The organism is Psychrobacter coccoides (assembly GCF_017498085.1).
Classification (GTDB): Bacteria; Pseudomonadota; Gammaproteobacteria; order Pseudomonadales; family Moraxellaceae; genus Psychrobacter; species Psychrobacter coccoides.
This window is the reverse complement of sequence record NZ_JAGBKM010000004.1, coordinates 115,344-162,040: the sequence shown is the minus strand read 5'-3', so window position 1 is coordinate 162,040 and position 46,697 is coordinate 115,344. Positions and strand designations below refer to the sequence as shown.

Sequence of the window (46,697 nt, the reverse complement as noted above, 5' to 3'; positions counted from 1 at the left end):
GCTACTAATGAAATTGTCGCTTATGTCTGGGGTAAACGCGACTTAAAAACGGCTAAGAAGCTAAGAGCACGTCTTAAGCAACTAAAAGTCAGCTATTACTCTATTAGCATGGACAACTGGGACAGCTTTATAACTGCCTTTAAGCCAAATAACAAGCAGGTTGGCAAACAACATACCGTAGGCATAGAAGGTAATAACTGCCGCCTTAGACACCGATTACGTCGAGCCGTTAGAAGAACCTGTTGCTTCTCGAAAAAGCTTGATAATCACTTTAAAGTATTTGATCTGGTGTTCTTTTATGTCAATTATGGCTACGTTTGATGCCAGCATACTTTTTAGAACACCACCGATAATTTTAAGTATATAGAGTTAATGATAAAAGACCACACCTATGATTGGGTGTGGTCTTTTTGATGCTGTCTTTTTGATATTTAGACTTGTAAAGGATTATTTATAGGCAGTAGGGTCTGTAGCTTCGCCATTTTCTGTACCAGTGCGCATGTTGTCACGACCTTGGGTGTCACAATCAGGACTAAAAAAAGTCTGAATGACATTGTCTTTTGCTTGTTGCCAATACTCAAACTGCTGACAGGTTGACTCAAGGTCACCTTGCCATGTAGGTATCTGGCCACGCATGGTCTTGATACGGCTTTGATTGGGGTAGGGCAATTCCTGCGCAGCTTCAGCGGCTTCATGGGCGGCGATACGATCATTACATACTAAAGCGATGTCACAACCTGCCTCAATAGCGGCTTTGACACGTGCACTGACATTACCAGCGGCCTGCGCCCCTGCCATCGATAGATCATCCGAAAACAATACCCCATCGAACTCAAGCTGCTCTCGAATGATGTCTTGTAGCCAAATCTTAGAAAACCCAGCGGGCCTATTATCCACTTGTGAAAAGATAACATGAGCGGGCATCAGAGCATCGAGCCAAGGTAGCGTCTGCGCAAAGGGCTGCATGTCGCTGGCTAAAATCTCATCCAGACTACGACTGTCGATGGCTTCTGATAGGTGTGAGTCAGGCGCAATGGCTCCATGTCCAGGGAAGTGTTTGCCTGTGGTTGCCATGCCAGCGGCTTTCATACCACGCATAAACTCTGTGGCTAGAGCGATGATGGCTTTAGGGTCTTGATGAAAGCTGCGATCACCGATGACCTGACTGATGCCGTCTCTATCGAGTACTGGAGCAAAGCTCAAATCAATACCGACCGCCAGTACTTCAGCTGCCATCAGATAACCACAGTCATAGGCGCTGCTCAATGCTTGAGTAGGGTTGTGATCAAATAATACGCCAAGCTGACCCATTGCTGGAAGTTTGGTAAAGCCTTGGCGTAAGCGTGCGACACGGCCACCTTCTTGATCGACACCGATTAAAATATCAGGATTGTAATAACGAATGTCATCGCAAAGCTTGCGCACTTGTGCCGCATCGTCGACGTTGCGAGCGAACAATATCACACCGCCCACTTGTGCCTGCTTGATTAAGCTGACATCTTCAGCAGTCAATGCTGTACTACCGATATCAATCATTAAAACGCCATACATGAAGGTATCCTTAGAGTGCGCTGCACCCTTATAAATGCTGCTGTTAAACCAGAAAGGTATGTGTCTATTATAGTCAGCTGAATGTAAAACTGTTATGGATTTAAACGCGCTACTGGTATAAATTTTACTTGCGTGCTGCGTTCCTTCGATGCTGCGCAACCCTATATCTTGAACAGAAAGCATCCCAGTAGCGCTATGACATTTTTAGAGTGTATCGACTATATGCCATTTTATAATGTCAGTTGTTCAAGCCCGCCCCAATGACATTAACATAAAAACTGCGATAGAAAGTTTGGTATAACTAGAGCTGGCGTGTAAGATTGCTTATACAGTTTGAGACACATACTAAATAAACGCAAATTATAATAAAATCAGCTATAGTCTATGTGAGGATTATAAAGCATATATTTTAGATATTTTATAAATTAAAACAATTAGGTATATATGATGAAAAAACAACCAGCACAGTGGTTACTTAGTGTCGCATCAATCGGCGTGGCCGGTCTTATCTTAACGCAAAGCTATAGTGCAGCGGTAGCAAACTCAAATACTGACGGTTTTACACAGACGCCTGAGCAAAAGCTGACCACTCGGCAAGTCGCAGCATTGTTAGATCGTAGTCATTATCTCAACCAGCCTTTAGATGAAGAGATGGGTAGAGATATTCTATCAATGTATATCGACAACCTAGACCCAAACCATACCTTGTTTTTACAATCTGATGTCGATGAGTTTAAAGAAAAGTATGCCAGTGGCTTTGCTAATCGGCTAAAGCGTGGAGACCTGTCTGCTGGGGTAGATATTTTTGAGCGTTATCGCAAGCGCTCAAATGAATACTTTGAAATGGCCACAAGGCTGCTAAAAACAGACTTAGATCTGACAAGCGATGAAACTATTATTTTAGACCGTGAAGAGCTTGGACATTTCAAGACCAAAAAGGCGCAACGTGACTACTGGGAGCGTCAGCTTAAGTTTCAGCTGATCAGTATTACTTTAGGCAAAGAAAGCGAAAAGGGTAAAGAAAAGATATTTTTAGACAACCCTGATATCACTTTGGGCCAAGACCTTGTACGTGATGATAAGCGCACGCCAAGCGAGATACTGCTCAAGCGTCTGTCACGCCAGCAAGGACAGATGAAGCGCCTAAAAGACGATGAGATCATGGAGACGATCCTGAATACTGCCATGCTCACTTATGATCCACACAGCAATTACTATGCACCCATTCAGGCGACAGAACTGCAGATACAGTCAAGCCTACAGTTAGAGGGCATCGGTGTATCTATTCGCCCAGATCGCAAAAACCCAGACTATACTCGCATCGTTACTTTAGTCGATGGCGGCCCTGCTGCCAAAACGGGTCAGATCAAACCCAACGATCTTATTATTGGGATTGCCGAAGACGGTAAAAACATGACTGATGTGGTTGGGTGGTCGACCCGTGAGATCGTCGGTCTAATACGTGGTAAACGAGGAACGTCAGTCACACTTAGAGTGCGTCAGCCCAATGCACCAGAGGCGAGCGCCCGTACCGTCACTGTCGTACGGGATATCATTGAGCAAGAAGAGTCAGGCGTCACCCACCGCACTATAGAAGTACAAAGACCTAATATTGATGCCACACCGAAGCGTATCGGAGTGCTAGAAATACCCAGTTTTTATCTAAACTATCGAGCACGCCGTAGCGGAGAGGATTATCGTAGTGTCAGCGTCGATACAGAGCGCGCTCTAAAAGAGCTCAATGATCAAAACATTGATGGGCTGGTGGTCGATCTACGCAATAACCCTGGCGGCTCATTAGATGAGGTGGCCAAAATGCTTGGGTTGTTTATTAAAAATGGCCCCTTGGTGCAGATTCGTGATAATCGTGGGAATGTCCAAGTGTACAGCGATGAAGACGGCGGCAAGCAGTTGTATGATGGCAAAGTCGTGGTTTTGACCAACCTAGCATCCGCCTCTGCCAGTGAAATATTTGCCGCGGCCATTCAGGACTATGGCCGAGGGTTGGTGGTAGGCAGTACCACTACAGGTAAAGGCTCAGCACAGATTCAGTTGGATAATCTGGCGCTAGGCTCTGCTACTTTGACTCAGCGTAAGTTTTATCGTATCACAGGTGGTAGTACCCAAAATAAGGGCGTGGTTCCTGATGTAGAGCTGGTCAATATCTACGATGATGCTACTTTTGGTGAGCGTGCGCAGAAAAAAGCGCTGCCTTGGGATACCATCAAGACCGCAGCCTATAAGCCTGAAGCTAAGTTTACCTCAGACACCCTTCAGACCTTGAATCAGCAGTCTAAAATTCGCCAACAGACAAACCCACAGTTTGTATACTTAGAGACATTGAACGATATTCGTGATATGGAAGACAGCAAAAAACCCATTGCGCTTGATATCAACAGTCGCCGAGCCAAGATGGCGCTTATCGAACAGCGTACTTTAGAAGCGGAAAACAAGCGTCGTATCGCAACTGGTCAGCAGCCGTATGCAGACTGGGATACTTATCAAGCGGCGATGGACGCAAAGTTTGAAGAACGCAGTCAGATGAAATTGCATGAGCGTCCTCAACTACCAGAGGATGAAGTGTTTGTAAAAGAGGCGGCTTATATCATGCTGAGTGCTGATGCAGAGCCTGTCATCAGCCCAAAAGAGGCGCTAAAAGCAGAGCAACCGTAAGAAATGAAGTCTATGTAAGCATATGCTTACATACATTGACGCTGCAACCACTTACTAATAATGAGGTAATCTGCGATTATATACCCACTGCACAATTTAACGATACTGTTTGTTAATACTAGGGATTGGTATTTATAGGTCGGCTATAAATTGCGTCAGGGATGGATTGCTGATTAAGGATGATAAGGCTGGATGCCTGTCAGTTACGACATATCTTGGGATTGGATAGGACGTAACATTAACAAGGATGGTTAGTAACTAAAACCGTGTAGTCTAATGGCTATACGGTTTTGTTATGTCTGGACGACAAAAAATGTGCCGAAGCAGATGTTAGCTTCATCATAAAAAAGACCAGTAGCATTGCTACTGGTCTTTTTGGTTCATGTACTTACAACGAGTTGTTATACATGATTAAGAGCCGTTATGCATCATCAATAATTAGTGCTCAACACCGCCAGCGCCATGGACATGGCCATGGTTTAGCTCGTCTTCAGTCGCTGCACGTACTTCTTGAATCTCTACATCAAAAGTCAAGCGCTTGCCCGCTAAAGGATGATTGGCATCTACAGTGACGACCTCATCATTTACATCAGTTACAGTGACAAGCATCACTTGGCCGCCAGCTTCTGACTGGAACTGCATACCAGGCTGGATATCTTCAACGCCTTGGAAGTTTTCACGAGGTACTTGCTGTACTGCTTGATCTTGATACTCGCCGTAGCCATCAGCAGGTTCAACAACAGCGTTGACTTTCTCGCCAGCAGATTTGCCTTCTAGTTGCTTCTCTAAGCCAGGAATGATGTTTTGATGGCCATGTAGGTAAGCCAATGGCTGACCTTCTGGAGACTGGTCCAATATGTTGCCTTCATCATCTTTAAGCGTGTAATTGAATGTAACGGCAGTGTCTTTTGCGATAGTGGTCATAAATTATCCTAAATATATCTATGTAAAAAATTAAATACGATGGAAATAAACCTAAAAAAGCCAATCAGCAAGCCAAAAGCCACATCATTAGTCAATTATCATCAGTTTATTAGGGTAACTTTAGCAGTTAGCCTCTTTAATTGCGATAGATGTCATTACTTTCAAGGTAAAATCATAAAAAATATCAATATTAATGAGGTTTTTATTAATAAGGCGCTTGAGCGCTGCTTTTGTGTCAGTTGCGTTTTTTGGCTAGGCCTTCTACCATGGGTATAGACATTATAATAAGCATTCTTGCTGAATCATATGACTTGTATCAATAAACTTACATAATTAAAGTAACTACTATGAACAATACTCTGATGACCAAATCTAAGACCAACGACGCTATGACTGCCGATATTGACTATATTCTTGACTTTAGCCGCTTCAATGAGCATTTGGTCGACATTACCCTCAGCTTTACTGCAAATACATCGTCGCCTCGCTTATGGTTACCCGCCTGGATACCTGGCAGCTATTTGATGCGTGAATTTGCCCGTCATATTACTGCCGTTTATTATCAATTAGAAGACAAAAATACTGATGATGAAAGCACGGTTGACGATGGTGTTCTGCAGCGGGCGATTAAAGTCAATAAGAACACTTGGGAGCTGCCACAGGCTGCAGCAGGGCAGACGTTGAAGGTGCACTATGAAGTTTACTGCTATGATTTATCTGTGCGCACCGCTTATGTCGATCAAACACGTCTTTATGGTAACTTTACCTCGCTGGCATTAGCGGTAGAAGGGCAGGAGGAGCAGCCTGTCCAAGTGAGCTTGCTGGTGCCAACAGCGTTTGTAGCAGCGCAAGATTTAAGTACAAAAGGTAGTGAGGTGGTACTTGCTTGTGGGCTTGCGGCCACGCATTTACAGAGTGAAGAGCAACACGGCTATCAGCTGCAGGCTGAGAGCTATCATGAACTGATCGATCATCCATTTGAGATAGCTGCTCAGCAGTCCTTTGATTTTATTATTCAAGATAAAGCTCATCAAACCTTGAGCCATCGTTTTTTTATCTCTGGTAAACACAATGCAAATATGGGTCGACTGCAGCAGGATATCACCCAAATTTGTCAAACCTATCTTAATTGGTTAGAAGATGCACCATTTGCTGACTATACGTTTATGACTTATGCCAGCGGCAATGACTATGGTGGTCTTGAGCATATCAACTCGACCAGCCTCATCACTCCGCGCAATGATCTGCCAAGCCATGATGAGCCGCAGATACCAAGCAGCGATTATCAGCGCTATTTAGGGCTTTGTAGTCATGAGTATTTTCACGCTTGGTGGGTCAAGACGGTACGCCCAGATGTCATGATGGCAGTTGATTTACGCAAGGAAGCTTTCACACCGTTACTGTGGGTATTTGAAGGCTTTACGTCTTACATCGATGACTTTATGCTGCAAGCATCGGGCGTCATCGATCAAGCCAGCTACCTTAAGTTATTGGCAGCGCAAATCAATCGCTACCATCAGACCGACGGTCGTGCGCATCAAAGTGTCGCTGAATCGAGTTTTGATGCTTGGATTAAACTGTATCGTAGTGACGAAAACACAGGTAATGCAGGCATCAGCTACTATAATAAAGGGGCATTGGTCGCACTGTGTTTAGACTTAACACTACTGCAAAAAAGCGATGGTCGTTATCGCCTCTTTGATGTGGTCAAGGCATTTTATGAGCAAGCAAAACAAAATGATAAACGACGTATCGGCATCAGTAGCGCTGATATGGGCAGTGTGATCAGTCAGTTTATGCCGCCAGCAGAGTGGGCGGAGTTTGAGCGCTGCTATGTCAATGGCGTTGATGTGCTGCCTATTGATCAGCTATTAGAAGCCAATGGCATCGCCATACATAGTGATAAAAAAGACAGCACACTGCCTTGGGGTATCAGCGTACAAGAAACCCCTGCAGGCTTGCGAGTCAATAAGGTGCTGCGAGATAGCGTCGCAAGTGCTGCAGGACTCTCCGCCAAAGACGTTATCGTCGCAATTGATGGTATCAAAGCCGACAAAAAACAACTACAAAATGCCGCTAAGTCTGACAGGGCCATGAGTTGTCATGCTTTTCGCCGTGATGAGCTCATGATGTTTGAGATACATACCAGTACAGCTTCAGGCGTATCTGCCAATCCGAGTTTAAATAAGATCAGTTTAGCGCTAAAAGAGTCAGGGTTTGAGGACTGGTTGACTGTTGACTTTACTAGGTAACAGTTAATCAGGGATACAACTTTTAGGTTATATATCAGCTAAAGCGCTGCTGTAGATAGGCGATAATATCATCGGATTCATACATCCATTTGATGTTATCGCCCTCATCGATACGTAAGCAAGGCACTTTTATCTTTCCGCCATTTTCCGCCAACTCACTGCGAAACTGCGCATTATCTTTGGCATCACGCAGCTCGATGGGTAAGTTTAGTTTATGCATGTGCCGACGTACTTTGACGCAAAATGGACACAATTGGAACTGATACAAAGATAAGTCTTTGCAAGCCTCATTCACTTTAGCTTGTACCTCTGGGGTACGTTTCATTGCTGCCCCTTGAGTTAGAATATTCAAGCCTGCGATGATGCGTCCTAAACCTGCCCGTATAATGCTAATTAACATCTGTACCTCTATATCTTATATTGTGTGTAAATGGTCGCTGAAAAAACACAGCTGTGCCATATAGTCAAGGAACTTTAAAATCGCTACAAGGCGACCGACCGCAGATAGTACACTGATTACATCTAGGGCGGGTAACACCGTAGCGGTTTAAAAGTACTCCGACTATATTTCTCAGGTCATCATAATGCTTGGCTGACGTTGACAGAGTGATAGTACTCCTGTTTACCTTACCTTTTATTCTACCTTGCTCTCTTGCGCTTCAGGCTCAGTGACACTAACCCCTGATTCGTTTTCTGCCTCTAAGTCATTTTGCTCATTAGACTCTATTAAAGAATCGTTTGTTGCCAGCCAGCGCTCTGTCGTCTGAGTGCGGCGCTGCTGTGCGTCGATGACTTGCAAGGCAAGGTCTCGCATCTCTTCATCTGTGCCATACTTTAGCTGTATTAGCGCCATATCTACAGCGCCCACATGTAGCGATAGCATATTACGAGCAAACGCTATATCTGCTACTGAAGCGGTGATACCTTCTGCCATATCCTCATACATATCTTCTATATCATCAGCATAGGCTTGCTGCATGGCTTCGGTATTCGGCTTGGGTCTGGCGGCGTCAGGGTGGCTGGCAAGCCATCTTCTCATGGTGTCGATTTTGCTCTGATGATTTTCAATGATGTCTTCAGCCAGTGTGCGCATCTCTTCGTCTGTACCGTACTTTAGCTGGATTTGAGCCATATCTACTGCGCCTCGATGTAGCCCAAGCATACTCTTGGCAAATGCGGTGTCAGGGTCGTTATAACCCATACCAATACGCATCTCATCCTGCATTCTGCCCAAGGCTCTCGTGTAGTCACTGAGCATATCTATAATCCTGTTATCCTCGGTGCTATCAGTGTCTGCTACGACGGTTTCCTCTTCATTTTCATTGATGTCCACAGCTGCCTCGGTAGTCTCAGGAGTCTCGACCTCAGGAGTGACATTGGCTGATGGTTGCACTTCTTCTGTGGCTGCCGGCTCAGTGTCTTCAGGTTGTGGTTGACAAGCACTCAGTGCCAAAGCTGCAGTTACGCTAAAAGCGATGACGGAGAAACGATAAGAGGAAGTCATGATTGGTCCTTAATACGTAATAGAAGAGACAGCTGAGAATATAAAACGCTCAATATATATGATGATATATAAATACTAGCAGATAAGCTAAGCCAATTCGAGGTGGTACTTTTGAGTGACGGTTTGACAGGCCCTAGACGCTGACACCCAACTGCTGACAACGCTGTTGATTTAAGTGAATACGAACGAACTCACCCACACCTAAGTTGCCTAACTCAAACCCTGCTACTGACCAGCGAATCAGACGTAGACAAGGTAGGCCGACATGGGCCGTCATACGCCGAACTTGCCGATTTTTACCTTCATAAATAGTGAGTATCAGCCATGAGTCTGGGACGTTTTTGCGCTCACGTATCGGTGGATCTCGTTGCCAAAGCGGCATTGGTAGTTCATCTTCAGTGACGTGTCTGACTTCGGCAGGTAGGGTTTTGCCGTCTTTTAAAGTGACGCCCTTTTGCAGCTTACTGAGTTGTTCAGAAGTCGGAATACCCTCAACTTGTACTAAATAAGTCTTGCCTTGTTTATGACCAGCATTGGCTTTGGGTGGGTGGGTAATGGCTTTATTGACTCGTCCATCACTGGTTAAGATCAGCAGTCCTTCTGATGTAGCATCAAGCCTACCTGCAACCCGCAGCGATTTATCAGAAAAAAACTCAGCCAATGGCGCAAACTTATTATGATCGTCATTGCGAAACTGGCTTTGCACGCCAAATGGCTTATTGAATAAGATAAGGCTTGAGGTCGACATGAGAGATACACCCTGATACCACATTAGTTTTGATAGACAGTAGTCCAATACCCTGAGGGTTTCAAGCTTTAAATAATAAAAAACTAAAAACCATGGCAAGTTTGGTATTTAGTCATGACCAGCCTTGGTACCAATAGCAAATATCAGGCATGTTTTATCAAATAGAGACCACTGGAAATAAAAAACACTCCAACAGTCTTAGACCATTGGAGTGTAGCTTGTATGACATTAAAAGGTACTTATACAGTAGTTATAGTGAGGCTAACGTATCGTTGAATGTCTCACTCGGGCGCATGACTTGCTTGGCCAACTCTTCATCGATATGGTAATAGCCCTTGAGGTCTATAGATTTACCTTGAACTTCATTCATCTCTTTGACGATGGTGTCTTCGTTGTCTTTTAGCTTTTGTGCAAATGACGTGAACTGCTCTTTTAGCTCGCTATCTTGATCTTGTGCGGCCAGCTCATCAGCCCAGTACATGGCCAGATAGAAGTGACTGCCACGGTTGTCGAGCTCACCTGTTTTACGAGATGGTGACTTATCACTTAACAGTAGCTTCTCTGTCGCTTTGTCGAGAGTATCAGCCAATATTTGAGCTTTGGTGTTTTTGTCATTTTCCGCCAGATGCTCTAAAGAGACGGCCAAGGCCAAGAACTCACCAAGAGAATCCCAACGTAAATGGTTTTCTTCTACCAACTGCTCAACGTGCTTAGGCGCAGAGCCACCAGCACCTGTTTCAAACAGACCGCCACCTTTCATCAATGGTACCACTGATAGCATCTTGGCACTGGTTCCTAACTCTAAAATCGGGAACAAGTCCGTTAGGTAGTCACGTAAGATGTTACCGGTAGCAGAGATGGTATCAAGACCACGAGAAACACGCTCTAAAGTATAACGCATAGCGCGAACCTGTGACATGATCTCGATATGCAAGCCTTCAGTGTCATGATCTTTTAGGTACATATTAACCTTTTTGATCAGCTCATTTTCGTGTGGACGATATGGGTCTAACCAGAAGATTACAGGCGTATTTGATTCACGAGCACGGCGTATTGCCAGTTTAACCCAGTCTTGAATTGGGTCATCTTTAGTCTGACACATACGCCAGATATCACCTTCTTCAACTCGTTTTTCGAGCAATACTTCGTCGGTGTCAACGTCGACAATGCGAGCCATACCTGCGTCGCTTGACTCAAAGGTCTTATCGTGTGAGCCATACTCTTCGGCTTTTTGTGCCATGAGACCGACGTTCGGAACCGTACCCATGGTGGTTGGATCAAAGTTACCATGCCATTTACAGAAGTTAATCATCTCTTGATAAATACGGGCAAAGGTAGATTCAGGCATGACGGCTTTACAGTCATATAGCTTGCCATCTGCACCCCACATTTTACCGCCATTACGGATCATAGCAGGCATCGACGCATCGACGATGATGTCGTTTGGAGAGTGGAAGTTGGTGATGCCTTTGGCAGAGTCAACCATGGCCAGACGTGGACGATGCTCTTGGCAAGCGTGCAAGTCTTGTTCGATCTCTTCACGCTGCGAGGCAGGTAGGGTTGAGATCTTGTCGTATAGGTCAGCCATACCATTGTTGACGTTGATACCTAACTTATCAAACAGCTCGCCATGTTTTTTGAAGGCGTCTTTGTAGTAAATTCTGACGGCGTGTCCAAAGACGATAGGGTGTGACACCTTCATCATGGTGGCTTTTACGTGCAGTGAGAATAAGATACCTGCTTCACGGCAGTCTTCCATTTCACGCTCATAAAACTCCAACAACGACTCTTTACTCATGACCATAAGATCAATGACTTCTTTGTCTTGTAAAGCAATTTCAGGCTTTAAGACCTTGGTCGTACCATCGTCAAGCAATAAGTCCATACGTACAGTACGGGCCTTATCCAAAGTCATCGACTGCTCGCCATCGTAGAAGTCGCCACCGTGCATATGTGAGACATGGGTGCTTGACCACTGTTTCCACTCACCCATAGAGTGTGGGTGTTTGCGGGCATAGTTTTTGACCGCTTTAGGGGCACGGCGGTCTGAGTTACCTTCACGTAGTACAGGGTTGACCGCACTACCTAGGGCTTTGCCATAACGCTTGCGCAGCTCTTTTTCTTCGTCAGTTTCTGGGTCTTCAGGGAAGTCAGGCAAAGCATAGCCTTTGCTTTGCAGCTCCTTGATAACGGCTTTGAGCTGCTGTACTGAAGCACTAATATTTGGTAGTTTGATGATGTTGGTATTTGGGTCTTGGGTCAAACGGCCAAGCTCAGCTAGGTTGTCTGGAACACGCTGCTCTTCGGTCAAGTAGTCTGGAAACTCAGCCAATACTCGTGTTGCGACAGAAATATCGCTAGTTTCAACAGCGACTCCGGCTGTCTGTGTAAAAGCTTCAACAATAGGTAAGAATGAAAGGGTTGCTAGAGCAGGGGCCTCGTCAGTTTTGGTATAAATAATTTTTGACATTTATAGTTGTTCCTCTAGTCTGTTGTGAATGATAAAGCTTAATGATCACTAAATAAATCTATGCAATGATAAGGTACCTAATTGGTGCAAACTCATTGATATGGTTTTTGAAATGTCAATCCCATATCATGAACTAAGTATACTGTTTTCGCTCGTATCCTATGTATTAGAATTATATTAAGCTAATAACAGCCTTATTCTACCAGTCATTGGCGCCAATATCACCTTTTCCACAAAAGTAGCCTCTTTTTAGGCCATTCCTATAATGTCAGCTCTTCATACAGTGGTTTTTATGCGCTGCTTTCTTGATAAGCTGTCATTCCTTGATATATTTATTGCCTAGGGCATGTCTTCAATTCAAATGATGATATCTAAATGGGCTAAAAATGGCTAAATTTTGTCATACTGCGTCAAATAACTGGTTAATATCCCGATATTATCTGCGTTATTTTCCTTGTCTGACAGCAATTTATCTCATTTTTATGACCATTTTTAAAATGAAGACACGCCCTATCGTCGATACTAAATAGAATAGACACACTGTAGTAATACACTAGACTGGTATAAATTTTTCTTGCGTGCTGTGCCTATGCCGACAGAGGCTGCAAAAAACTCATCCCAGCCTTGCTGTATCTTTTTTATACCAACCTGACTATAGTACGCTCATTAAAAACAAAATCACCTCTAAAGTCATTTGCAGTTTTGTATGTTATTTTTTTATGTTGGTTAAGTCATCCGTTTGGCTGCAGCTCAACAGACCTTATATTAAACCTTAACGGTTCAACTGTGCTTGTCAGTTTTTGCAAATTGTGACAGCACCATCGCAAAAGTTTGCTAGGCTAAGACACTATATATCAGACATAGTGAGTAATATGAAACTACAGTATGCACTACTCAATGATAGCAGTTGGCAACAACTGAGCGCCTGGCAGACGCCAGATACCCCTTTTATGGCATTTGACTTTTGGCAGGCACTGGCAGATACAGGGGCGATTGGTGAGCAGGCGGGTTGGTTGCCGATATTTGTCTTAGTACATCGTGTCGCAGCTAGCTCAACGGACAATGTGCAAAACAACGACGCTTATACTGCCACTGACAGTACACAAAAAGCTGAAGAAGCTGAAACAACGACAGTAACACAACCTGTGGCTGTGCTACCCGTATTTATAAAAAACCATCATCGCGGCGAGTTTGTGTTTGATCATGCTTGGGCAGAAGCTTACGCACGTTATGGGGTGGATTATTATCCAAGGCTGGTGACCTGTGCGCCTTACACGCCGATTACTGGTCAGCGGCTATGGTTGGCTGAGGGTGAAACGCTGACGACGGATATCTTACGGACGGCGATGGCAGGGGTGGACGATATTGCTCAGCAAGTGGGTGCGTCAAGTTGGCACGGGCTGTTTGTCACGCCTGAACTGGCCTCATTGGCTGCGGCTGCTATGCCTACAGACATCGATATAGAGCGTGCGCTCGCCGCCCAAGACAATGGTTTAGAGCCAACCGCCATTGATATCCCCATATTGGAGCGACAGGGTTGTCAGTTTTTGTGGCAAAATAAGAACCTACTTGCCGATGAGCAAGCCTTTACTGACTTTGATGCCTTTTTAACGACCCTGACAGCAAAGAAGCGCAAAAACATCCGTGCTGAACGCAAAAAAGTCGCCAAACAAGGTATCCGCTGCGTGCGAAAATGTGGCGCAGATATTACTGATGCAGACTGGAAAGCGTTTTATCACTGTTACGTGATGACCTATGCGGTACGTGGGCAAAGACCATACTTAAGTGAGGCCTTCTTTAAAAAGCTGGCGCAAAGCATGCCTGAGCATCTGTTTTTAGCGCAAGCTTATGATGAGCATGATGAGATTATCGCTAGCAGTTTGTTTTTGTACGACAAAGCGCATCGTAAAGATGCTACTCTTTATGGTCGCTATTGGGGTGCTTTAGGTGAGTACGACAGCTTGCATTTTGAACTCTGCTACTATCAGGGTATTGAGTTTGCCATTGAGCAGGGCTTGACGTATTTTGATCCTGGCACTCAAGGTGAGCATAAGCTGATTCGTGGCTTTATACCGACCAAGACCCACTCGTTGCACCGCATCTATGATGGGCGGTTTGTACCAGCGATTAGCGACTTCTGTGCAAAGGATCGTCTGTATATGGCACAATACCGCCAGCAAGCGCATGACGCTTTGCCTTTCAATAGCGACAACATGCCTGCGTTTAAGAGCGCTGATTAGTTGTTCGCTACGCCCAGTCACTATTATGTCTAATACGCATTTATTATGTCTAATACCTGTATTCATGATCTAGCTACGACGCCAGCATCTAAGTTATGGCCTTGGTTGCATGCCGACGGCTCGCTGACAGCGCTGCTAGAGCAAAAGTCAGGACAGCCGTTACGAATTGAGCGCCGTTTTGAGGGCTATCGCTCGCTGTCTTTGGCCCAAAAAAAGCAACTTGGCGTACAAGGCGCCATGCTCAATCGGCCCATGTTGGCATGGGTGCGTGACGTACAGCTCTATGGTAATGATGAGCGCCCTTGGGTAGCGGCGCAAAGCGTCTTTCCATTGCCCAGTCTAAAGGGGCGGGCACGGCGTTTACAGCAGCTCAAAGGCACGCCTATTGGCTATGTGATGTTTAAGCGCCAGCGGACCTTGCCAAGCCAGCGTTTTATCCTACAGACGACAGCTGGCTGGCAGCGGCAGACGCTTTATGATTGGTATGGTCGCAAACTGATTATCAGTGAGACTTTTTTGCCAGCGTTTTGCCAAAGGATATGAGCCGTCAGTTAAGAGGGTCAAATGAATCATTTTGTATCGCTATTATCATTGATTATCGAACAACCAGATTGCCGCATGACAAGATGAGTTTTTTGCGCTCGTAATATAAAGTTTCATGTTACACTTGGTTGCAGCGATATCTCGGATGCGACATAGCATCAAAACTATTGCTGAGAATGAGACGCTAGCCTAGGCTTCTCCCCCTCTAACAGCGCCCTGCTAATCATCGTGAATACATAGGACCTCAATATGTTTAAAGATATATCTATCAAAGATTATGATCCTGAGCTTTCTGCTGCAATGGAAGCCGAAAGTGTTCGTCAAGAAAACCACATCGAGCTGATTGCTTCAGAAAACTACTGCTCGCAAGCGGTTATGGAAGCACAAGGCACAGACCTCACCAATAAGTATGCTGAAGGTTATCCCGGTAAGCGTTATTATGGTGGCTGTGAGCATGTCGACGTGGTCGAGCAGTTGGCGATCGATCGTGCCAAAGAGTTGTTTGGTGCCGAGTATGTCAACGTCCAGCCGCACTCAGGTAGCCAAGCCAACTCAGCGGTATTTTTGGCCCTACTAGATGCTAATGACACTGTCCTTGGCATGAGCTTAGATGCTGGTGGTCACTTGACGCATGGTGCCCATATCAACTTCTCAGGTCTCAACTATAACGCCGTGCAATACGGCTTGGTTGAAGAAACTGGCCTGATTGATTATGACGAAGTGGAGCGTTTGGCAAAAGAGCACCAGCCTAAGATGATCATCGCTGGTTTTTCAGCGTACTCACAAGTTGTAGACTGGCAGCGCTTCCGTGAAATCGCTGACGAAGTAGGCGCCTACTTACTCGTCGATATGGCGCATGTGGCTGGCCTCGTCGCTGGTGGTGTTTATCCAAACCCAGTACCTTATGCAGATGTGGTAACGACCACCACGCACAAAACCTTACGTGGCCCACGCTCAGGTATGATACTTGCTCGTGACGAAAAGCTGGCGAAAAAGCTCAACTCTGCCGTATTCCCAGGCAACCAAGGTGGCCCGCTGATGCATGTAATCGCTGCCAAAGCGGTATCATTCAAAGAAGCCCTAGAAGACAACTTCAAAACCTATCAGCAGCAAGTGGTCAAAAATGCGCAAGCGATGGCAAAAGTCATCCAAGAGCGTGGCTACGAAATCATCTCTGGTGGCACCGAAAACCATCTGATGCTGATCAGCCTAGTTAAGCAGGAATTGACTGGTAAAGAAGCGGATAAGTGGCTGGGTGATGCACATATCACGGTCAATAAAAACGCCGTACCAAACGATCCAAAATCTCCATTTGTGACTTCTGGTATCCGTATCGGTACCCCAGCAATTACGACGCGCGGCTTTGATGAGGCGCAAGCTGGTGAGCTGGCAGGTTGGATTTGTGACGTACTAGACAGCCGTGGCGATGAAAAAGTCGCAGCTGAAGTGCGTGCTAAAGTAGAAGCAATCTGTAAAGAGCTACCGGTTTACGAAAAAAATCAGTAAGCTTTAATTAGCTCTATATAAGAAAAAGACCGCTTAGCTTTGAACTGACCCCCATAAGTTGGACACAACTTATGGGGGTTGTTTTATTACATTAAACAGAAAACAGATTTAACTGCCCAGCTGATTTAATCCCAAAGCCAAAAGCAAACCGATGGTCGTGCTGATACCTGCCCAGTGGTTGCTTCGTTTATAGGCAGTAGGAAAGACTTCAGTGGCAAGCGATGCAATGACAGCGCCTGCGGCAAAGCAGTTGATAGCACTGATGATTTCCTCATCAATATTTTTTAATAACACTTTACCCAGTATGGCTGCCAAAGATAATAAAACAGCAGCGCCAGCCCAGAGCATCAGTATTTTTTTATTACTGGCGCCGTCCTCACGCATCTGTTTAGCGCCACCTGCTGCTTCAGGAATATTTGACAATAAGATGGAGCCAGCCAATGCCGCCACCTGCATCACATTGCCACCGATTAAAGCCACGCCTAGCGCTAGATTTTCGGGTACACCATCGAGAGTAATGGCCGCAAGCAGTCCCGAGCCACCATCGGCATTTATTTTTTCATCAAGTAAATAGTCAACACCAGCAAACACTACTGCGCCTAGACAAGTAAAAGCCGCTGTTATCCAGATACCACTGTCTGATACGGCTGGCTGCAACAGCTCGATGACCGCCGATATCATGAGGGCGCCACCTGCGACGGCCAGTAGGTTGCCCTCTAGCCAAGTGGGCAGCTTACCATATAAGCCCCATAGTGCTCCTATGATAAGCGCACCAGAGACAACGATAATGACAGCAAAAATGAGCATCGTTATTCCTAAAGTTATATCAGAGGTAGGTGGCTATTAATAATATATCGATTTTATTTAGGGCGTGTCACCAATTAGCACATATAGGTATTTGACGGCAATCTATCTCATTTTAAGCCTCGCCATCTAAATGATGACACGCCCTAGTTCTGACTATATCATTTACAATCTACCTAGATAAAGTCAAACAATAGATATCCTGTGACAGCTGATTGCTGCTTAGAGTTAGATATAAACAATAAAAAACCTCGATTACAAAGCATAATCGAGGTTGATTTAATTGGTTTTATTTTGCCAAATCACATAAATGGCAAGTTAACAAATATCTGCAGTATCGTGGCGTTGACGATATCGACAAAGAAAGCCCCCACCATAGGCACGATCAAAAACGCTTTATACGAGGGTAGGTAGCGATCGGTGACCGCCTGCATATTGGCAATGGCAGTCGGCGTCGCACCCATACCAAAACCACAATGGCCTGCCGATAATACAGCGGCATCATAGTTTTTGCCCATAATCTTAAAGGTGACGAGGTACACATAGATAATCATGACCACAGTCTGTACCAGTAGGATAACCAATACTGGACCAGCAAGATCAGTCAACTGCCATAGTTTCAATGACAGTAACGCCATGGCTAAAAACAGGCTTAAAGATGCGTTACCAAGTACATCAATGGCACGGTCAAACATCTCAAAGTTAAAAAATATGGTGAGGACGTTACGAATAATCACCCCGCCCGCCAGCGCCCAAACGAAGGTCGGTAGCTCAAACCAAGTGTCTGCGGCGACCAAGGTCATGGTCTCTGCAAACGCCAAAGCACCCGCAAACAGTGCCAAGGTCTCAATGGTAGAGGAGGCAGTAATAAGACGAATATGGTCAGGCTTTTCAAAGATTTCTTTGTCATTCAAAATATCGTCTTCGTCGTGTTTGGTACTGTAGAGCGACTGGGCACCAGCGACTTTCTCGATATCGCTGGGATTGTCGTCATAGGGCGTGGGCTGTATCCCAAGCTTTTGAATCAAGCGCCGAGCCACAGGGCCACCGACCACGCCGCCTGCGACCAAACCGTAAGTCGCAACAGCGATACCCAACGTCGTTGCGCCGACCACGCCATAATCTTGCTCTAAAGTAATGCCCCAAGCACCTGCCGTCCCATGGCCACCGGTGAGCGCAATAGAGCCAGTCACCAGTCCAAGTAGAGGGTCAAGTCCAAGGACGCTCGCCATCGCCACACCGACGACATCTTGCAAAACAATAAACACAGACACCACAATAGTAAAGATTAATAGCGGCGTACCACCAGCTTTAAGCTTACTAAAGTCAGCACTCAGTCCGATCGAGGCGAAGAACATCAGCATGGTCGCCGTCTGCAACCCTTGATGAAAGTTAAAGCTAAATCCCCAAAAGATATTGAGCACATAGACCACAATTGCAGCAACCAAACCCCCTGCAACGGGCTCTGGGATATTGAAGTTTTCCAAAAATTTAATGTTTTTAACCAAAAACCGCCCAAGTAGCAGCACCAAAGTGGCTAATATTAGCGTGTAATAGCCGTTTAAGGTAATCTCCATAGGTTAATCCTTTCTACAAAAGTAAACCGACCGGAATTTAAGACAAATAAGGCCTTCTTGTCTATTCAGGTCAGATGATGGTTTGCGGCTAAGCGTCGTTTGCAGGCGGTACGATGACCCATAGCTGCGGCTTGCCAAAATCTCTATAGGCGTCCTCAATGATAGTTTTGAAGACATTAAAGTCCTCAGTATTGATACACTCTATCGTCGTTATATTAAGCGTTAAGTCTGTGACCTCACTGTCTGTTAAGCAGTCCCAAGCACTGTCCCAATTATGGGCAAAATAGCTTGGAAAATGGCAGGCCTCAGCCAAAGCAGTTAATAGCGTTTGCTTATCGAGTATTTCGCCGACTGGAATGTTAACAGCCTGCTGCGGCACTCTAGCATTCGGTGTTGTAGCCTTTTGGTTAACATCGTTTTGGCCAATATAATGAATGGCTTGGCTCATATCAGTTTACCTCCAGTGTCGTAAAGCTATCATAGTGATCGAGGGTCAGATAATAGACGGTAGGTGGATGGCCTCCTGTAACGATCCGCCTTGGCCCTCGATGGGATAAGCCCGGTGTGGGCACTGTATATTCACGATAATAGCCTTGAGACTGCGCAGGCAGTCGTCCTTCTCGGTTATAAAAAGTAGTGCCGTCCTTGTGCGGATATGGAAAAGGTCCGCCTCTTTGGATAAGAGCAAGGGTTTGATCTATCTGGGGATCGCCAGTCACGCTATTGTTTGCGCTTGCTGAGCGGGTCTCGGATATAGGTTCAGATTGAGATGCCGAGTCAACAATACCGTCCGCTAAAAACCCAGAGGACAAATCACCAAAAAAATAAACCGCCACAGTGATCAGCGCTATTAACCCAAATAGGGTGGAGGTAAGGCTTCTTTTGGCTCGATGACTGCTACTGCTGTGATGAGGACTGTTTATCAGGTTTGATGGATGTTGTTGCGGCGCAGGTTCTATACTGTCTTCAATACTCAACGTGGTGGAGGTGACTTTAGTGGCACGCAGTTGGTTTTTAGCATTGCGTTCACTCGTAAAATATACCCGTTGTCCAACAGTAATCGGCTGTGGCAACATCGCTATACTCACATGAAAAAACACATCTTCGCTTTGATTATCCACATCGATAAAGCCATAACCCTTATCTGAATGATAGTGTTTGATGGTACCACTTTGCATCAGTGTCCTTCCCTGTCAGTGTCATGTTTTTATGGTTTTTAGCCATGGCTCTTATCAGATATAGCCATCTGCTATAAAATAGTGCTACTGGAATAATTTGTGTGCTGTACAAACCGTGACGCAGTCGCACAGCAAGCAAAGTCTATACTCGTAGCAGGCTGTAATGGCTGTATTTTTTTGTTTAGGATTTACTACAATAAAAAACGCCAGCAATGCGCTGACGTTTTTGGTAGATTATACTTGAAGTTGTTTTGGATGGATAGACTACGCTCGGGTTTCGCCTTTACCGTAGACGATCCATTTTTGTGAGGTGAGACCTTCAAGACCAACAGGACCACGGGCATGTATCTTGTCAGTTGAGATGCCAATCTCTGCACCCAGACCATATTCAAAGCCATCTGCAAAGCGGCTAGAAGCATTGATCATCACGCTCGCTGAGTCTACTTCACGGATAAAGCGCTGCGACTTGCTATAGTTGTCAGTGATGATGACATCAGTATGCTGGCTGCCATGGGTATTAATATGCTCAATCGCAGCGTCCAAACCGTCCACCACCTTGACGGCTAAGATAGGCGCTAGATATTCGGTATCCCAGTCTTCATCAGTTGCAGCCGACAAATGACCCTCAAGCTTGGTATTACCATTCAAGATACTTTGCGACTTATCATCGAGACGTAGCTGCATGGCGTCATCAGCGGCGACGATGGCTTCGGCAATCTTAGGTAATAATTCATCTGCAACGGCTTCATCGACCAATAGCGTCTCCATGGTATTACACGTACCATAGCGATGGGTTTTGGCGTTGACACTGACTTCGATAGCGACCTCTTCCTCAGCATCGCTATCGATATAGGTATGACAGTTACCGTCCAAATGCTTGATGACCGGTACTTTAGCGTCATTGCTGATACGTTCGATTAGTCCTTTGCCGCCACGGGGTACGATGACGTCGACATAATCAGTCATGGTGATCAGTTCGCCAACCGCTGCTCGATCTGTGGTTTGCAGCACTTGTACGCTATGCTCTGAAAGGCCCACTTTTTTGAGGCCTTGGTGAATACATTTGGCGATGGCTTGGTTGGATTCAAAGGCTTCAGAGCCGCCACGTAAGATGATAGCGTTACCTGATTTGAGTGCCAATGATGCCGCCTCCAAAGTCACATTAGGACGTGACTCGTAAATCATCCCCACGACACCGAGCGGCACCCGCATCTTACCCAGATGGATACCTGATGGGCGATAAGTCATATCGGTAACTTCGCCAATAGGATCAGGCAAAGCCGCAACATCTTTTAGACCTTGTAGCATACCTTCAAAGCGATCATCGTTGAGCTCCAAACGATCAAGCAAAGCAGCTTCCAAATCGTTTTTTTGTCCCTTGTCCATATCGATTTTATTGGCAGCTAAAATGTCTTGCTTAGCGTTTTTTAATTCATCATGAATCGCCATAAGTGCTGCGTTTTTGCTACCTGTATTGGCGGCAGCAAGCGCACGAGAGGCGGCACGTGCTTGTTGACCGACTTGTTGCATATAGGCAGTGACGTCTGTGGTATTGGCTTGACTCATAGATATATCCTTATGGTTATCAATATTTTAAATGAATAAAAACGCCCAAACGGGCGCAAGCTTGACAAAAATGTTAATGAAAGTAGGACAAATAGGAGGTTAAATATCCAAATGTCATGATGCTATTTAACATAGAGCAGATGAGGACGATAGTAAAGTTGATTTTGTGAACAAAATCTGGTGACTCAATACTATATATCCTCCTAAACGCTCATTTATGGCTGAATTGATAGCATAAATAACATAATTTTCTGGTCGTTACGTATTCTGCACATAATTAGGGTGCAACTACTAAAGTAGCTGAGGGCGACTTTGAGTATATTGGAGACTAAAACAAGACACATAACAAAGACACATGGTCAATTTACTCGAATAAGAATATAGCGCTATTGGGGTGCTTTTTTAATATGCAGTTGCGCCCCCTTTGGGGAAGCAGCATGCAAATAAAACTTAGATCAGTAGCGTGCGTAAATTTATAACAACTTTACTTTGAATTGACTATATCAAATCTCAATAAAGGAGACGAATCATGACTATTATCAAAAAACCAACTCAGAAAAATTGGCTGTATGTTTCTGTGGCTGCTGCGGCTTTAATGTTGGGCGCCTGTGCAGATAAAGAGCCGGTCGCTACGGAAGAGGAGACAACCATTGATGCTCAGACCACCGTGGAGCAAGAGGCAATAGCTGAAGACACTGATGATGTCGCTGTAGCAAGCGCTGATGAGAGCATGGTCGTAGGTGACAACGACGAGGTGGCAGTCGCCACAGCAGACGACTCAGAAGTGCTTGATGGCAGTGAGTCAGAAGAGCATGTGTCTACTTACTAAGCTGTGTTCTCAGTTCAATCGAGGAACGACTCATTAGGGGTTAAAAATGGCTACATATTGTCAAACGATGTCAAATAGCTCGGTCATACTCTGGTATATTCTGCGCTATTTTTCTTGTTTGACTGCCATTTAGCTTATTTTTATCTGTATTTTTCAAATGAGGACACATCCGAGTCTATCGTGGGTTTAGGTTAAAGCGGAGACAAGGCTGCTGGTATAAGCATTGTTTGCGGCGTGACCTTGTCAGTACTCTACTGCGCCACCTCCATGCTAGCAGCGCATCTCCATCTATAATCGCTGTAACTTGCTTTTATTCCTACTTTTATTATAGTCACGAAAAAAGCCATAAAATTTGCCTTTTTGCTGTGTTTTGAGCGACAATGACGCGCAACCCGCCTTATCATCATTTTTATATTTATTGGAAGCTTGCTACCCCATGCCTGATACTGCAAAAAATCCGACCCGCCCAATTGCCTTAGACTTACAAGGTATCCATAAAAGCTATGGCTCATTAGCCGTACTAAAAGGGGTATCACTCACTGCTTATGATGGTGATGTTATCTCGATTTTGGGCTCGTCTGGCTCAGGTAAATCCACCTTGCTACGTTGTATTAATCTACTCGAGAAGCCTAACAAAGGCCGTATCCTCATCGGTGACGAGGAGCTGATGCTAAAGCCTGCTAAGTCAGGTGAGATGCAGGCAGCAGATATCAAGCAACTAGAGAGCTTACGAGCACGCGTGGGCTTTGTGTTCCAAAACTTTAACCTGTGGCCGCACAAAACCATTTTGCAAAATATCATCGAAGGGCCCACACAAGTCCTAAAGCTCAAAAAAGATCAAGCCATCAATGAAGCCGAAAGGCTGCTGGATAAAGTCGGCCTCTTGGATAAAAAAGATGCCTATCCAGCAAACCTCTCTGGCGGTCAGCGTCAGCGTGTCGCTATCGCTCGTGCGCTTGCTATGCAGCCGCAAGTATTGCTGTTTGATGAGCCTACCTCGGCACTTGATCCTGAGCTGGTCAATGAGGTGCTGGCAGTGATGCGTGAGCTGGCAGAAGAGGGGCGGACGATGCTCATCGTCACTCATGAGATGCGCTTTGCCCGTGAAGTATCGAGCAAGGTCGTATTTTTGCATCAAGGCGTCATCGAAGAGATTGGCACGCCAGAGCAGGTTTTTGACAATCCAAAATCAGAGCGGGTAAAGGATTTTATGGCGTCTCATCGTCAAACCTGATGATGGACTGAAATGCTACTGCCCAGTCACTAAGCGCCTATATGCGTTGATGTGGTTTTTATTACCCAATAATGACAGTCAATACGTAAAACGTTTGTTTTTGATATTTTAGTCAGGTATTATCGATGAGATTATCACTCATTAATACCAGCTGTCATCAGTGCTCGCATGGATGCTAGCGATGATGGTGGCAGTAATATTTATCTAAAATTAAGCGAAAAGGAACGTATGATGTCGAATTCTCGTCTATTGTGGTCATCGATGACCATTACCGCAGCGCTAGCGCTTAGTGCCTGTAGCCAACCTGCTGATGAAACCACTGACGCTTCTGCTGATGCTGCTACAGCGGATGCCGCTGGCCAGACCATTCGTATCGCCACTGAAGGCGCATACCCTCCTTTTAACTATACCAACGCTGATGGTAGCCTTGCCGGTTATGATGTCGACGTCGCCAATGCGCTCTGTGAGCAGATGCAAGCCAAATGTGAAATAGTCGCTCAAGATTGGGACGGCATCATTCCAGGACTTTTAGCACAAAAATACGATGCTGTTGTCGCTGGCATGTCGATCACCCCTGAGCGCCAAGAAAAAGTTGATTTTACTGAGCCGTATTTTGCCAATACCATGGTATGGCTGACAGATACTGATGGCAGCTTTGACCCGAAAGAGATAGCAAACCTAACGCTTGGAGGACAACGCTCAACCACACCTGGTGCTTATCTACAAGACAATTACGAAGGCAAAGATGGCAATACAGTGCAGCTATATGATAACTATGACAACGCTTACTTAGACCTAAAGTCAGGTCGTAGCGATGCAGTGTTGGCTGAAAAGGTTTCTGCTAATTCGTGGTTGGCAGATAATCCCGAAGGTTTTGGCATTGTAGGCGATGAGATAGATAACGATGACAATATTGCTATCGCTGTTCGTAAGGGTGACCCTCTAAAAGACGAGCTCAATAAGGCATTGAGCGAAATCCGTAACAATGGTGAGTTGGCCCGTCTGGAACAAGCAAATTTTAGTCAATAGCCGTCAATAATCGCATGACTTATAAATTATAAGCGTTATCTGATCTAGATAAGAAGGAATAACAACGATGACATCATCAACAAAAACAAAAGCCAGATGGCTTGCGCCGCTCAGTGCAGCGATGCTTATGCTAGCAGGTTGTAGCAATGGCTCAGCACCAGAAGAAAACACAGCAGCAGATAGCGCGACTGATGCGCCGCTGAATGTAAAAATAGCGACAGAATCAAGCTATAAGCCGTTTAGTTATACCGATGCTGATGGCAAGCTGATTGGTTATGAAATCGAGCTGGTCGATGCATTATGTACACAAATGAATGCCGAGTGTGAGCTTATCTCCCAAGATTGGGATGGTCTTATCCCAGGTCTAAATGCCCAGAAGTTCGATGCTGTTATCGCTGGTATGTCAATCACCCCTGAGCGTAAAGAAGTCGTAGAGTTCACCGATCCGTACTTTCATACTGGTATTATCTTAATTGGTAAAAAAGGCGATGACATCAGTGTGGCAGATCTGGCAGGACAGCCTGTAGCATCACAGCGCTCGACAGTGTCATCACAGTACTTGCAAGATGAGTATCCAGATGCGGATATCAAGCTTTATGACACCCAAGATAATGCCTATCTGGATCTGACTTCAGGCCGTGTACGGGCGATGATGTCAGACAAGGTGACCGGCATTGATTGGCTAAAAACCGAAGCGGGTCAAAACTATGAAGTAAAAGGCGATGAGATCAGCACTGAAGAAGATGCGATGGGCATTGCGTTTCGTAAAGGTGATCCTCTAGTGGCGAAGTTCAACACCGCTTTGGCTGAAATTAAAGCTGATGGCACCTATGATGAAATCACTAGCAGCTACTTTGGCACCAGCACAACTGCTGCGGCACAAGAAGCAGAAACCACGGCCAACTAATCTGCGTATATAACAACTTACGTATTTAAAGGCTTGCGTATTTAAGGGTAAGTCTCTTAAGGGTAAGTCTCTTAAGGTCTGCATGTTATCTAACAGCGTTTTAGATTGATGACATCGCAGGCCTTAAATTTTTATAGAATAAGCAGTTTATCTAGTAATAAAAACAGGAAGGCAAGGATGACCATCGCTAACACGCCAAGAGTGAATATTTCAAGCAGCAGTTTTGTTCAGTTTATAGCCAATACTAAGTGCAGTAGTCGCTCTATACGCCGTCTATCGCTGTCGCTTTTTGCAGCAATGACAGCCGCCACTTTAGTAGGCTGTGGGAGTAGTTCAGATATTGGTAGTGAGACCAACGCAGATAATACGGAAGCGAACGCAGCTGTACCTGCGGGCGAGGTGTTGCGTATTGGTACGGAAGGGGCTTATGCGCCTTTTAACTATACCAATGCTGATGGCACGCTGGGTGGATTTGATGTCGATATGGCCAATGCCATCTGTGATGATATGCAGGTGACTTGTGAGATTATGGCGCAAGATTGGGATGGCATCATTCCAGGGTTAAAAGCGGGTAAATATGATGCTATCGTAGCAGCGATGTCCATTACGCCAGAGAGGGCAAAGCAGGTGGCGTTTACCGAGCCTTACTTTAGCAACTCTTTGGTGTTTTTGGCCAAAAAAGACAGCAGTTTTGACCCCAGCAACAGCAGCGATATTACTGCTCACTCCATTGCCGCTCAGCGATCCACAGTGTCTTCACAGTGGTTAGAAGGCGAATATCCAGACGCTAATATAAAGTTATATGATACCTTGAGCAATGCCTTTTTGGACTTAGGCTCAGGGCGAGTGGATGCCATGATCTCTGACAAGCTGCCAGCGATAGAGTGGCTTAGCTCAGAGTCTGGTGGTGACTATGTGGTCAAAGGTGACGAGATCGATATTGATGATAACTTTGCTATTGCTGTGCGTCCGGGTGATGAGCTGCAAGCAAGCATCAATCAGTCATTGGCCAACCTAAAGACCAATGGCACTTATGATAAGATCCATCAAAAATACTTTGCGGTGCCAACGAGTGCGACAGAGACAGCAGCGCCAATCGCTGATGCTACGGCTCAGTAGCGCTCTTGCGTTGATGGCAGATGGCAGTATATCGTCAGCTGACTATATCAAAGATAAGCATAAGGACATTACCAAAGGTGATGTCCTTTTTGCTTGTATAAAAATGCTCTGCTGTATTTGAGTTTTATGGTGTCGCAGTGGCCTCCATTGTCTTTGCTAGTCTGATTTTTGAGATTGATATAACATAGCAGCGAGCGAATATGATAAAATCAGCGCTCATTTCTACTGTGTCAATTACCGTCGCTATAGTCGTATGATCCTCACGCCAATCTATGTCGCAAATAATCTCTATTGATTTGCTTTACCATACGATTATCAGCAGCGCTCAGCTATTGATGCTGATTCTTTTAACTCATATTTTGCAACTTGCTAATATAAAGAGACTGAGTGGATAATTGTGTTTGATTTACAAGGATTTGGCGCGCTTTTATTAAGCGGCGCTGCCGTCACTATAAAACTTGCTGTGACCAGCCTGATTATAGGTATGGTCTTAGGGCTTTTGGGTGCTACCGCCAAGCTCTCTAACGTCTGGATATTGCGCAAGATGGCGACTGTCTATACGGCGACGATGCGTGGTATCCCTGAGCTGTTATTGGTATTATTTATTTATTATGGCGGCTCTATGCTGCTCATGAGTATTCTCAAAAAATTCGGCTATAACGAGTATGTTGAGATCAGTGCGTTTTGGGGTGGGGTGATGGCGCTATCTATCGCCTTTGGCGCCTATGCCACTGAAATCCTGCGCATGTCTATTCAAGAGATTCCAGTAGGTCAAAGCGAAGCGGCACAAGCGATCGGTATGCGTCCGTTTCAGATATTTTATCGTATTACTTTGCCGCAAGTTTGGCAGATTGCACTGCCAGGCCTAGGCAACTTGTTTTTGGTACTACTAAAAGACACCGCTTTGGTCTCTGTGGTCGGTCTAAAGGATATTATGTATCAGTCGTCACGTGCGGCACAGTCAACACAGCAGCCTTTTACTTTTTATATGGCGGCGGCGATTATTTACTTAGGTCTCACGATGTTAATCACAGGCTTTATGATGTGGCTTGAGTGGCGTGCCAATCCAGCGGCACGCTATGCCAAAAAGCTCAGCCGTCAAACAGCGCCTGATCAATCAACTATAGGGTAGAGGAGAGATACTCATGGATTGGAATTGGCAGGTGATTTTTGATCATATCCCAGACTTATTAGGCGGGGCAGTACTGACGATACAGCTGGTGGTGATCTCAGGTATTATCGGCTTGTTTTTTGGTCTGATCCTAGCTTTGCTACGTCTGTCAAAAAGCTGGGCTGTACAAATCTTACCATTTCTTTATATTTTCTTTTTTCGAGGCACGCCGCTGCTGGTACAGATATTTTTGATCTATTATGGTCTGGGTCAGTTTGAAGCGGTGCGCGAGTCGTTTTTATGGGAGCCGGTGCTGAGCCAAGCTTACTGGTGTGCCATTATTGCCTTCACTTTAAATACCAGTGCGTATTTGGCTGAGATCATTCGTGGTGCTATCCAAGCCATTCCAGTCGGTGAGCTCGAGGCGGCTGATGCTATCGGCATGTCTCAATGGCAAAAACTAACCCGCATTACCTTACCACGGGCTTTTGGTATTGTTATTCCAGCTTATAGCAATGAAGTTATCTTTATGCTAAAAGGCAGTGCGCTGGCCTCGACCATTGCTTTGATGGACATCACTGGCGTCGCGCGTACGATTAGTGCCCGTACCTATACTCTGATGGAGTTGTTCTTTGCTGCTGGTATCGTCTATCTGCTGTTGTCGTGGGTGATTTTATTTGGTTTTAGACTTTTTGAAAAAAGAATGAATCGTCATATCGGTTATGTGCCACCAGATGTAGCAACTCGTACGATTCCATAAATCAGTGAGCGCAAGCTGGGCCTTGGTATTGGCTTGTTAGTATTAATTTTTTATAAGCCAAAGGGGAAGGTATCAAATGTTCCTTCCCCTATCTCTTTAGTCAAAGCTTCAACCGCATGCGTCTTATCAAACCAGATGTACTCATCAAATTGAGCGGGCAGGCAGGCATAAAAATAATGGCTCTGCAACTCAGTTTCAGGTCTATAAATGACGCCTATTGCTCGTTCTAAACGCTCTGGGAGTAACTCTCTGCGTATGTCTTCATGTAGTGGATAGCGCAGTGGTAAAAGAAAATTATCAGTAGCGACCTCATGAAAAATACGCTCGTAACTATCAACGTGTGAGGGCTGTACTTGTTTGATCTCCATCGGCCCTCCCCATCTAGACGCAGCGGCAACGGTACCATGATCGGTGCCAAAACCGATATTGTAAGCCTTGTCACCATATTCTTGCCGTGCCAATTGGCCTATATTTAACTCGCCACGTGCGCCCATTTGAGTGGCCCGAGCATCACCAATGTGCGAATTATGCGCCCAAACGATCGCCTTTGATTGGGCACCTCTAAACTCAAGCACCGCTTGCAGTGCTTCAAACATGTGCTGATCGCGCTGATTCCATGAGTTATTTTCAGCATCATATAGGGTGCGGTAATAACGTTCGGCATTGACGATCAGCTTGGCATTTTGCTTGGCGTCAAAAAACTGCTCTCTATCGGCTTTAGAATACTCTAAGCGATTATTGAGTAAGTCTTGTAGGTTTTTGAGCACTTCTGTTGCGCAGCCCTCGTGCTGCTTGGTTGCAACAGCACGACCGTACAGAGCAGGGTCGTCTGCCCAAGGCATCAGACAGCCATAACGGTCGCGGGCAATTTCTGCCGCCTTAGGATCTACTTGCTGTAAATAGTCCAGTACGGCTTCAATAGAGGGATATAAGCTATATAAATCCAGACCGTAAAATCCTATCTTTTTTTCTGAAGATTGAGTTTTGTCATTGTAAGCACGAAGCCAATGGGTAAATTCAAGCATGGATTGATTGGCCCACATCCAAGTGGGAAATCTCGAAAAAGGCTTATTTTGCAGCAAGGCATCCTGTTCTCTGCCATGAATATAATGATGGATATGCGCGGCATCTGGCCAATCCGCTTCAGCAGTGATAATAGTGAAACCTTTCTTTTCTATCAGCGCTTTAGTGATACGTGCCCGCATGTCATAAAATTCAGCCGTGCCATGTGATGACTCACCAAGCAATACGACACGGCTGTCTCCAATACGCTCCATAAGATCATCTAAATTGACGTCATCGATATTTGCAAAATGTTCACTTGATTGAGCCACTAATTCAGGCAGAGTTCTATAAGTTTTCATCTCTTTACTCCTTCCAACCCGCTGCACCAACCAAAGGTACAAAACGCACGTCTCCCAAATCTTCTGTCTGATATTCATCTTTACTGATACGGCGCACACGTACCAGTTTTTGTAAGTTTAAAGAGCGACCAACGGGAATGACCATACGTCCGCCAATGGCCAACTGTTCTTTGAGGGTTTGTGGTACTTCAGGGCCTCCTGCTGCCACTATGATGGCATCAAAAGGGGCTTGCTCCACCCAGCCCAAGGTGCCGTCGCCATGCTTGACCTGAACATGGCCATAGCCTGTCTTTGCAAGTTTTAGCTGGGCAGTATCTGCCAAAGTTTTATAGCGCTCAATGGTATAGACATGCTCACAGATCTCGCCAAGCACCGCTGCGGCATAGCCAGAGCCTGTACCAACTTCGAGTACTCGGTCGTCTGGTTTTAACTCCAGTGCCGCCGTCATCAAGGCCACAATATAAGGCTGGGAGATAGTCTGACTTTCTGCAATAGGTAACGGCGAGTCTCTATAAGCAGACTCGATCAGATCGGTGGGGGTAAATTTTTCACGTGGTACCTTACCCAACGCATTAAGCACCGCTTTATCCTGTAAGCCCCGAGACTTGAGTTGCTCATCTATCATTTGCTGTCTTAATTTTTTAAAGTCACTCATTATGATTTCCTTAATTTTCATTTTGGAAGACTCGATATCACATACGACCGTCCTAAATAAAACAGGCATAACTTAGAGAGATTCATCTTAGTAGTGCTATATTGCGTTTAGAGTACAGCGACTATAGCTGTACATCATTGCAAAAATTACATGCAAGAATAATGTGCAAGGGCTTTTGTGAGCCTGTATTTTTTAGCATTAACTGACTATATTTATTATTTTAACTGACGAAAAATATACGCCTTGATAACCATGATGCCAAAGATGATATAGTTCTAGATTATGGTTAATACCTTCCTAGTTCAATGTGTTTTCGTCTGACTTTTGTCATATCAGGGTCAACAGGCCCTAAGAACATATCAATAAAACCACAGTGAGAATCTATTATGAGCCAATCCCCACATATGTCTTTAATTGACGCCATTGCAGCCAATACTCATAAAGCTGACACCGAGACCAACGTCAATAAGCGCTTGCAAACTGCCATTGGTAAAGTGGTTTGCGTTGGGCGTAACTATGCGGCTCATGCCGCTGAGCTTGGCAATGCTGTACCGACGCGCCCATTATTATTTATCAAACCAGCTTCTAGTATTATCGCTTTAACAGACGCAATTCCTAGTACGATTAGTGACACGCCCCGTAGTAAAAGCTACCCGGTACATTATGAAACTGAGCTGTGTATTCGTCTGGGACGAGATTTGCAGTCTGCCTCGTTAGAAGAGGTGATGAGCGCTACAGGTTTAATAGACTCAGTCACCTTGGGACTGGATTTGACGCTGCGAGACCTACAAAGCGAGCTGAAGGAAAAAGGCCATCCATGGGAGCGGGCCAAGTGTTTTGATGGTGCTTGTGTCTTAGGTGAGTGGGTCAGTGCAGAGGCGTTTTCTGACTTTACCCAAGTCAGCTATCAGCTCTATATCAATGATACGCTTAAGCAAGATGGCGACAGTGCTTTGATGCTGTTTCCCGTCTATGAGCTGCTTAGTGAGATTAGCCATGCCTTTAGTCTGCAAGCGGGCGATGTCATCATGACGGGCACGCCAAGTGGCGTTGGGGTGTTGCAGGCAGGTGATAAGCTGCGGCTAACGCTTGGTGCACATGAATGGCAGGGGAGCGTAAAGTAGGTTTTTACCAACCACCATTCCTCAAAAATACAAAATCAATTCGAACCCCAAGTGTGATACTTGGGGTTTTTTTCATCATACTGTCATCTGACGTTCATCTTGATGTCATGAGGGCTGAGTAGACTGAAGCGTAATTCATACCTTTCTAAGCCAATCTAGCCTAACAGCACGGTGATTAATAATGACATTACTAAAGAACAAGCAAAATCTAGCCCACGAAGTTGTTGAAGACTCCAACCCTACTGATAATACTAGCTTTCAAACCATTATAAATCGTCGCTTGAATCGCCGTAGTATCCTAAAGGGCGGTACGGGATTGACCGCTGCCGCTTTTTTTGGCGCTGTTCCTCTAGTAGGATGTAGTGACGATGATGACGGTAGCGCTATCATGAGTCATGACAATGGTGCTGCTATCCCTGCGCAAGGTGATTTGACTCGCCCTGAGACTTTGGAATTTACTGCAGTTGCTCACTCAACCGCTGCCACGATGAGTGTGGCAGCAGGTTATAAAGCTGAGATAGTATTACCGCTAGGGACACCGCTAATCTCTGGGGTTGAGGAGTGGAAAGACAACCGTGAGCAGTCTGCTGAGTCATTTGAGTGGCGGATGGGTGACAACCATGATGGCATGTGGTTTTTTGGAAAAAAGAAAAACGCCTATGATGCAAAAACGTCAGAAAGCGGCCTGTTGGTCATGAACCATGAGTATGTGAATAGCAGTGAGCTGAGCCCTTTTGGGTATCATGTGATCGAAGATGATAAAGCTGCGCCTATATTCCAGAATCGTCGCCTCGCCAGTGATGTGCGCCGTGAAGTCAACTGCCATGGCGTTGCCGTCGTTGAGATGACCCGACGTGATGATGGCACGGGCTATGAGATGGTCAAGGACTCCAAATACAATCGACGTATTACCAGCAGCACCGTCGCACAATTGGCTGGCCCTGTAGCGGGCTCTGAGCTGGTAAAGACCAAGTTTGATCCGACAGGCTTTCAGACTCGTGGTATCAACAATAACTGCGGTGCTGGTCTGTCACCTTGGGGCACTTATCTGACCACAGAAGAGAACTTTTTAGGCGTTTTTGCACGGGGTGAAGATGCCAGCCAACTTAGCGCAGGGCATAATTATGGTCGCACTCGTTATGGGGCCACTGAGAACTTCCCAAGTTGGGACTATCTCTGGCATACGCCTGATGACAAGGATGCCAAGATAGCAGATGAGTTTTCACGCTGGGACATGACGGCTACTGGGATCAACGCGACTGAGGACTATCGCAATGCATTCAATACTTTTGGCTATATTACTGAGATTGATCCCTTTAACCAAAACTCTGTACCACAAAAGCGTACAGCACTAGGTCGCTTTGCTCACGAAAACTGCGCTTATGCACCTGTGGAGCAGGGCAAGCCTGTGGTCTTTTATATGGGAGATGACGCCCGTGGGGAGTACATCTATAAGTTCGTCTCCAAAGCCATGTGGTCAAATAAAGATATCGGTGGTGGTTTAAAGGCGGGGGATAAATACCTGAACGAAGGTACGCTATACGTGGCGATTTTTCATGAAGATGGTAGTGGTCAGTGGCAAGCCTTGACTCATGGTGAAAATGGACTGGATGCTACCAATAGCGCACTGCCTTTTAACGGACAAGATGAGGTGTTGGTCTTTGCCCGTGCTGCCGCTGATACGGTAGGGGCGACTAAGATGGATCGTCCAGAATGGGTGTCTGTCAGCCCTATAACGGGTGAGGTTTATGTTACTTTAACCAATAATAAGTATCGTGGCGAACGAGAAGACCAGCCCGTGTCAGCGTCTAACCCACGCAGCTATGACGCTCGTGGAAAAGCCCGTGGTAATGACAATGGTCACATTATTCGCTGGGCAGAGACAGGCGGCGACCATACTGCATTGAGCTTTGAGTGGGACATCTATCTGTTTGCAGCGCCTAGCGACTTATCAGCAGAAAATTTATCAGAACTAAATGAGAATAATGACTTCTCTTCGCCAGATGGTTTGTACTTTGACCCACGTGGGGTGCTGTGGATTCAGACGGATGACGGTGCCTATACAGATACCAGTAGCTGTATGTTATTGGCGGCGCTACCAGGCAGTGTGAATGATGGCGTACTCACGACGACGTCAGCAGGACAGTCAACCCGAGTGGGAAGAGTGGCCAGCAACGAGAATATCAAACGTTTTTTTGTCGGTCCTGAAGGGTGTGAAGTGACAGGCATTACGATGACTCCAGATTTCAAAACATTATTTATCAATATTCAGCATCCTGGCAATACATGGGGCGCAGTCCCAGGCGGCAGTACCCCACGCTCAGCCACGGTTATGATTACCAAAGAAGATGGCGATGTGATACTGGCAGAGTCACTTTATCAAACATAATAGCCGCTTAGTTGACTTAAATAATCAGCAGCGTAGTACCTAATAACACCACATAAAACTTTCAGCTGAGCGTGATGGTTTTATGTGGTTATACCCTCTTTTTGGTACATTGTTATTTTTCTTCAACTTTCTCCATGACATCGAGCCAGTTACTTCACTGCAAGCAGGCTTGATCTTACATGGCTATGAATTGAATCAATTAGCTTTTGTTTTACGTGCTTAACCGCTAGTATGTAATGCAATCTCTTTATCAAACATGTCATTATTATGCTTAGCCCAAAGTCGCTTGATATCATTCACGATCTTTTTGCTGTCACGCAGCGGGAGTCAGTCGTGCATCCCAACTCTGATGCGAGTAAGCGCTTTCAGGGTGAGGTGTATGAGCAGTTGGCTGAGCTTGACTATATTTATGTCGATGAGTCTGCACTGTCGGCAGTAGATGACAGTTCTGCTATTGAAAGCCCTGCTGCTGGAGATTACGTTTCTATTGGGGATTTTTTTGAGGGGCTAGCGCAGCTGGCGACCTTGGGCATGGTTGAGGTCACTGATATTGTCGAAGCCATTCACCGTGAGGTCATCTTGCGTCCCATAGGGCGCTTCAATGACCTTAATCTAAACAAATGGCAGAAGGGCCTTACCGGTCGTATCTATGGTACGGTACGCTATATGATGCTATTGGTCGGTAAAAACTTAGCAACCGTGTTTCGGCTCTATAAAACGGCAATAAATCAGCAAACCGCCCGCCCAGTAACGGGAGCGGTTAAACAACTGGTGAATGTGTTAAATGGTGTGATGGGCGATCATCTTGTCACTCATAAAAACCCCATTGCCTTGCCTATGGTGCTCTATAATCGAGATGGAAAGCCACAAAGTGGTGAGATCGTGGGGCGTGCGGTGGTGTTATGTCATGGTCTTTGTCTGAGTTATCTGAGCTGGCAGTCGTTCGATAACGATGGTTTGGGTGAAAAGGTTTTTCGAAGTCAGCCAGAGACCACAGTACTATATCTTGACTACAACACTGGTCGTCGTATCTCACGCAATGGGCGCAGTCTCTCAAAAGTGCTGCAAGACTTACTGGATCATAACCCAAATATCTCTCAGATAGATTTGGTTGGCCATAGTATGGGCGGGTTGGTTGCTCGTAGTGCGCTGTTTTATGGTAAGCAAGATGGTTTGGAGTGGGTCAAGCGTGTCGGCAATCTTGTGACCTTAGGGTCGCCACATCATGGCGCTATTCTTGAGCGTATTGGGTTTTTTGTACAAGAAGTCATTGCAAGACTGCCGTTTGCAAATGCGCTTGCCAAGCTTGGCGACCTGCGCAGTGCCGGCATCATTGATCTGCGTCATGGCAGCATTCGTGATGCTGACTGGAAGTCTATGGAGGGCCGAAGTGTCTTGCCACAGGAGTTTCGTCATCCTGCACGCTTGCCTAGACATATCAACACCTATCTGGTAGCAGCGACATTGGTCGAGGGTCATTATGACTCTATGGCTACCAGTTTATTAGGCGATGGACTAGTGACAGTAGAGTCTGCATTAGGCGATCATGAAGGAGAGCATGCACTGCTAGTACCAGAGCGTCATAAAGCTGTGTTTTATGGGGTGGGTCATATGAGCTTAATTTATAACGAAAGGGTGCAGCAGCAGGTCGTTGCTTGGCTATTAGACAATGGCAAAAGCCGCTTTGATGTAGAAGCAGATGCACTGGGTACTCGCATACACTCCTATCCTGATAAGTTCAATGTGGCGATTTGAAGTGGCCAGCGTCTGTTGAATATGAAAGCACCCCCAAGTATCATACTTGAGGGTGATTAGCAGGCAACTAAATGTTTATAAAATAAGGATTTATAAAGACAGATGGAGACTTAGTCAGCAAATATTGCTGCAACGTCATCTTCATTGAAAGCATAAACCTCTCCACAGAACCCACAATCCATCTCAAAGCTTCCCTCTTGTTCGGCAACGATGTCTAGCGCCTCTTGTTGACCGATTTGCAAAATTGCGGTTTCACACTTCTCGCGTGAGCACGTACAGCCAAACGCCAACGCCACTGCATCAGGTAATACCACTTCCTCTTCATTGTATAAGCGATACAGCAGTTCAGTAGCAGGTAAAGTAGTCAGCTCTTCGGGTTTGATGGTGCGTGTCAGTAAAGACAAGCGCGGCCATAAGTCAGTGTCCACATGCGCTTGTTCTTCTTCATCACGACGTGGCAGGAGCTGGACGAGGATACCACCGGCTTGCAAGCCATCGGAGGCCAAATTGATAAGCGTAGGAATCTGGGCAGACTGTTTTTGATAATGGGCCAAACAATCGGCTAGGTTATCATGACTGCGCTCTACGATACCTTGATAAGGCTCACTGCCTTCAGGTTGAATGTTAATAAACAGCACTCCTTGACCTGGTGCGCCAAGCTCTGCAAAGGCTTGATTGGCGCTGGTCATGTCATTCCACGCTTGTATTTGCTCGTCCGTCTCTGCTTTCCAGCTGGCAAGCGCACGAATGATACCAGACTGATCGCACTCAGCCATCGCCCAGTTAAGTAGGCTGTCACTGTCTGACGACTGCAGCTGAATAGATAAGTGACCATCGATTTTTAGGGTGCCTATCAGCAAGCTGGCTGCCGTTAGCATCTCACCCAATAAGCGCTTAATGGCCTCAGGGTAAGGTTTTTGAGCAATGATAGTGGCATAGCTGCGTGACAGGCGTACCACATCTCCACGGACAGGTGAGTCTTGAATAAAAAAGCGCTGACGGACGTCATTTTCGATAGTCATAGTATTGATATCTTGAGTTTGCTGGTTGTGATTGGTTTGAGTCATAAAAGTCTTTTTGATACTGGTAATATTGAGAAGTTGCTAGCTTTATGGGGATGACTGTGGATTTATCAATAACAAGCAAAATAGTCTTAGGGGCGTATTATTAATTTAAGGTTTTTAACTAGGAGGTATAAAAACCGTAGAAATTGATTGCCTGTTATCGGAAAAAACATTACTAACCGGATATAAATTGTTGTACAGTAAGATTCAGTTGCATTATGATAACTCATAGTAACAATGTGTATGCGTAGCGCTAAAGTATATGACGCTATGCCGTTTAATAGTGACTTTCCACAGCAGTGGTTAAGTCATCACTCTCAATTTGTAATGATGTGATAAAAGGATATATCTCATGATTCACTCTATTTCTAAGCCATTAACTTTGGTCGCCTTTATGGCGTTAGGATTGGTTGGTTGTAATAACAGTAGCCAGACTACCAGTGAGGAAGTGGCAACAGATGATGCAGCGACGGATACGGCAGCCAATCTGAGCGGCACCCTACAAAAAATAAAAGATTCAGGCACTATTGTCGTCGGTTATCGCGACTCCTCTATTCCATTTTCGTATATCGCTGATGACCCCAATCAGCCTATGGGCTATGCTCATGATTTAGAAATGAAGGTCGTCGAAGCAGTCAAGCAAAAGCTAAATATGCCAGACCTAAACGTCCGGTATAACCTCATTACGTCACAAACTCGTATTCCATTGGTACAAAACGGCACTATCGACTTTGAATGTGGCTCCACCACCAACAACGAAGAGCGCCAAAAACAAGTGGCGTTTTCTAATGGATTTTTTGAAATTGGCACCCGTCTTCTTACAGCAACTGACTCTGGTATCAATGACTTTGAAGACTTAGCCGATAAGACTTTGGTCACCACGGCAGGTACGACATCAGAGCGTTATATTCGTCAGTATATCGATGACAACGAGATGGATACAGATATCATCTCTGCCAAGGACCATGGCGAAAGCTTCTTAATGTTGGAAAACGGTCGTGCTGACGCTTTTATGATGGATGATGTGCTACTAGCAGGCGAGCAAGCCAAGTCCAAAAACCCTGATAACTGGGTAATCGTTGGTGAGCCGCAGTCCTTTGAAATCTATGGCTGTATGATGCGTAAAGATGATCCTGAGTTTAAAGCTGTGGTTGATGAAGCCTTGACTGATGTCTTTAGCTCGGGTGAGATAAATAGCATCTACGATAAGTGGTTTATGAACCCTATTCCTCCCAAAAACGTCAATCTAAACTTTGAGATGTCAGATAACCTAAAGGCACTCATCGCCAATCCTCATGACAGCGCTCAGCCAAAAGACGCTGGACAGTAATGATTGTTGGTCCCTCAAAATAGATTGCTCATGCGCTCAGAGCAGTAGTGAAGACTGATCTGAGGCGTGAGCCTATCGCTCACGTATTGGAGAGACAACAATGAACTACAGCTGGAACTGGGGTGTGCTGTTTGAGCAAACTGGCGTAGGTAGTGAGCTGTACCTCCATTGGATGATAACGGGTCTGGGCTGGTTGCTACTGATTGGTAGTATTGCTTGGGCCATCGCCATGGTCGTCGGCACCATCTTAGGTATCATGCGTACCTTGCCCAGTAAGACTGCCCGTAGTATTGGCACCGCTTATGTGACTTTTTTTCGTAATATTCCCCTGCTTGTACAACTGTTCTTTTGGTTTTATGTGGCCCCTGGCTGGCTGACACCTGCTTTGCAAGAATGGTGGTATAAAGACTTGTCTCCAAACACCTCTGCCATGCTTTCAGCGAGTATCGGTCTTGGGTTGTTTACCGCTGCTCGCATCGTCGAGCAGGTACGTACAGGCATCGAATCACTACCACAGGGCCAAGTCAATGCCGCTTATGCACTGGGTTTTAGCATCCCGCAAGCCTATAAAGAAGTGCTCTTACCACAAGCCTTTCGTATCATACTGCCGCCGCTTAGCTCAGAGCTGACCAACTGCTTTAAAAACGCCTCAGTGGCCTCACTGGTCGGGGTCATGGAGCTGATTAGCCAGACCAAAACCATCAGTGAATACACCCAAAACAACCTAGAAATATATACCTATGCCACGGTAATTTATTTGGTGTTTAATCTGTCCTTGATTGCCATTATGGGCTTGATTGAGCGTAAGTTGCGGGTGCCAGGGCTTATCGCAGGGAGTCAGAAATGAATATGATGACAGAGCTTGCGACCGCCTATCCTGGTTTGATGGGTGGCATGATGACCACGCTCAAGGTGTTGTTTTTGGCGATACTGGGTGGTATCAGTTTGGGTACGGTATTGGCGTTAATGCGTTTATCAGGTATCAAAGCACTTGAAGTGCCTGCTAAGTTATACGTCAATTATTTTCGCTCTGTGCCGCTGCTACTGGTATTGCTGTGGTTTTATTTTGCGGTCCCTATGATCTACTTTTGGATCGCAGGGAAGTACCTGCAGTTGGATGCCGCTTTTGCCTCCTGCGTGGTTGCCTTCATGATGTTTGAGGCCGCTTACTTCTCAGAAGTAGTACGTGCTGGTATTCAGTCTATTGGTAGCGGACAGGTCAATGCTGCCAAAGCCTTGGGGATGACGTATGGGCAGACCATGCGCTTGGTTGTATTGCCCCAAGCCTTTCGCAAGATGCTGCCGCTGATTTTGCAGCAATGTATTATTTTGTTTCAAGACACGACCTTGGTATTTGCTATCGGTTTGACCGACTTTTTTCGCGCCGCCTATGTGCGTGGCGAGCTAATGGGGTTGCTAACGCCCTATATCTTAGGTGCAGGTGCAGTATATTTTATCATCAGTGTCACCGCCTCTATCGGTGTACAACAGGTACAAAAACGTTTGCGCTTTTAAGACGACTTGATTGGCGTTTTTATAACCAATAATAAAGCAATATGGCTAGGAGCCAGTGATGAGTAATGCTGATACATATATAAATAGCTTTGGTGGCTTGGTCACAGATAACGGCCATGCCAGCGACGAGATCGTAATAAAAATGACGGATGTCAGTAAATGGTATGGCGACTTTCAAGTGCTCACTGACTGTACCGCTCATGTTCACAAGGGCGATGTGGTCGTGGTTTGTGGTCCTTCAGGCAGCGGCAAGTCGACACTGATTAAGACGGTCAATGGCTTAGAGCCTTTTCAGCAAGGTGAAATCATAGTCAATGGAATCTCCGTCGGTGCACCAAAGACCAATCTGCCAAAACTACGCAGTAGTGTAGGGATGGTATTTCAGCACTTTGAATTGTTTCCGCATCTGACCATTATTGACAATTTGACGGTCGCACAAATCAAAGTCTTAGGACGAAGTGAGAGTGAGGCTAAGAAAAAAGGTATGGCCTATCTGGATCGTGTTGGGCTTAGTGCTCAGGCACCAAAGTACCCCGCCGAGCTCTCTGGAGGGCAGCAGCAGCGAGTGGCGATTGCACGAGCGTTAGCGATGGATCCAGTAGCCATGCTGTTTGATGAGCCAACCTCAGCGCTTGACCCTGAGATGATTCAAGAAGTGCTCGATGTGATGGTCGAGCTGACCCGTGATGGTATGACTATGATGTGTGTGACCCATGAGATGGGTTTTGCCAGACAAGTTGCCAATCGTATTATTTTTATGGACGAGGGCTATATCGTAGAAAACTGTAGTAAAAATGAGTTTTTTGAGGCGGCAAAAAGCGAGCGGGCACAAGCATTTTTATCAAAGATTTTAAATCATTGAGCCCATGTCTCGCTTTACAATGATATTTAGCGCCTATGATTAGGCGCTTTTTTGTAGTAGTAGACTTATAGCATAAATACTGATGTGGCTATGACTGTCTATATGAGTGTATGGCTGTTTACTGATACAATAGGGCAAAAATGCTGATAATTAAGAAAATCTATAACGGTTATAAACTATATCGGAGCCAATATGAGTACAGAAAACCTATCATCACAAGCGGGCGTTGTCGTCATCGGCGCAGGGTTAGCAGGCTGGCATGTCATCGATGCCATTCGAGCAAAGGATAAAGACATCCCCATTACCCTAGTCACCACGGACAGCGGTGATCGTTATCATAAGCCTATGTTGACCATGGCAATCAGCCAAAACAAAAGCGCTGCCGATCTCGTACGAGCAACTGGTGCCGAGGCGGCAGAGGCAGCCAATGTTAAGTTACTCGCTCATACCCAAGTGAGTGATATCGATGCTGTCAGTCAACAATGTCACCTCGTCTCAGGTCTACGCTCAGACCCTGTCTATACCAACTATGCGACGATCAGCTACGATAAGTTAGTACTGGCGATGGGTGCACATCCTATCTTTCCGTCAAGCTTACCAGAAGACTTGGTCTGGCACGTCAATCATATTGAGCGCTTTGGACAACTACAAGAGCAGTTGGCAACAGGCAGCCAGCATGTTGCGATTATCGGTGCTGGTATGGTTGGGACAGAGATTGCAGAGGATCTACTAAAGGCTGGACATGAGGTGACACTTTTGGATCTCAACGAGGCGCCCCTCTCACAAATGCTCCCGCCAAAAGCAACCGCTCGTATTGCGCAAGCGATCAAGTCACAAGGGATTAACTTCTTGGGGAGCAGCCAAGTCTCAAGCGTGACTCGCATCAATGATAATAACAGCAATGAGCGTAAGTTACAGGTCAGTTATGAGACACTTGCCGTAGAAGGTGAAACACAAGAGTCTCCTAAAACGCTAGTCGTCGATCATGTGATTGCCAGTACAGGTTTGGTCGTCGATGATAAATTGCCTACCGCTGCTGGGGTAGAGTTTAATCGTCGCACTGGTATCGTCGTTGATAGCCAAACGCTGCGTACCAACGCCTCCAACATTTATGCCATCGGTGACTGCATGTCTATCAATGGCGTGGCCTGTCGTTATGTGGCACCGCTGCGCGCCCAAGCGGCGACCATTGCCGACGATATCTTAGGTCATGAGCATGATGGCTATGAGCATAAGTCACCGATGATTCGCCTAAAAAACAAAGCCATTTCGGTCATGATTACTGGTGTGCCACAAGCTAAGGGCGATTGGCAAGTGAAGACTGAAAGTGATAATGAGCTTGTCATGGACTTACTCAATGAAACTGGTGAGGTCAGTGCAACAGTGACTATCAAAGCACCAGTAACCGCATAAAAACATATAAAAAAGTGGCAAGTACGTCTATAACATACCAATAAGCAAAATACTGGTAAAGCTGGCCAAATACTATTATGGTATAGAGTGGTTTTATGGATTTAAGCCACTCTGTATTATTGTTTGTTATTATACTATGCCTGAAACGTACGGTTAAGGGCAAAGGTGCTGCAGCTACAAGATGTAGTACGGACACTGGTTTTTCTTGCTATGCTGGTCTTTTAAAGTGATGTCAAGTTAAGCAGTGTCTTTGCAGAGATTTGTCTTAAATGATACATGTTGTATCATCGTTATTGACAGGGTTTCATTTTTGGCGGTATAGTGGCTTATATTTAAGGAAGAACAAAAGCCTATAGTTCGTAAAAGGTAAAAAGCGAAAGGACTCGTTATGACTCAAGATATGGATTACGATATCATTTACAATGATATCTTAGATAAAGTACCAACCATCAATATGGGCGCAAAATCTGCCAATGCGCCACTCACTCAAAGCTATGATAAAGGTCCTGATGTGCCGCTGATTGAAGCGACCATCGGCGATTTTTTCGATGCTATTGTTTCTAAATACCCAGAGCGTGAAGCTTTGGTTTCTCGCCATCAAAACATCCGCTGGACTTATCGTGAGCTACAGCAGCAAGTCAATAAACTGGCCAGTGCCATCATTGAGATGGGGCTTGAGGTTGGCGATCGTATCGGTATCTGGTCACATAACAATAGCGAGTGGCTATTAATGCAGCTGGCGACGGCAAAGATAGGCGTTATCCTTGTCAACATAAATCCGGCCTATCGTACCTTTGAGCTGCAGTATGCCTTAAACAAACTAGGCTGCTCGGCGCTGGTACTGATGCGTCACTTTAAAAGTAGTGATTATGCCAGCTTGATTCGTGAGCTGTGCCCTGAAATTTATCATAAAGACTATACCCAGCTAGATTTGGTCGAGATACCTACGATTGAGCGTATCATTTGGATTGATGAGCCAAACAACGATGAAGAATTCAGCTATATGCAAAAGTTCTCCGATTGGATGGCAGAAGGCGACGCCAATGACCCACGTGTCGCAGAGCGGCAAGCGACACTTAAGAACACAGATCCCATTAACGTGCAGTTTACCAGTGGGACGACAGGCACACCAAAAGGCGCCACGTTAACCCACCGTAATATCCTCAATAATGGCTACTTTATCGGTGAGGCGATGAACCTGACAGAAGAAGATGTCTTGTGTATCCCTGTACCGTTATATCACTGCTTTGGTATGGTGCTCGGCAATCTGGCCATTCTTACCCATGGCGGCTGTATTGTTTATCCTAATGATGGTTTTGAGCCTTTAAGTGTCCTAAAAGCAGTCCAAGAAGAGAAGTGCACCGCATTGCATGGTGTACCCACGATGTTTATCGCCATGCTGGATCATCCAGATTTTGCGCAATATGATTTATCGACGCTGCGCACGGGTATCATGGCAGGCTCAAGCTGTCCGATTGAGGTCATGCGCCGAGTCATTGATGAGATGCATATGAGCGAGGTGACGATCGCTTATGGTATGACCGAGACCAGTCCTGTCTCCTGTCAAACCAACAAACATACCCCGCTTGAAAAGCAAGTTTCTACTGTGGGTTTGGTACAGCCGGCCCTTGAGGTTAAGATTGTCGATACTGAAACAGGCGAGATCGTTCCGATTGGTGAGACAGGTGAGCTCCTGACTCGTGGCTACTCAGTGATGAAAGGCTACTGGGGCAGCCGCTTTAAAACCCGAGAGGCTATCCAAGATAATTGGATGCATACTGGCGATTTGGCCACCATGGACGAAGACGGTTATGTCAAAGTGGTGGGCCGTAGTAAAGATATGGTGATTCGAGGTGGAGAGAATATCTATCCAGTAGAGATCGAAAACTATCTGTATCGTCATCCTAAGATTCGAGACGTACAAGTTGTCGGAGTTCCTGATAAAAAGTATGGCGAAGTCTTAGCGGCTTGGATCATCACCAAACAAGATGAGACACTGACTGAAGATGAGGTGAAGCAGTTCTGCCGTGATCATATTGCTCACTACAAAGTGCCACAGTATTACCGTTTTGTCGAAGAATATCCAATGACCGTCACCGGTAAAATTCAAAAGTATAAAATTACCGAAATGATGATTGAAGAGTTGGGCTTAGAGTAAGTTTATATCATAACCAAAGCATCTAAGATTAATCACAAGAGTAACGCTTAAAACGATCAGCCTTCAGTACTATTGGCATAACAAAGTTACTCGCATTTATGTATAAAAAAAAGGGATATCATGAGCGCTATCATAACCAGTAAATTGAGTCCAAACGCCAGCGAGTTTCAGCAAAACAGTGCCGCAATGCAAGCCGTCGTTGATGATCTATATGCGCACCTGCATAAAGTCGTGCAAGGTGGCTCAGAGCGAGCACGAGCCAAGCATCTAGCACGTGGCAAGCTGCTCCCTCGTGAGCGTGTTGAGCGTCTGCTTGATGTGGGCACGCCGTTTTTAGAAGTGGCTCCGATGGCAGCGCACGATATGTATGGCGAAGACATTCCCGCCGCAGGTGTTATCGCTGGCATCGGTCGCATCAACGGGACTGAGTGTATGATTGTCTGTAATGATGCCACAGTAAAAGGTGGTACTTACTACCCCATGACAGTCAAAAAGCATCTACGGGCGCAAGAGATTGCACAAGAAAATAACTTGCCTTGTGTGTATCTGGTGGACTCAGGCGGTGCAAACCTGCCCAACCAAGACGACGTGTTTCCAGACAAAGAGCACTTTGGCCGTATCTTCTTTAATCAAGCCAATATGAGTGCGGCAGGTATTCCTCAGATCGCTGTGGTTATGGGCAGCTGTACTGCTGGTGGTGCTTATGTACCGGCAATGAGTGATGAGTCTATCATTGTCAAAGAGCAGGGTACTATCTTTTTGGGCGGCCCACCACTTGTCAAAGCGGCGACTGGCGAAGAGGTTAGTGCTGAGGACTTGGGTGGCGGCGATGTGCATACTCGCCTATCAGGGGTCGTCGATCATTTGGCGCAGAGCGATACTCATGCGCTATCGATTGCTCGTAACATCGTTAGCCACCTCAACCGCCCTGACAAACAGATCCCTAACCAGATTACCCCACGTCCACCACGCTATGATGCTAAAGAATTATACGGCATCATTCCGACCGACAAGCGTAAACCCTTTGACATTAAAGAGATCATCGCTCGTATCGTCGATGACAGTGCTTTTGATGAATTCAAAGCACGCTTTGGCACCACATTAGTCTGTGGCTTTGCCCATATCGAAGGCATGCCAGTCGGCATCATCGCCAATAACGGCATCTTGTTTAGTGAGTCGGCACAAAAAGGCACGCACTTCATTGAGCTGTGCTGCAAGCGCAAAATCCCACTGGTATTTTTGCAAAACATTACCGGCTTTATGGTGGGGCGCAAGTACGAAAACGAAGGCATCGCCCGTCATGGGGCTAAGATGGTGATGGCGGTTGCCAATGCTAAAGTACCAAAATTCACCGTTATCGTCGGTGGCTCATTTGGTGCCGGTAACTATGGCATGTGTGGCCGAGCCTACAGTCCACGCTTCTTATGGATGTGGCCCAATGCGCGTATTTCAGTAATGGGCGGTGAGCAAGCGGCTTCGGTCTTGGCAACAGTGAAGCGTGATAACTTTGAGCGCAAAGGCGAGGAGTGGAGTGCGGAGGACGAAGCGGCATTTAAAGCACCAATTCTCGATATGTATGAAGAGCAAGGCCATCCTTATTATGCCACCGCCCGTCTTTGGGATGATGGCGTCATCGATCCTGCCGATACACGCAAGGTATTGGCATTAGGGCTGAGCGCTGCCTATAACGCACCGATTGAAGAGACCACTTATGGGGTCTTTAGAATGTAGCTTGTTACATTCAGCTTTTCAGTGGAATCTGAAATCAGACAGTTTATGGAAGCTAAAGCCACAGTCTACGCCTATAAATAATAGTGGTTGTGAGTGGCATATAAAACATTGAGATAATGAGATATGAATAATTATAAAAGTCTATTGGTCGCCACCGAGCAGCACGTAGCGACAGTGACGCTAAACCGTCCTGAGATACGCAATGCCTTTAATGACGAGATGATTGCCGAGTTAACCGAGGTTTTTACCACACTTGGCAATGACGATAATGTGCGAGTCATTGTGCTAGCAGCGGCGGGCAAAGCGTTCTGTGCTGGTGCGGATCTAAACTGGATGCGTGCTATGGCTGATTATAACTATGAAGAGAACTTGGCTGACGCCGATAAATTAGCACAAATGCTCAAGACCATTTATGAGTGCCCTAAGCCAACGGTCGCTGCCATTCAAGGCGATGTCTACGCAGGTGGCATGGGGTTGGTGGCTGTTTGTGATGTGGCCATCGCTGTAAAGATTGCCAATTTTTGCTTAAGCGAAGTACGTCTGGGCTTAGCGCCTGCCACCATTAGCCCCTATGTCGTAAGAGCATTAGGGGCTAGAGCGTCGCATCGCTACTTTTTAAGCGCGGAAGTGTTTGATGCCAAAAAAGCACGTCAGCTGGGCTTTATTCACGAGCGTGTTAGTGAAGAGTCTCTCAATGAAAGGGTTGCTGCATTTTGCGAAAAAGTAGTCAAAAACAGTCCTCATGCAGTCAAAACCTGCAAGCAGCTATTACATGATGTTGCTGGCGCAACGATTACCGACGAATTGATCGC

At 45.7% G+C, this 46,697-nt stretch carries 38 protein-coding genes (1 of these 38 only partly in view); 24 read left to right on the top strand and 14 right to left on the bottom strand.

From position 1 onward, the window contains the following. Positions 1-321 (top strand): IS1 family transposase (locus tag J3492_RS04010; RefSeq protein WP_207990131.1); only part of this gene is annotated, 321 nt, incomplete at its 5' end. 126 nt (positions 322-447) lie between these two features. On the opposite strand, the gene nagZ is transcribed toward J3492_RS04010, so the two are convergent. Then, positions 448-1,551, bottom strand: coding sequence for a beta-N-acetylhexosaminidase (gene nagZ, locus J3492_RS04005; protein ID WP_207990129.1), 1,104 nt, complete (start codon positions 1,549-1,551; stop codon positions 448-450). A 447-nt stretch (positions 1,552-1,998) separates the two neighbouring features. Here nagZ and J3492_RS04000 point away from each other — a divergent pair, with 447 nt between their 5' ends. After that, the gene (locus tag J3492_RS04000) at positions 1,999-4,224 is read left to right on the top strand and encodes a carboxy terminal-processing peptidase (RefSeq protein ID WP_207990127.1); all 2,226 of its coding nucleotides are present in this window, start codon (positions 1,999-2,001) and stop codon (positions 4,222-4,224) included. A 438-nt stretch (positions 4,225-4,662) separates the two neighbouring features. Here J3492_RS04000 and J3492_RS03995 read toward each other — a convergent pair whose 3' ends face one another. Continuing rightward, a complete protein-coding gene (locus J3492_RS03995; protein ID WP_207990125.1) occupies positions 4,663-5,148 on the bottom strand; it encodes an FKBP-type peptidyl-prolyl cis-trans isomerase in 486 nt (161 codons plus the stop codon). 347 nt (positions 5,149-5,495) lie between these two features. Between J3492_RS03995 and J3492_RS03990 the strand changes: the two genes are divergently transcribed. After that, complete coding sequence (locus J3492_RS03990) at positions 5,496-7,400, top strand: M61 family metallopeptidase (protein ID WP_243453086.1); 1,905 nt, start codon at positions 5,496-5,498, stop codon at positions 7,398-7,400. A gap of 34 nt (positions 7,401-7,434) precedes the next feature. Here the strand turns inward: J3492_RS03990 and J3492_RS03985 are convergent, their stop codons facing one another. The 4 genes from J3492_RS03985 to J3492_RS03970 form a co-directional block, all read right to left on the bottom strand. Continuing rightward, positions 7,435-7,800 (bottom strand): glutathione S-transferase N-terminal domain-containing protein, encoded by a 366-nt coding sequence (locus J3492_RS03985; protein WP_207990123.1) that lies wholly within the window; start codon positions 7,798-7,800, stop codon positions 7,435-7,437. A 234-nt stretch (positions 7,801-8,034) separates the two neighbouring features. Next, positions 8,035-8,904, bottom strand: a complete 870-nt coding sequence (locus J3492_RS03980) for a DUF305 domain-containing protein (protein WP_207990121.1) — start codon at positions 8,902-8,904, stop codon at positions 8,035-8,037. A 133-nt stretch (positions 8,905-9,037) separates the two neighbouring features. Beyond that, positions 9,038-9,652, bottom strand: coding sequence for a pseudouridine synthase (locus tag J3492_RS03975; protein WP_207990119.1), 615 nt, complete (start codon positions 9,650-9,652; stop codon positions 9,038-9,040). Between the two features lie 250 nt (positions 9,653-9,902). Further along, entirely contained in the window at positions 9,903-12,122 is a 2,220-nt protein-coding gene (locus J3492_RS03970; RefSeq protein ID WP_207990117.1) for an NADP-dependent isocitrate dehydrogenase, read from the bottom strand. Positions 12,123-12,994: 872 nt separating this feature from the next. On the opposite strand from J3492_RS03970, the gene J3492_RS03965 reads away from it, so the two are divergent. The 3 genes from J3492_RS03965 (at position 12,995) to glyA (ending at position 16,411) form a co-directional block, all read left to right on the top strand. Continuing rightward, positions 12,995-14,362, top strand: a complete 1,368-nt coding sequence (locus tag J3492_RS03965; protein WP_207990115.1) for a GNAT family N-acetyltransferase — start codon at positions 12,995-12,997, stop codon at positions 14,360-14,362. Positions 14,363-14,407: 45 nt separating this feature from the next. After that, a complete protein-coding gene (locus J3492_RS03960) occupies positions 14,408-14,905 on the top strand; it encodes a chorismate--pyruvate lyase family protein (RefSeq protein WP_207990113.1) in 498 nt (165 codons plus the stop codon). A gap of 249 nt (positions 14,906-15,154) precedes the next feature. Beyond that, complete coding sequence (gene glyA / locus J3492_RS03955) at positions 15,155-16,411, top strand: serine hydroxymethyltransferase (protein ID WP_207990111.1); 1,257 nt, start codon at positions 15,155-15,157, stop codon at positions 16,409-16,411. 108 nt (positions 16,412-16,519) lie between these two features. Here the strand turns inward: glyA and J3492_RS03950 are convergent, their stop codons facing one another. From J3492_RS03950 to J3492_RS03930, 5 genes are all read right to left on the bottom strand, one after another. Then, on the bottom strand, positions 16,520-17,218 hold the full coding sequence (locus tag J3492_RS03950) for a ZIP family metal transporter (protein WP_207990109.1): 699 nt from the start codon (positions 17,216-17,218) through the stop codon (positions 16,520-16,522). Positions 17,219-17,517: 299 nt separating this feature from the next. Beyond that, positions 17,518-18,792 (bottom strand): sodium/glutamate symporter, encoded by a 1,275-nt coding sequence (gene gltS / locus J3492_RS03945; protein ID WP_207990107.1) that lies wholly within the window; start codon positions 18,790-18,792, stop codon positions 17,518-17,520. Between the two features lie 88 nt (positions 18,793-18,880). Continuing rightward, a complete protein-coding gene (locus J3492_RS03940; protein WP_207990105.1) occupies positions 18,881-19,240 on the bottom strand; it encodes a barstar family protein in 360 nt (119 codons plus the stop codon). A gap of 1 nt (position 19,241) precedes the next feature. Beyond that, positions 19,242-19,970: a ribonuclease domain-containing protein gene (locus J3492_RS03935; RefSeq protein WP_207990103.1), complete on the bottom strand. Its 729-nt coding sequence runs from the start codon at positions 19,968-19,970 to the stop codon at positions 19,242-19,244. 264 nt (positions 19,971-20,234) lie between these two features. Further along, positions 20,235-21,536, bottom strand: coding sequence for a glutamate-5-semialdehyde dehydrogenase (locus J3492_RS03930; RefSeq protein WP_207990100.1), 1,302 nt, complete (start codon positions 21,534-21,536; stop codon positions 20,235-20,237). A 529-nt stretch (positions 21,537-22,065) separates the two neighbouring features. Between J3492_RS03930 and J3492_RS03925 the strand changes: the two genes are divergently transcribed. The 7 genes from J3492_RS03925 (at position 22,066) to J3492_RS03895 (ending at position 28,525) form a co-directional block, all read left to right on the top strand. Beyond that, entirely contained in the window at positions 22,066-22,365 is a 300-nt protein-coding gene (locus J3492_RS03925) for a hypothetical protein (RefSeq protein WP_207990098.1), read from the top strand. 436 nt (positions 22,366-22,801) lie between these two features. Next, positions 22,802-23,599 (top strand): ABC transporter ATP-binding protein, encoded by a 798-nt coding sequence (locus J3492_RS03920; RefSeq protein ID WP_207990095.1) that lies wholly within the window; start codon positions 22,802-22,804, stop codon positions 23,597-23,599. A gap of 228 nt (positions 23,600-23,827) precedes the next feature. Next, positions 23,828-24,628, top strand: coding sequence for a transporter substrate-binding domain-containing protein (locus tag J3492_RS03915; protein ID WP_207990093.1), 801 nt, complete (start codon positions 23,828-23,830; stop codon positions 24,626-24,628). Between the two features lie 67 nt (positions 24,629-24,695). Beyond that, positions 24,696-25,535 carry a transporter substrate-binding domain-containing protein gene (locus tag J3492_RS03910; protein WP_207990091.1) on the top strand — a complete coding sequence of 280 codons (840 nt, stop codon included), beginning with the start codon at positions 24,696-24,698 and terminating at the stop codon, positions 25,533-25,535. A 297-nt stretch (positions 25,536-25,832) separates the two neighbouring features. Further along, positions 25,833-26,654: an ABC transporter substrate-binding protein gene (locus tag J3492_RS03905; RefSeq protein ID WP_207990150.1), complete on the top strand. Its 822-nt coding sequence runs from the start codon at positions 25,833-25,835 to the stop codon at positions 26,652-26,654. Positions 26,655-27,051: 397 nt separating this feature from the next. Then, positions 27,052-27,786: an ABC transporter permease gene (locus J3492_RS03900; RefSeq protein ID WP_207990089.1), complete on the top strand. Its 735-nt coding sequence runs from the start codon at positions 27,052-27,054 to the stop codon at positions 27,784-27,786. A 13-nt stretch (positions 27,787-27,799) separates the two neighbouring features. Next, positions 27,800-28,525, top strand: a complete 726-nt coding sequence (locus J3492_RS03895) for an ABC transporter permease (RefSeq protein ID WP_207990087.1) — start codon at positions 27,800-27,802, stop codon at positions 28,523-28,525. Positions 28,526-28,575: 50 nt separating this feature from the next. Here J3492_RS03895 and J3492_RS03890 read toward each other — a convergent pair whose 3' ends face one another. Together J3492_RS03890 and J3492_RS03885 are read right to left on the bottom strand one after the other, a co-directional pair. Next, on the bottom strand, positions 28,576-29,889 hold the full coding sequence (locus J3492_RS03890; protein WP_243453084.1) for an erythromycin esterase family protein: 1,314 nt from the start codon (positions 29,887-29,889) through the stop codon (positions 28,576-28,578). 4 nt (positions 29,890-29,893) lie between these two features. Next, positions 29,894-30,544, bottom strand: coding sequence for a protein-L-isoaspartate(D-aspartate) O-methyltransferase (locus J3492_RS03885; protein WP_207990083.1), 651 nt, complete (start codon positions 30,542-30,544; stop codon positions 29,894-29,896). 386 nt (positions 30,545-30,930) lie between these two features. On the opposite strand from J3492_RS03885, the gene J3492_RS03880 reads away from it, so the two are divergent. The 3 genes from J3492_RS03880 to J3492_RS03870 all read left to right on the top strand — a co-directional run bounded on the left by J3492_RS03880 (position 30,931) and on the right by J3492_RS03870 (position 35,812). Further along, positions 30,931-31,668, top strand: a complete 738-nt coding sequence (locus tag J3492_RS03880) for a fumarylacetoacetate hydrolase family protein (protein ID WP_207990081.1) — start codon at positions 30,931-30,933, stop codon at positions 31,666-31,668. A gap of 181 nt (positions 31,669-31,849) precedes the next feature. After that, positions 31,850-34,057 (top strand): PhoX family protein, encoded by a 2,208-nt coding sequence (locus J3492_RS03875; RefSeq protein WP_207990079.1) that lies wholly within the window; start codon positions 31,850-31,852, stop codon positions 34,055-34,057. Positions 34,058-34,324: 267 nt separating this feature from the next. After that, the gene (locus J3492_RS03870) at positions 34,325-35,812 is read left to right on the top strand and encodes an alpha/beta fold hydrolase (RefSeq protein WP_207990077.1); all 1,488 of its coding nucleotides are present in this window, start codon (positions 34,325-34,327) and stop codon (positions 35,810-35,812) included. A 110-nt stretch (positions 35,813-35,922) separates the two neighbouring features. Here J3492_RS03870 and hslO read toward each other — a convergent pair whose 3' ends face one another. Then, entirely contained in the window at positions 35,923-36,834 is a 912-nt protein-coding gene (gene hslO / locus J3492_RS03865; RefSeq protein ID WP_207990148.1) for an Hsp33 family molecular chaperone HslO, read from the bottom strand. 394 nt (positions 36,835-37,228) lie between these two features. Between hslO and J3492_RS03860 the strand changes: the two genes are divergently transcribed. From J3492_RS03860 to J3492_RS03825, 8 genes are all read left to right on the top strand, one after another. Then, positions 37,229-38,206, top strand: a complete 978-nt coding sequence (locus J3492_RS03860; RefSeq protein ID WP_207990075.1) for a glutamate/aspartate ABC transporter substrate-binding protein — start codon at positions 37,229-37,231, stop codon at positions 38,204-38,206. A 100-nt stretch (positions 38,207-38,306) separates the two neighbouring features. Then, on the top strand, positions 38,307-39,053 hold the full coding sequence (locus tag J3492_RS03855) for an amino acid ABC transporter permease (protein ID WP_207990073.1): 747 nt from the start codon (positions 38,307-38,309) through the stop codon (positions 39,051-39,053). Beyond that, the gene (locus J3492_RS03850; protein ID WP_207990071.1) at positions 39,050-39,721 is read left to right on the top strand and encodes an ABC transporter permease subunit; all 672 of its coding nucleotides are present in this window, start codon (positions 39,050-39,052) and stop codon (positions 39,719-39,721) included. The genes J3492_RS03855 and J3492_RS03850 overlap by 4 nt, the downstream gene beginning before the upstream one ends. Positions 39,722-39,863: 142 nt before the next feature. Further along, positions 39,864-40,583 carry an amino acid ABC transporter ATP-binding protein gene (locus tag J3492_RS03845; RefSeq protein WP_243453090.1) on the top strand — a complete coding sequence of 240 codons (720 nt, stop codon included), beginning with the start codon at positions 39,864-39,866 and terminating at the stop codon, positions 40,581-40,583. Between the two features lie 192 nt (positions 40,584-40,775). Beyond that, positions 40,776-41,996: an FAD-dependent oxidoreductase gene (locus J3492_RS03840; protein ID WP_207990067.1), complete on the top strand. Its 1,221-nt coding sequence runs from the start codon at positions 40,776-40,778 to the stop codon at positions 41,994-41,996. Between the two features lie 400 nt (positions 41,997-42,396). Continuing rightward, positions 42,397-44,154 (top strand): AMP-binding protein, encoded by a 1,758-nt coding sequence (locus J3492_RS03835; RefSeq protein ID WP_424108380.1) that lies wholly within the window; start codon positions 42,397-42,399, stop codon positions 44,152-44,154. Between the two features lie 120 nt (positions 44,155-44,274). Beyond that, positions 44,275-45,885, top strand: a complete 1,611-nt coding sequence (locus J3492_RS03830; RefSeq protein WP_207990063.1) for a carboxyl transferase domain-containing protein — start codon at positions 44,275-44,277, stop codon at positions 45,883-45,885. Between the two features lie 123 nt (positions 45,886-46,008). Continuing rightward, positions 46,009-46,697 carry the 5' portion of an enoyl-CoA hydratase/isomerase family protein gene (locus tag J3492_RS03825; RefSeq protein WP_207990061.1) on the top strand. It continues 124 nt past the right edge of the window, so only the first 689 of its 813 coding nucleotides appear in the window; it begins with the start codon at positions 46,009-46,011; the stop codon falls past the right edge of the window.

Excerpts from the sequence above, each read along its gene's own strand:
- nagZ (WP_207990129.1), bottom strand. The coding sequence starts at position 1,551 with ATGTATGGCGTTTTAATGATTGATATCGGTAGTACAGCATTGACTGCT.
- J3492_RS04000 (WP_207990127.1), top strand. The coding sequence starts at position 1,999 with ATGAAAAAACAACCAGCACAGTGGTTACTTAGTGTCGCATCAATCGGC.
- J3492_RS03995 (WP_207990125.1), bottom strand. The coding sequence starts at position 5,148 with ATGACCACTATCGCAAAAGACACTGCCGTTACATTCAATTACACGCTT.
- J3492_RS03990 (WP_243453086.1), top strand. The coding sequence starts at position 5,496 with ATGAACAATACTCTGATGACCAAATCTAAGACCAACGACGCTATGACT.
- J3492_RS03985 (WP_207990123.1), bottom strand. The coding sequence starts at position 7,800 with ATGTTAATTAGCATTATACGGGCAGGTTTAGGACGCATCATCGCAGGC.
- J3492_RS03980 (WP_207990121.1), bottom strand. The coding sequence starts at position 8,904 with ATGACTTCCTCTTATCGTTTCTCCGTCATCGCTTTTAGCGTAACTGCA.
- J3492_RS03975 (WP_207990119.1), bottom strand. The coding sequence starts at position 9,652 with ATGTCGACCTCAAGCCTTATCTTATTCAATAAGCCATTTGGCGTGCAA.
- J3492_RS03970 (WP_207990117.1), bottom strand. The coding sequence starts at position 12,122 with ATGTCAAAAATTATTTATACCAAAACTGACGAGGCCCCTGCTCTAGCA.
- J3492_RS03965 (WP_207990115.1), top strand. The coding sequence starts at position 12,995 with ATGAAACTACAGTATGCACTACTCAATGATAGCAGTTGGCAACAACTG.
- J3492_RS03960 (WP_207990113.1), top strand. The coding sequence starts at position 14,408 with ATGTCTAATACCTGTATTCATGATCTAGCTACGACGCCAGCATCTAAG.
- glyA (WP_207990111.1), top strand. The coding sequence starts at position 15,155 with ATGTTTAAAGATATATCTATCAAAGATTATGATCCTGAGCTTTCTGCT.
- J3492_RS03950 (WP_207990109.1), bottom strand. The coding sequence starts at position 17,218 with ATGCTCATTTTTGCTGTCATTATCGTTGTCTCTGGTGCGCTTATCATA.
- gltS (WP_207990107.1), bottom strand. The coding sequence starts at position 18,792 with ATGGAGATTACCTTAAACGGCTATTACACGCTAATATTAGCCACTTTG.
- J3492_RS03940 (WP_207990105.1), bottom strand. The coding sequence starts at position 19,240 with ATGAGCCAAGCCATTCATTATATTGGCCAAAACGATGTTAACCAAAAG.
- J3492_RS03935 (WP_207990103.1), bottom strand. The coding sequence starts at position 19,970 with ATGCAAAGTGGTACCATCAAACACTATCATTCAGATAAGGGTTATGGC.
- J3492_RS03930 (WP_207990100.1), bottom strand. The coding sequence starts at position 21,536 with ATGAGTCAAGCCAATACCACAGACGTCACTGCCTATATGCAACAAGTC.
- J3492_RS03925 (WP_207990098.1), top strand. The coding sequence starts at position 22,066 with ATGACTATTATCAAAAAACCAACTCAGAAAAATTGGCTGTATGTTTCT.
- J3492_RS03920 (WP_207990095.1), top strand. The coding sequence starts at position 22,802 with ATGCCTGATACTGCAAAAAATCCGACCCGCCCAATTGCCTTAGACTTA.
- J3492_RS03915 (WP_207990093.1), top strand. The coding sequence starts at position 23,828 with ATGATGTCGAATTCTCGTCTATTGTGGTCATCGATGACCATTACCGCA.
- J3492_RS03910 (WP_207990091.1), top strand. The coding sequence starts at position 24,696 with ATGACATCATCAACAAAAACAAAAGCCAGATGGCTTGCGCCGCTCAGT.
- J3492_RS03905 (WP_207990150.1), top strand. The coding sequence starts at position 25,833 with ATGACAGCCGCCACTTTAGTAGGCTGTGGGAGTAGTTCAGATATTGGT.
- J3492_RS03895 (WP_207990087.1), top strand. The coding sequence starts at position 27,800 with ATGGATTGGAATTGGCAGGTGATTTTTGATCATATCCCAGACTTATTA.
- J3492_RS03890 (WP_243453084.1), bottom strand. The coding sequence starts at position 29,889 with ATGAAAACTTATAGAACTCTGCCTGAATTAGTGGCTCAATCAAGTGAA.
- J3492_RS03885 (WP_207990083.1), bottom strand. The coding sequence starts at position 30,544 with ATGAGTGACTTTAAAAAATTAAGACAGCAAATGATAGATGAGCAACTC.
- J3492_RS03880 (WP_207990081.1), top strand. The coding sequence starts at position 30,931 with ATGAGCCAATCCCCACATATGTCTTTAATTGACGCCATTGCAGCCAAT.
- J3492_RS03875 (WP_207990079.1), top strand. The coding sequence starts at position 31,850 with ATGACATTACTAAAGAACAAGCAAAATCTAGCCCACGAAGTTGTTGAA.
- J3492_RS03870 (WP_207990077.1), top strand. The coding sequence starts at position 34,325 with ATGCTTAGCCCAAAGTCGCTTGATATCATTCACGATCTTTTTGCTGTC.
- hslO (WP_207990148.1), bottom strand. The coding sequence starts at position 36,834 with ATGACTATCGAAAATGACGTCCGTCAGCGCTTTTTTATTCAAGACTCA.
- J3492_RS03860 (WP_207990075.1), top strand. The coding sequence starts at position 37,229 with ATGATTCACTCTATTTCTAAGCCATTAACTTTGGTCGCCTTTATGGCG.
- J3492_RS03855 (WP_207990073.1), top strand. The coding sequence starts at position 38,307 with ATGAACTACAGCTGGAACTGGGGTGTGCTGTTTGAGCAAACTGGCGTA.
- J3492_RS03850 (WP_207990071.1), top strand. The coding sequence starts at position 39,050 with ATGAATATGATGACAGAGCTTGCGACCGCCTATCCTGGTTTGATGGGT.
- J3492_RS03845 (WP_243453090.1), top strand. The coding sequence starts at position 39,864 with ATGACGGATGTCAGTAAATGGTATGGCGACTTTCAAGTGCTCACTGAC.
- J3492_RS03840 (WP_207990067.1), top strand. The coding sequence starts at position 40,776 with ATGAGTACAGAAAACCTATCATCACAAGCGGGCGTTGTCGTCATCGGC.
- J3492_RS03835 (WP_424108380.1), top strand. The coding sequence starts at position 42,397 with ATGGATTACGATATCATTTACAATGATATCTTAGATAAAGTACCAACC.
- J3492_RS03830 (WP_207990063.1), top strand. The coding sequence starts at position 44,275 with ATGAGCGCTATCATAACCAGTAAATTGAGTCCAAACGCCAGCGAGTTT.